Here is a 54,081-nt window from a genome sequence, read left to right as displayed (position 1 = left end):
GGTGGTCTCGGTGACCGACCGGCTCGGGGCCGAAGGGGCGGCGCCGGTCGGCTGACCGGCCGCGCCGCCCCCGATTCGCACGTTCGTCCCGGACCCGAACGATCCGCTTCGCATACTGCGGAGGGTATCGGGTAACTCACCCTGTGTGCCCGTCAGTGCGGACTGCCGGGACGGCGGAGCTTCGGGGAGGCGGCCGTGGCAGTCGTGTTCGACGCGGACTTCACTTCGACCAGTCAGTGGATCGCCGGGCGCAGCAGCGCCTATCCCCGGATGGGGCCGACCAACCGGAGCGACCACAAACTCGACTACCTCAACCGCGACTACTGCCCCGACGGGGTGTTCGCGGCCGTCCGGCGGCACAGCGGCGGGCTGTGGAGCTGCAACCTGCTGACCACCGAGGGCAGTCCGGACGGCTTCCAGCTCCGTGCCGGGGACGTGCTGTCGGCGAGCGTGACACTGCCCGTCGAGCTCGGCGCCTGGCCGGCGATCTGGACCTGGCGGGACGGCGGCAACGAGGTGGACGTCTTCGAGTACCACCCGGACAACCCCGACCTGCTGGAGATCTCCAACCACGTTCGGGGCGGCTACCGGTACTGGCACGGCGCGGGCTCCGGGATCGGGCCGGGGGCGACCTTCGATCTGCGGGTGGTGCTCGGCGCGAACTCGGTGGACTGGTACGTGGAGGACGAGCTGGTCTACGCGGACCTGCACGGCGTCGGGTCCGGTTGGCACGCGTACCTGATCGTCAACATGTCGGTGGCGGACGGGACGTACCACGACCGGCCGCCCTACGGCGGGCCGGACCGGCTCAGCTGGGTCTGCCGCGGCCTCCGGGTCGAACGCTGAGCGGGCGGGCGCCGAGCGGGCGGGCGGGCTCACGGGTGCCCGAGGTGACGGCGCTCCGTGGGGCTCCTGCGGCTCGTCGGGTGCCTACGGTTCGCGGGGTGCGAAGGCGGCGGTGATCGGGCCGCGCGGGGCGTACCCGCCGCGCGGGTCGAGCGGGGTGAGCAGGGTGTGCGGATCGCGTGGGCCGTACAGGCCCTGCGGACCGTTCCGGCCGTTCTGGCCGTACAGGCCGTTCGCGCCCGGTGGGCCGGGCCGGCCGGAACGCTGGAACCAGACCGCCCGGCGGTGCGGGCCGATGTGGGCGGGGTCGGTCACGTACAGGTCGTCACGCGGGGCGCGCTCGTTGCCCGGGGCGAGCGCCGCGTCCACGGCGCGGTCGGCGAGCGCGCGCAGCAGCGCGGCGGCGGTGCTCTCGGCGGCGGCCGGCGCGATGGCGAGGGCGGTGAGCTCGGCCCAGAGCGCGGTGGTGACGTAGCCGATCGGGGAGTGGCCGAGCGACGGGACGGGGCGCGGGTCCGGGTGGCGCCGCAGCACCCCGGCGGCGACGAGCTGCTCGGGGGAGCGGTCGTCGTCCGGCGGCCGGAAGGCCGTGGGTGGCTGGTGAGCCGTGGGCCACTCGGGGTGGGACACGGGCGGCGGATGGTGGGTCACGAGCGGCACGCTACCCCGGTGGGCGCCGCGCCGGGCACCGGACCGTTTTCTCAGGCTTCCCTCATGCCGCTTTCACCGGTGGCGGGCGCACGATGGTGGTAGGCGCTGCTCACCTCGGCGGGCCCCGACGGGGGCCGGAGGAGGAGGTCCTGATGAGGTACTGGCACGGACACGACCACGTCGTGGGTGGCTGGGGCATGGGGCTGATGGCGTTCGGGACGCTGCTGCTCCTGGTGATCGCCGTGCTCCTGGCCGTGGCCCTGTTCCGCTATTTCTCTCGCTCGCGGCAGCCGATCCCGCCCGGTCGGGCGGCTCCGGGCGCGGGCGGCCCGCAGGGCTGGGGCCAGGCGGGGCAGGGGAGCCAAGGGGGCTGGGGGACGCCACCGGAGCAGGTGCTCGCGGAGCGGTTCGCCCGGGGTGAGATCGACGCGGAGGAGTACCGGCACCGACTGGAGACGCTGCGTTCGGCGAACGGGCCGGGCGGCGATTGATTCCGGTGGCGATCGGTCCGGCGGCGATCGAGCCCGGCGGCGATCGACCCCGGGGCGACACGGAGCGGGCCTGCCGCACTTCGGGTGCGGCGGGCCCGCTCAGTCGCCGGGGGGCGGGGCCGTGGTCTGCCGGTCGGGGGGCGGCGGGGTGTCGGTGACCGGCCGATGGCCGGGTGCCTACTCGACGACCAGCTCGACCGGGATGTTGCCCCGGGTGGCGCGGGAGTACGGGCAGACCTCGTGCGCCTGCTTGACCAGCAGCTCGCCGGTCTCGCCCGCGAGGGACTCGGGCAGCTCGACGCGCAGCACGACGGCGAGGCCGAAGCCGGCCCCGTCCTTGCCGATGGACACCTCGGCGGTCACCGAGACCTCGCTGGTGTCCACCCGGGCCTGCCGGCCGACCAGGCCGAGGGCGCTGGCGAAGCAGGCGGCGTAGCCGGCGGCGAAGAGCTGCTCGGGGTTGGTGCCCTGGCCGCTGCCACCGAGCGCGGGCGGCATGGCGAGGGCGAGGTCCAGCTGTCCGTCGGAGCTGACGGCACGGCCCTCCCGGCCGTTGGCGGTGGCGGCTGCGGTGTAGAGCGCGTCCATGGTGGCGTCCCTTCAGGTCCTGGGTGTTCCTGCGGCCGGTGGTCCGGGCGGTTGCCGGTCCGGCGTGCTTCGCGGCGGCCGCTGGGTCGTCGCTGCGCTGAGACCAGTAGAGCACGCAATTCAATTGCGCACAACTCAATGGCGTGATGGTGATCGGTACCATGGGTCCATGACCACCCATTCCGGCATGGCCGACGAGGAGCTGCTCCGCCTCGACCGGCAGATCTGCTTCTCGCTCAACGCGGCCTCCCGCGCCTTCGGGGGCGTGTACCGGGTGCTGCTGCGGGACCTCGGGCTGACCTACCCGCAGTACCTGGTGATGCTGGTGCTGTGGGAGGAGGGCGAGCTTCCCGTCAAGCGGATCGGCGAGCGGCTGCGGCTGGACTCCGGGACGCTCTCCCCGCTGCTCAAGCGACTGGAGGCGGCCGGACTGGTGCGCCGCGAGCGGAGTGCGGAGGACGAGCGATCGGTCACCGTCCGGCCGACCCCCGAGGGGTCGGCGCTGCGTGAGCGGGCCGGGCAGGTCCCGCGCCGGCTGCTCGCGGCGACCGGGCTGCCGGTCGAGGACCTGGCCGCGCTGCGCGGACTGCTGGACCGGGTGACCGCCGCGCTGGACGCGGCGGAGGTGGAGCCGGCTCCGTAGGGGGCGAAACGGCCCGTGTCCGTGCGCGGGGGCGGCCCGCCGGGGGTCCGGTGGATGGGTGGGTCGGTGGGTCGGGCCGGTGGGGCGTGGGGGTCGGGGGTGCGGTCGTGGGGCTTGTCAAGCCGCCCTCCCGCACCCTGTGATCTGGGTCACATTGTTGCCCCTCGGGCCGGGCTCGTGAGGGCGAAGCGCCAGGTCAGCCACGCTGTTCGGAAGTGAACGGAAACGTTCGGCAATTGTCCGCCCGATCCGGTCAACAACCCGGAGCTCCCGGACGGTTACACCACGAGCCCCCAAGGGGCCGTCGGCGTGCCACCCGGTGGGCCGGCCAGCCGACCGATGAAAGGGGGGCCGCGTGAGCACTCCCGGGCCGGGCGAGGAGCGGGGCCTGCGAGCCGACCCGCTCGGCGACCTGCCGAACGACTTCGAGGCCTTCTTCACTCGCGAGAACTCCGGGTACCTCCGTTACGCCCAGCAGCGCCTGCGGCACCGTGAGGACGCCCAGGACGCCGTCCAGAACGCGGGCACCACGCTCTACAAGAACTGGCGCCGGGCCCTGGCCAGCCCCGATCCGCAGGCCTTCGCCTTCAAGATCGTCAAGGACGCGGTCGTGGACGTGCTGCGCGAGCGCCGCCGCACCGAACGCAAGCGACTGCGGGTGATCGCCCAGCGCCGTCCCGACACCAGCCAGGACGAGCTGAACGAGCTCGCCGAACTGGACGCCCTGGACTGGGCGATGGAGGAGCTCGCGCGGGCCGCCCCGGTCCAGGCCGACGTGGTCCGGCTGCGCCAGGCGGGACTGTCCTACCACGACATCGGACGGTCCCTCGGCATCGCGCACACCACCGCCCGCACCTACTACAGCCTCGGACGGCGCCACCTGGAGTACCTGTTGGAGCACCCGGACGACGACGGGGCGCGGACATGAAGGTCGTGGACCTGCTGCGCGTGCACGCCGGTGAGCTGGCCCGGGAGTTCGACGACCACGATCCGGTGGACTTCACGCGCCGGCTGGCCGAGCGGCTCGCCGCCGCTCGGCGGCCCGCCCCGGCCGTGCGCGAACGCCCCGCCAGGCCGCCCGCCGGTGCCCGGCCGCCGCACGCGCCGGCCTCGGGGCCGAGCCCGGGACCGGCGGCGGGGACGGGGACGGGCGCCGGGCTGGGCACGGGCGCCGGGGCGGGCGCCGGCTCCGGTCCGGGGGCGGGACCCGGTCCCGGGGCGCTCCCCGGGCAGACCCGGTGGGCCGGAGGGCGGGCGGAGCTGCGGCGCGACCTGCGGCACCTGTGCGCGGGAGTGGCGGGCGCGGTGGAGCCGGGCGAGCTGGCCCTGGACCTCGAACTCGCCGAGAAGACCGCCTTCCGCACCCTGGGCTGCCTGCTGTACGGCATGGGGCGCACGGCGGACGGCGTCTTCTGGTGGCGGATAGCCGCCCAGTACGGGGACCAGCTGGCCGTGCACTGCCTGGCGGTGCACTACACGGCCGAGGGCGAGCGGTGCGACGCGGCCCACTGGGCGGCCCAGGCCCAGGACCTCAGCGCCCCGGGCCGGCTGCCGGAGCTGGCGCCGGACGTCCGGCCGGGCGGGGCGGCGGAGCTGGCGCGGGTGCTGGCGGAGCGCTACGACGGCGAGATCCTGCTGACGGTGCGGGAAGCGGTCGCGGCGCGGCCGGGGGCCGACCCCGGGCGGTTGGCGGTCCGGGCGGTACGGGGGCGGGGAGTGGTGCGGATCCGGTGACCGGGTGCGGCTGTCGGGGCGGCCGGTGTGGGGGCGCGTGCCGGGCTGGGGCGGGGGAGCATGCGTGTGGGGAGCGCGGGCCGAGGCCGTCGCCGGGAGCCGGGGGCCGGGGGAGGGCAGGGGGTCAGGTGAGCCCGGAAACGGCGGCGCCCAGGTACTCCGCGCCGAGCAGGAGCGGGACGACGACCATGATCGCCGCGTTGTGGGTGGCCGTCCAGGCCCGCAACTCGCCGAGGGAGCGTCGCGCGCGGCCGTCGGCCCGCAGGTGGACCGCGAAGGGCACCAGGGTGCCCAGCGAACCGAGCAGCACCAGCACGGCGGCCGCCACCGCCGCCTCCCGGCCACCGGTCGGGGCGGCGGCGATGGAGGCGGCCCCGCCGACGGCCGGGACGAGGGTGTTCGGACGGGTCACGACCAGGACCACGGCGAGACCGGCGGACCGGGCGGCGGACAGCCGGTCGATCGAGAGCAGCCAGACCGGCGGGGCGGTGACCCGGCCGGGGCGCGGCCGCTCGCGCCACTGCCGGGCGGCCAGCAGGAGGAGCACGACACCGAGGGCGAGCTTCAGCCAGGACGGCCAGGTCGGCGTGGTGCCGGTGGGGTTCCACGCGGTTCCCGCCGCCACGACGGCGGCCACCACCGCGGTCAGGCCGAGCAGCCAGCCAGCCGTGAAGGCGATCCCGTTGGCCCGGCCGCGCGGTGAGGCGAGGATCAGGAGCAGGGCGATCAGCGGCAGCGGGGAGAGCGCGACCGCCACCGCGGAGGCCAGCATCGGGCCGATCGCCTCGCCCATCCCCGCACCTGCCCTTCCCGCCGCCGGGCGCCGTCCGCCATTCAGCTACCGACGGGCGGGCGGCGCACGGCCGGTGCCGCCGTTCGGGTGAGGGCGGAGCGGAGCGCGGGTGCGGGCGGGTGCGGGGATCGGCGCCGAGGGGCGCCGAAGGGTGGGTGCGGGCGGGTGCGGGGGTGGGCGCCGACGGGCGGGTGCGGGGAGGGTGAGGCGGAGAGCGACGGAGGGCCGCCGCACCACCGGGGTGCGACGGCCCTCCGCGGGCACGGGCCGCGTCAGTCGGTGCCGGACTCGATCGCCGCGAGGTCGAGCGCGGTGGGGTCCTTCTCGTCACCGTTGCCGGCGGCGATGGGAGCCGCACCGCCCGGGGCGAGCTCGCCGATCAGGCCGCTCCACGGCGCCAGCTGGCCGTGCACCGCGTACTGCTCCAGCTTGCTGCGGGAGTCGGCGATGTCGAGGTTGCGCATGGTCAGCTGGCCGATGCGGTCGTCCGGGACGAACGCGGCGTCGACGCTGCGCTCCATCGACAGCTTCTCCGGGTGGTAGCTGAAGTGGGGGCCCTGGGTGTCGAGGACCGAGTAGTCCTGGCCGCGCCGCAGCCGCAGGGTGACGCTGCCGGTGACCGGGTGGCCGATCCAGCGCTGGATGCTGTCCCGGAGCATCAGCGACTGCGGGTCGAACCAGCGGCCCTCGTACAGCAGCCGGCCGAGCCGCCGGCCCTGGGTGTGGTACGTGGCGATGGTGTCCTCGTTGTGGATGGCGTTGAGCAGCCGCTCGTAGGCGATGTGCAGCAGCGCCATGCCGGGGGCCTCGTAGATGCCCCGGCTCTTGGCCTCGATGATGCGGTTCTCGATCTGGTCCGACATGCCCAGACCGTGCCGGCCGCCGATGGTGTTGGCCTCGCGGACCAGGTCGACGGCGCCGGCGAACTCCTGGCCGTTGATCCGGACCGGGCGGCCGAACTCGAACTCGACGGTGACGTCCTCGGTCAGGATCTCGACCTCGGGGTCCCAGAAGGCCACGCCCATGATCGGGCTGACGATCTCCAGGGAGGTGTCCAGGTACTCCAGCCGCTTGGCCTCGTGGGTGGCGCCCCAGATGTTGGCGTCGGTGGAGTAGGCCTTCTCGGCGGAGTCCCGGTACGGCAGGTCGCGCTCGGCGAGCCACTCGGACATCTCCTTGCGGCCGCCGAGCTGGTCGACGAAGGCCTGGTCCAGCCACGGCTTGTAGATCCGCAGGTTGGGGTTGGCCAGCAGGCCGTAGCGGTAGAACCGCTCGATGTCGTTGCCCTTGTAGGTGGAGCCGTCGCCCCAGATGGAGACGCCGTCCTCCTGCATGGCGCGCACCAGCAGGGTGCCGGTCACCGCGCGGCCGAGCGGGGTGGTGTTGAAGTACGTCTGCCCGGCGGAGCGGATGTGGAAGGCGCCGCAGGCGAGGGCGGCCAGGCCCTCCTCGACCAGCTCGGCCCGGCAGTCGACCAGCCGGGCCTGCTCGGCGCCGTACGCGCGGCCACGGGCCGGGACGTCGGCGAGGTTCGGCTCGTCGTACTGGCCGATGTCGGCCGTGTAGGCGTAGGGGAACGCACCGTGCTCGCGCATCCACGCGACGGCGACGGAGGTGTCCAACCCACCGGAGAATGCGATGCCGATCCGTTCACCGACCGGCAGCTTGCTCAAGACCTTCGACATGGATGCACCCTTGACCCGCATGGCGGGCCCCTGATCTAGCGATGTGTGACGGGATTCGGCGTAATCGATCCGATGCCCGAACTCTGGCATAGATTTGCAGAGTAATGCAAGAGCATACGAAAGCCTGGGTGGCCGCAGAGGGCTGCCCGGCCGCCGCGTATCGGGCGGTGATCCTGCCGACTCGCTTGGCCCGACGGGTAGTTGGCGCCGATCAGGGGGTCGGGGCGGGTGCCCGGGTGCGCAGCCAGGCGGTACGGGAGGCGAGCGTGCCCAGCCCGAGGGCGACCAGGTGGCCGGCGTCGGCCAGCTGCTGATCCAGCGCCCAGGCGGCGGCCAGGGCCACGGCGAGCGCCGACAGTCCGAAGCGACGCAGCGGACGCGGGCCGAGCGCGAGGAGGCAGGCACCGGTCGCGACCAGGCCGTAACTGATGCCCACGTCCCGGGCGCGGGAGAGCGCGCCCGGGATGCGGGCCGTCAGCATCACCCACATGGCGCCCTCGGTGAGCAGGGTGGCGCCCAGGTGCCCGAAGACGAAGACCGCACCGGCCCGGGCCGGACCCCAGCGCCACTCGGCCAGGCCCAGGACGACGGCGACCGCCGCGATACCCGCCCAGGACGGGACCCCGTCGACCACGAGGCCACTGGTGAACAGGGTCCACCACTTGCCCACTTCCATGTGATGGACGTTGCTGCTGTTGTGCCGCACGAACCGGGCCCGCTCAGCATGGCCCTGGCTCGCCAGCCAGGAGGCCGTCACGGTCAGCAGCAGGACGTACGCCGTGGTGAGGCGCAGCCGGACGGCGGCTCTCAGCGCGGGGTGCCGGGAAGCCGCGGGGCCGGTCGGTGTCCTCGTGGCGAGGCGATCGCTCATCGTGCCTGGTGCCCTTGTTCGGCGGTTCCCGGAACCGGCTCGCCCGGTGCGCGGGGGGAAGGCCGCGGCCGGGACGGTCCGAGCGTCAGCGTACGCGAACGGCCGGAAGGCGCCGGGGCCGGAGGCGGGGTGCCGGGAGGCGCGGTTCTCCCGTGCGGCCATGTCGTTGTGGAAGGTCGTTGCGGGCGACTCGGCGACTCGGCGACTCGGCGACTCGGCGACCGGTGGCGGGTGGCGGCGGGGCCGGGCGGGGGCGAGGGTGAGGGGGATGGTGAGGAGTGTCGCGAGGAGGCGTCGATGGGCGGCAGCACCGTCAAGGGCCCCGAGGCACACCGGCGGCCCCGGTGGGCGCGTGCCGCCCACGCGGTGTGGGCCTACGTCCGGCGCGCGCCGGGGACCTACATCTGGCTGGCGATCCTGCTCGTCACCACGCAGGTGATCCGGCACGTCGATCCGGCGACCGCCGACCGCATCCTGGAGCGGCGTTCGACCAACCTCCACCACCTCCAGGTCTCGCCGGTCCGCGTCCTGGTGACCAGTGCCCTGTGGATCGCGGGCGGCGGCTGGCTGTCCTACTTCCTGCTGTACAACCTCTTCCACGTGCCCGCCGAACGATGGCTCGGCACGCTGCGCTGGATCTCGGTGGCGGCGCTCGCGCACGTCGGCGCCACGTACCTCAGCGAGGGCGTGCTCGGCTGGGCGATCCACCGCGGGCTGGCCTCGCCGAGCGCCGTCTACACCCTGGACTACGGCGTCAGCTATGCGCTGGCCGGAGTGGTCGCGGTACTCACCTATCTGATCGTCCGGCCCTGGCGATACCTGTACGCGGCCGGGGTGTTGGTGGTCTACGGACTGGGCGTGCTGCAGAGCCGGGACTACACCAGCATCGGCCACTTCAGCGCGGCCCTGATCGGCTTCGCCTGCTACCCGCTGACCCGCGACCGCCCGGGTTCCTTCGACCCGGTCGCCTCGGCCCGCACGGTCTGGCGGCGGGCGCGCCGACGGTGACCGACGGCCGTCGATGGGACGGGTCGGCGGGCGGGTTTGCGGGGCCGCCCGCCGACCGGGCGGGTGGCGGGACTACTACCGGCCGAATCGCTGGGACACGCAGAGGATGTTGCCTTCGCTGTCCTTGAACCAGGCCGCGCGCATGCCCTCGCCCTCGGCGACGCCGTTGACGGTCTTCAGACCGGGGAAGTCGTACTCCTCGAAGGTGATACCGCGGTCGCGGAGGCCGGCCATCTCGGTGTCGAGGTCGGCGACCTTGAAGCTGGCCAGGGTGTGGGCGGCCTGACCGCCGCTGGGGGTGTGGTAGACGGTGACCTGGGTGCCGCCGGTGTCGCAGACGAACTCCTCCTCACTCTCCTCGGCGAGCTTGAGACCGAGGGTGTCGGTGTAGAAGGCCTTGGCGCGGGTGAGATCGGCGGCGGGGATGACTGCTTGCAGCGGAGCGTCTCCAAGCATGGTGTTTCGCCTCCTCCCTGTCACCAGGCTAGGGATGTGCGGGCGGTACCGCCCGGTGGGCGCGGAACGGCTTCGGACTGTGCGCGGGAGGTTGCCGGACGTCATGCGGGGCCGGCCTCCGGAGCGAGGTGACTTCGGCGGCGCGGGCGAAGTGAGGCCCTCACCCGGGGTGGCCGGTCGGCGGCGGAGGTGTCACCGGCCCCGTGGCCAGCCGTGCGGCACACGTTCCAGTACTCCCGCACCGAACAGCTCGTACAGCGGCAGGGCCTCCAAGTGGACGTAGCCGATGTGACAGTCGCAGACCGGCAACGGACAGGCCCGCGCCCGCAGTCGGGTGCGGTAGCTGCCGTCGTACAGGTTGCCGAGGACGTCCCGGACGAAGTGGCAGCGGCGCACCGTGCCGTCGCCGTCCACCGACAGCACGGACTCGCCGGTGCGGCACGGCAGCCCGGCGCTGGGATGGGCGTGCCGGCTGTAGCCGAAGTGCGGGTCGAGAGCGGCCCATCGGGCGGCCTCGGCGTCGGTGTAGTCGAGGCCCTCGGCGGCGTTGACCCACAGGTAGACGTCCTCGGAGAGCTCGGCGCGCAGCCGGCCGGCCTCGTCGAGGTGCTCGGGCTGGCCGACGACACCGACGCTGTACCGCACACCGAGTGCGTCCAGCTCGCGGCACTTGGCGAGGAAGCGGTCACGGGTGACCTGGCCGGGATGGAAGGTGACCCAGAGGGCGAGGGCGTCGAGGTCGGCCTCGGCGAGCCAGCCCGTGCGGCAGCTGAGGTTGGTCTGGATCGCGACGCGGCGGACGTGCGGCAGGCGGCTCAGCTCGACCAGCGCGCGGCGGTACCAGGACCGCACCAGCCCCTCGCCCCAGGGCGTGAACAGCAGCGACAGGGTGTCGCCGGTTCCCGCGCGCCCGGTGGCCCAGCCGGTGAAGCGCTCCAACGCGGCCCGGTCGGCCCGCAGTTGTCCGGGGCTGTCGCGCCGCTTGGCGAACGGGCAGTACGGGCAGTCGTAGTCGCAGGAGGAGAGCGGACCGCGGTAGAGCAGGGTGAGGTCCCGCGCGCCGTCCTCCGGCGGCCGCGAGGCGGAGGGCATGCCGAGGAAGGTCATTTCGCCTCGTACGCCGCCATCAGGGCCCGGACCCCGGGCGAGAACAGCATCGGCCCGACGGCGTCCGAGTGCGCCAGGCCCTCCGGGCTGAGCCGCAGGAACGCCGGGTCGCCGTCGGCGAGCCAGCCGCGCTCGGCGAACCGGGCCAGCTCCGCCGGGAAGTCCTCGGCCGGGGACCCGCCGAACCGGGCACGGTAGTCCGCCAGCGGCATGCCCTCGGCCTGGAGCAGGGACTGCACCAGGTGCCGTCGGCGCGGCTCCGCACCGCCCATCCAGTGACCCACCTCGGCACGGTGGAAGTCCTCGGTGGCGACGTAGTCGTCGATGATGCCGCGCACCTCGGTGGCGTTCACCGCGTAGTCGAAGGAGTAGTGCAGCCGCGAGGTGTAGGAGCGGGCGCCGCAGCCCAGGCCGACCATGCCGTCGGTCTGGCAGGCGTACTCGCCCGCCCCGGCCTGCGGGGAGGCGGCCCGGCGGAACATCCGCATCGACACCTGCTGGTAGCCGTGGGCGAGCAGGTGGTCGCGGCCGGCCCGGTAGAGCGCGAGCCGCCGGGTGTCCCAGGAGGAGCGGCTCTCCTGCTCCCCGCGCCGGGCCAGGCCGGTCAGCGGGCGGACGTACAGCGGGTAGAGGTACAGCTCCTCGGGCCGCCAGGCGAGCGCGGTGTCCAGCGAGCGGAGCCAGCTCGCCTCGGTCTGGCCGTCGATGCCGTAGATGAGGTCGATGTTGAGCACCGGGAACCCGGCCGCGCGGATCCGGCCGAGGGCGGCCTCCACCTCGGCCCGCTTCTGCGGGCGGACGGCGGAGCGCGCCTCGGCGTCGTCGAAGGACTGCACGCCCAGGCTCAGCCGGGTGGTGCCCCGGGCGGCCAGCACCTCCAGCCGGTCGGCGGTCGCGGTGGCGGGCGAGGCCTCCACCGAGAGCGGCACCGCCCGCAGGTCGGCGCCCATCCGCCGCTCCGCGATGTCGCACAGCCGTTCCAGCTCGCCGGCCGTCAGATAGGTGGGAGTGCCGCCGCCGAACGCGGCCAGCGCGAACCGGGCCCCGTCGTCCAGCGCGGCGCGCACCGCCGCGGCCTGGCGCTCCAGGGCGTCCAAGTAGGCCGTGCTCAGGCCCTCCGGGCTGCCGATCCGGGTGAACAGGTTGCAGAAGCCGCAGCGGACCTCGCAGAACGGGATGTGCAGGTAGAGCGAGAGCGCGTGCTGCGGCTCGCCGGCCCACAGCTCGCGCAGCGGCGGACGTCCGGGCAGCGGGCGGTAGGCCGTCTTGTGCGGGTACGCGTAGACGTACGACTGGTACGGCGAGTCCGGGCGCGGGGGCGCGGTGGTCATGCGGGCTCCTCGGAGGTCGCGGCGGCGCCCGCCGGTCGGGCGGGGAGGGTGAAGTGCGCGTACGGGACCGTCCAGACCACCTCGTGGCCGATCCGGTGCCCGATGTAGCCGTCCTCGCCGTAGGCGGTGCCGTGGTCGGAGCAGACGATCGCGAAGCAGGGGCGGCGGGCGCTCATCGCGGCGAACAGCCGGCCGATGTGCGCGTCCACGTACTCCAGGGCGGCGGCGTGGCTGGCCCGCGAGTCCCCGTGCTCGCGGGTGGCGCCGGGCAGGTGGAACCAGTTCGGCTGGTGCAGTGCCGAGACGTTCAGGAAGAGGAACAGCGGCTGGTCGGCGGGCTGTTCGGCGGCGACCCGCTCGGCCCGGGCGACCTGCACCTCGAAGGACGTCGGCGAGGCCACGCCGGACTCGGGTGCCCAGTGGCTCTCCTGGAAGAGGCCGGGGAGCACCGAGCCCAGGGGGCCCTGCTTGTTGAAGAACCCCACGCCGCCGATGCACACCGTGCGGTACCCCGCCGCGGCCAGGGCCGTCGGCAGGTCGGGGGCGTCGAAGACCCAGGTGCGCGGGGCGGTGCTCTCGGATCCGGCGAAGCGGGCCGCGAACAGGCGCGGGTGCGGTCCGTCCGGGGAGGCCGGGGTCGGCAGGAAGCCGGCCAGGATCGCCTGGTGGGAGGCGTAGGTGAAGCTGCCGGGCGCGTGCCGGCGCTCCCAGCGGCCGCCGGGGAGGACGGCGGCGAGGTGCGGGATGCGGCCGGCGGCGGCCAGTTCCTCGGCGACGTCGAAGCGGAGCGTGTCGAGGGTGACGAGCAGCAGGTCGTGGCTGCCGACGACGGCGTTCATGTCGGGGGTGGGAGCGGGGGTCGGGGTGCGGTCCGGAGTGTGGTCCGGAGCCCGGGCGTGGGCCGGAGCCGGGGCGTGCGCCGGGACGTGGGCCGGGGTCGGGGCGTGGTCCGGGATGTGGGCCGGGGTCGGGGCGTGGTCCGGGGTGGTGGTCAGGTGGTTCATCGAGCGGGTTCCGTGATCTGGTGGTCCGTCGTCGCGGGCGACGACGGGGAGGGGGCGGTGAGGGCGGCCAGCTGGGCGCCGTAGGTGTCCAGGCCCTCGGCGGGGCCGCCGGGCAGGCCGGTGAGGCGGGGGAGCAGGTCGCCGAAGGCGTTCACCTCGCCGACCAGGGCGCGCCGCCAGCCGGCCGTGGGCAGCACGTCGACGCCGACCATCGGCGAGCCGGGGAAGCAGGCCGCCGCGCGCTCGGCCGTCTCCAGCAGGGCCGGCCAGGCAGGCCCCGCGGCCTCCCGGACCTGGTCGATGCTGCCCCGGGCGCCGCCGAGGTGCAGGTTGGTCATCGGCTGGGTGCTGGTGCGCACCACGGCGTGGGTGGCCCGGCCGGCGACCACCACGACCCGCAGGTCCGCCGAGCGCCCCGACTGCGAGGCCTTCGGGATCCACTGCTCGACGTGCAGGCCGTCCGGTGCCAGGCCGTCGACGATCGCGGCGACCTCCCGCTCGCCGCGGTAGCGGCGCACCCGCAGCGAGTTGTGCAGGCCGCCGTCGGTGAGCTCCACCGAGGTGGTGGCCTGCACTTGTCCGCGCGGCCCGAACTCCAGGGCCATCACCCCGGAGGCGGAGGAGCCGTGCGCCGGCTTGACGAAGACCCGGTGCAGGCCGGCCGCGGCGAGGCGCTCGCGCAGGTGCTCCCAGCCGGTGACCTCGCCGCCGAGCGCCCTGGGCACCGGCACCCCGGCCGCGGTGAGCAGCGGGTGCGCCCGGCGCTTGTCGAACATCACGGCGATCTCCTCCGGATCGCCGAGCAGCCGTACGCCGGGCCGGGCGGCCAGCCCGCGCAGCGCGGCCATGACCCCCGCGTACCAGACGGCCGTTCCCTCGACCCTGGTCGGCGCGTAGCCGGGGCCGAGCGCCGGGCCGCGCAGCAGCAGGTCGACCTCGGGCTCCTCGCCGGGCGACTCGATGCGCAGCAGGCCGCCCTCGGGCAGCCGGTACCGGCCGCGCAGCACGTCCAGCCAGGGCAGGACGGCGGGCTCGGGCAGTCCGGCGGCCCGGGCGGCGGCCGCGAACAGCGTCACCCGTCGGTGCCCCGGGTTGCCGAGGACGGTCAGTCGCACGGTCATCGCCTCCGTGTCCGGCTACTCGGAGACCGAGACGTAGCGGTCGTCCTCGTCGTCCATCTCGTCCGCCTCGGCGTCGTCCAGGTCGAGCTCGACCCCGGGCAGGGCCTCGTGCAGACGTTCCTGCATCGCGTCGCTCAGGTAGTGGTGGTGCAGGTCGAGGGAGCGCAGGTGGGTGAGCGGCTGGCCCTCCAGCAGGGTGGTGGCGCCCTCGTCGGAGAGCACGCCCATGGAGATGTCGAGCGACTCCAGCCGGGCCACCACGGGGGCGTGGGCGAGGGCGGCGGCGATCTCGTCCTGGAGTTCGCTGTTGGCCAGCCCGAGGTGGCGCAGCTTCGGCAGCCGGGAACCGTCCAGGAACGGTGCCAGGTCGTCCATCGTCGCGTCACCGCCGTACTCGTCCACGCCGAGCCAGAGGGTCAGGCGCTCCAGCGCGGGCAGTTCGGAGCCGGCCACCGCGCGCACCACGGTCGCCGGAAGGCCGCCGGACTCGAAGCGCAGGCTGGTCAGCCGGTCGTGCCGCACCGGCTCCAGGGCGAGGTCCGTGCCGCCGCGCACGGCCAGCGACCGCAGCCCGGGGAAGGCGTTCAGCAAGGGGGTGACGTCGTCCATCTCCAACCAGGAGATCTCGCACTCGTCGAAGGTCACCTCGCCGAGGAACAGCGCCTCCAGGGCGGGCAGGCGCCGCGCCTCGGCCGTGACGGCCTCGACGGCGGAGCGTACGGACGTGTAGCCGTCCTGCCACCAGGCGCCGATCACCACGGCGCGGACGCCGGCAGGGTCGACCTCCTCCAGGAAGGACTGCCAGAGCTGGACGAAGTCCTGCTTGGAGCCGTACTCGAGGGACAGCCGCCAGGCGACGGCGCCCGCGGCGGGCCGCGGCCGGGCGTCGTCGGGCGTGAACTCGTGGACCGGCAACTCGTGGAAGCGTTCGATGTGGCGGGAGACGGTCATGGAGGATCCTGGTGGGTCGAGTGGTCGAGTGGTCGAGTGGTCGAGTGATCGGACGGACGGACGGACGGACGGACCGGCGGGCGGTCGGTCGGGTGCGTGCGTGCGGGAGGTGACGGTTACTCGGCCACGGCCACGTAGCGCCACCGGTCGTCGGGCTTGCCGGGCTCGGAGAGGTCGACCTCGACCCCGGTGAGGGCCTGGCGCAGGCGCTGCTGCATCTCCTCGGTCAGGTAGTGGTGGTGCAGGTCGAGGGAGCGCAGGTGGGTGAGGGGCTGGCCCTCCAGCAGGGCGGTGGCGCCCTGATCGGTCAGCACGCCCATGGAGAGGTTGAGCGACTCCAGCCCGGCGACGACGGGCGCGTGCGCCACTGCGGCCGCGATGTCGTCCTGGAACTCGCTGTTCTGGAGGCCGAGGTGGCGCAGCGAGGGGAAGCGGGTGCCGTCCAGGAACAGCGCGACGTCGGCCATCGTCGCGTCGCCGCCGTAGTTTTCCACGCCCAGCCAGAGCTCCAGCCGCTCCAGGGCCGGGAAGTCGCAGCCGGCCACCGAGCGCACGACCGAGCCCGGCAGGCCGCCGGCCTCGAAGCGCAGCGCCTTGAGCGCCTCGTGCCGCAGCGGCCGCAGGGCCAGACCGCCCTTGCCGTCCCAGTCCTGCGAGGCGCCGCGCACCACCAGCTCGGCCAGCCGCGGGAAGGCCGTCAGCAGCGGCGTGATGTCGCACTGCTGGATCCAGGAGATCTCGCACTCCTCGTAGGTGATGTCGCCGACGAACAGCGCGCGCAGGGCGGGCAGCCGGCCGGCGGCGGCGACGATCGCCTCCATCGGCTCCTGGAAGCCGTCCGGCTCGTCCGGGGCCCACTGGCCGATCACCAGGGCGGTGACCCGCTCGGTGTCGACGGCGCCGAGGAACTGCTCCCAGCGCTCGGCGAACGTCGCCTCGGACTCGTAGTCGAGCTTGACCCTCCAGGCGGCCGAGGCCGCGTCCGGCAGCTCGACGGCGCCGGATCCGCCCTTCTCCTCGGCCTCCTCCAAGGCCTCCACGAAGTCGAAGACGGGGAGACCGTGGAACCGCTCGATGTGGTCGTTGACAGTCATGCGCTGCTCCTCCGGGATCTGGGCCGAACAACTGTCTACCAGTCGGGACTGACAATCCGGCGGCCGGGTCGCCGCCCGGGCGGGTTGTCAGACCCTTGCTCTATGTTCGGGTCCTGGCTCCGGAGAGTGACCGCGGCAGACGCGGCGGAGCCGTGGGTTCCGGCGTCCGCCGGGATCCGGCCGTACGGCGAGGGAGGACTGATGTACCGCCAGGGCGATGTGCTGATCGTGCCGGTCGAGGAGAGCGCGGTGCCGCCGCGGGTGGCGGGGCTGGCCGTGCAGCCCCGGGACGCGCGGGGCCGGATGGTGCTGGCGCTCGGCGAGGTCACCGGGCACGCCCACGCCGTGGTCGGCCCCGGCGAGCTGCGCCGCGAGACCGGGCCGTTCGGCGCGGGTTGGCTGCACCTGCCCGAGGGCGGCCGGGTGGTGCACGAGGAGCACGCGGCGATACCGCTGCCCAAGAGCTGGTACCGGGTGGTCCGCCAACGCGAGTACGCGCCCGGCGCGGTGCGGGTGGTCGCGGACTGACGACCGCTCCGCCCGCCGTACGGGTGGGGCACGAGGGCAGGGCGCGGCCGGGGTCGCGGCACGGGAACGGGAACGGACGGCTGGGCGGGGAGCCCGGCCGGGAACGGAGCAGGGATGGAAACGGTGATCCACGACGAGGCCCGCGGCGACCGGGCGCAGGCGCGGGAGCTGCCCGGGCCGGCCGAGGCGACGGCCCGTTGGCGGGCGGCCGGGGCGGCCACCGGGCCGGGGGACAGGGCGGCGGCCGAGCGTGCCGTCCGGGCCGCCTACCGGGCGGCCGGACTGCCCGAGCCCGCGGCCGTCCGCTGGTTCGGCTCGCCGCTCGCCGCGACCGAGGCGGCCCTGGAGCTGAGGGCCGCCGGCGCGCAGAGCGTGCGTGAGGCCGTGCGCACCCGGCCCTGGGAGGAGGCCCGTCGACGGGCCGTCGAGCAGGTCGGCACCAGCGGGTGGGCGGGCCACTGGGCGCTCACCGGTGGCGAGCTCGGACCGGTCACCACCCCGCTCGCCGACCGACTGCGCAACGCCGTGCTCGACCGGCTCGCCCCCGAGGCCGACCGGGAGGCCGACGTCGCCGTGGCCGAGGAGGCACGGGACCGCCGCACCACCGTCCGGCTCGCCCTGCTGGACGCCGTGCGGGGTCAGCACGACGCGCCGTGGTTCGCCGCCTTCGAGGCCGCCGGGGCGAGCGCCGACGCCGTCGCACCGCTCGCCGAACTGGCCCGGGAGGCCGGCTGGTGGTGGCCGTACCGGGAGGTGGTCCTGCTCAGCGAGCGGCCGGCCGTCCTGCACCGCGACGAGGCCGGACGGCTCGACCGGGCGGACGGGCCCGCCCTGGAGTACGCCGACGGCTTCGCCCTGCACGCCTGGCGCGGCATGCCCGTCCCGCCGGAGTTCCTGGCCGGCCTGGCCGAGGTGACCGTCGAGCGGATCCGCACCGAGGAGAACGCCGAGCTGCGCCGGGTCCTGCTGGAGCACTACGGCTACGAGCGCTACCTGGCCGACTCCGGCGCCGAGCCCGTCCACCGGGACGAGACCGGGGTGCTCTGGCGGATCGTCCTGCCCGACGACGAGCCGGTGGTGATGGTCGAGGTGGTCAACTCCACCCCCGAACCGGACGGCACCCACCGCACCTACTGGCTGCGCGTCCCCCCGAGCACCCGCACCGCGCGAGCCGGGGTCGCCTGGACCTTCGGCATACCCGAGAGCGCCTACCACCCGCAGCGCGAGACCTGATCCAGGATGCCTCCAGCCATCCGGAGCGGGCCCCTGAGCTGCGCGTGTTGACCCTCACCCCACGTCAGGCCGCACGGTGGGGCGCAGCGAACGAACGGATGATCGGAGGGACGCATGAGCTGGTCGGTGGGCCAGGTCTCCGGCTTCGCCGGGGTCACGATCCGGACCTTGCACTACTACGACCGGTCCGGGCTGCTCGCGCCCAGTGAGCGCAGCCCGGCCGGCTACCGGCTCTACAGCGGCGCGGACCTCGCCAGGCTCCAGCAGATCCTCTTCTACCGGGAGCTCGGCTTCCCGCTCGACGAGATCGCCGACATCCTGGCGGACCCGCAGGCCAACGCGCTCGACCACCTGCTGGCGAGGCGGCAGGCCCTCACCGAGCAGATCGGCCGCCTGCAGAAGCTGGTCGACGTCGCCGAGCGGGCCATCGAGGTCCAGCGCACCGGGGTCGAGCTGACGCCGCAGGAGCGCTTCGAGGTCTTCGGGGACGTGGTCTTCGACCTCAGCTACGCGGCCGACGCCCACCTCAAGTGGGGCGAGCGGGACAGCCACCAGGAGGCCCTGGCCCGCGCCGCCACCCATTCCAAGGAGGACTGGCAGCAGCTGATGGCGGAGGCCGCCGAGTGGCGCGGCCGGCTGCTGGAGGCCTTCGACGCGGGGCTGCCGGTCGACCACCGGACGGTGCTGGACCTCGCGGAGCGGCACCGGCAGCACATCACCCGGTGGTTCACACCCTGCCCGCCGGAGATGCACTGCCGGATCGCCGACGACTACGAGGCGGACGCCCGGGCCTTCGCCCTGGTCGTCCCGCCGGCCGAGCAGCGCCCGGGCCTGGCCGGCTACCTCCGTGCGGCCATCGGTGCCAACGCCGAGCGGCGCGACGCGAACGACCTCGACGGCGACGACGTCGACGGGGCGGCCCGATGAGGATCCTCGTCATGGCCGCCGGATCGTACGGCGACGTCGCCCCCTACACGGGGCTCGGGGCGTACCTGCGCGGTGCGGGGCACGAGGTCGCGCTCGCGGCGCCCGAGGCCTTCCGCGAGCTGGTGGCCGGCAGCGGCCTCGACTTCCGGCCGCTCCCGGTCGATCCACGCGGCGCGGGTGCCGGGCCCGCGCGCGGGCGCTCCGAACTGCTCGCGCGGGCCGCGGCGTTCATCGGGCAGCTGGGCGACGTCCTCGCGGACGCCACCGCACCCGGCGCCGATCTGCTCCTGCTGAGCACCACCACCGCGCCGCTGGGCTGGCACCTCGCGGAGGCGATGGACGTTCCCAGCCTGGGGGTCTACCTGCAACCCACGCTGCCGACACGGGAGTTCCCTCCGGTCGTCGGGGGCGGCCGCTCGTTGGGGAGCTGGGGCAACCGGGCGGCGGGGGCGCTCGGCCAGCGGGTCGTCGATCGTCTGCACGCCGAGGCCGCCCGCCGGATGCGGTCGCGGCTCGGACTCCCGGCGCTCTCCCAGACCGCGCGCCGGCGGGCCGTGGAACGGGCGCGCTGGCCGGTGTTGCACGGCTTCAGCCCGACCGTCGTACCGCGCCCGGCCGACTGGCGGGAGGGACTGCGGGTGGTCGGCAACTGGTGGCCGTACGTACCGGACGACCACCGCCTCCCGGCCGAGGTCGAGGACTTCCTGCGGGAGGGACCGCCACCGGTGTTCATCGGCTTCGGCAGCATGGCGGCCGGGCAGGGCGAGCGGCTGAGCACCCTCGCGGTGGAGGCCCTGCGGCGGGCGGGCGTCCGGGGCGTGGTGCAGGCCGGCTGGGCCGGGATCGCCGGGGAGGGCGACGGCGTGCTGACCGTCGGCGAGCTCCCGCACGCCCGGCTGTTCCCGCACATGGCGGCGGTCGTGCACCATGCGGGCGCGGGCACGGCGGCCGCGGCCCTGCGTGCGGGCGTGCCGAGCGTCCCCGTCCCGGTGACGGCGGACCAACCGTTCTGGGCCGGTCGGCTCGCCCGGCTCGGTGCCGCCACCACGCCGGTGCGGTTCGCCGACCTGACCGCCGACCGGCTGGCGGAGGCCGTCCGGCAGGCCGTCGAGGAGCAGCGGCTGAGGGAAGGGGCGCAGGAGGTGGCCCGCGCGATGGCGGAGGAGGACGGCGCGGCCCGGGTCGCGGAGGCGGTGGCGGCATTGGGCCGGTAGGGGAGGAGCGGACGGGCCGTCGCGGGGGCTCGGGCCAGGGCCCGCTCCAGTCGGTCGAGCACCACGGCGGTGCGCAGTTGCGGCGCCACGGGAGCGCAGTGGTCCCCGGCGCCCCGGACCGGCGCTCGGACCCGCGGCCACTGCGGTGAGAGGGGGTTCGAGGCCCGAGTGGCGCGGATGGTCGGGATGCCGCTCGTGCTGCGGCCGCCGGGGACCGTACCGGAGCCTTTCGGGAGGTCAGGGTGCCCGGGCGATCAGGACGGGCTGGAAGAAGCCGGTGTCGACGGGCTGCTCCCAGCGGATGCCGGACAGGCCCGCCTCGGCGGCGAAGGCGCTCAGCTGGTCCTGGGTGAGCGCCCAGTAGGTGGAGCGGCGAACCGCGACCTGCCACTCGCCGGCGTCGTCCGGAAGGAGACGGAAGAGCTCCAGGTCGTACCGCTCGCCGTCCTCCCGCCACTGCCAGAGCTGGAAGAGGACCGACCGTCGGCCCTCGTAGTCGGCGGTCTGCGGCGACGTGGAGGCGGGCCGGGTGCGGCGCAGTTCGTCGTACGGGCGGGTGGTGAGAAGCACCAGTCCGCCGGGACGCAGGACTCGTCGCATCTCACCGAGCGCGGCGCGGACGTCCTCGGCCGTGAGCAGGTGGGGCAGCGCGTTGTCGGCGCAGACGACGACGTCGAACCGCCTGTCCGGGAAGGGGAGTTCCCGCATGTCGGCGGCGGCGGTGGGAAGCCGGATACCGCGCTCGGCGGCCTCGGCGGTGGCGCGGGCGGCGGAGACCGGGCTGAGGTCACTGCCGGTGACGCGGTGGCCGAGCGCGGCCAGGCCGATCGCTTGGGTTCCGATGCCGCAGGCGCAGTCCAGCACCTCGGCCGGGCGGTCACCGAGGTGTCGGCGGATCAGGGCGTCCAGCGCGGCGCCCTGGCGGGCGACGGAGGCGTTCCAGTCGGCGTAGAGGAGGTGGTAGTCGTCGGCGAACGCGTCGTAGAAGCGGCCGAGGGCGGAGTCGGTCATGGCGTCAGGGTCTCCAGGGGAGGCGGGAGGCGGGAGGCGGGAGGCGGGAGGCGGGAGGCGGGAGGTGGGCGCGGCGCGGGCGCGGCGACCGGTACGTCCGCCACGGCGCTATCCTCGCCCGGGCACACTGGCACGGAGTACCGGTTTTCCGGGGCCACCGAGGGGCGGGCAGGTTACGGACACCGGACGGTGACGCCCGGTCGGACGGACCGCCGCCGGTTCCGCTGGTCCTGCCGGTTCTGCCGCTCCGCCGCGACGGCGGCGACCGGCCCGGCCCGGCCCGGCCCGGCCAGCGCGAGCGCATCGCGACACCGGTGGCCTGGATGGTCTTCGCATTGGGGATCTGCTCGTCGGGCTTGCTCAGCCCCGCCACGCTCGGAGCGCTGAGCGGACTGGAGCCCTTCAGGATCGCCTCGACCTGCGCTGCGACGGCCGAGCTGTCCACACCCTGCGGACCGCCACCGGGCGGACACGAGGCGGACGTCGCCGAAGCGTTGCCCGCGCCGGCGATCACCACTGGCAGGGCCAGCGTCAGCGGCCCGCAGGCGACGAACCCGACGAGCACGCCGAACGCCTTCTTCACGACGCCCGCCAATCACCGAACCGGGACTGGGACGACGGCGGAGGCGGATGAGGGCACAGGTGTGCCAGGGCATGCTGCATCGCAGCGGCTCCTTGCGGGATTCGTAGGACAGCGCGGTGCCGGCCCCTCGTGCGAAGAAGTCGCCGGCACCGCGCCGGTGGTGAAACCGCCCTCGTTCAGGGCGGGCCCGGGTCAGGGGAGTTGGTAGCTCCCGGACGCCGGTCTCGGGTCACGCGCGGCAGCCGGCCGCGCTCGTGATCTCAGCTGGAACACGAGGCCCTCTTCGGGGTGTAGGGAAGGTTCGCGCACTCCGTCGCGCGGTCTCGCCTGGATGAGACAGCGCGGGCCAATGCGCCTCGGGCCGGGCCGACTTGGCCTGCTGCCCGGTTGGCATGGCGAGACAGTAGACGCGAACTCCGGCCGCACCAAACGAGCCCCGACAAGCCCCGATGTCCTTGCGCCAGCCGTTAGGCGCGGCCGCCGATCGCGACTACCGTCCCCTCCACCGGCACTCCCGGCGGCCGCCACGGTGTGCGCCCGGAGTCGGCTCACCCCTGCCCGAGGAAGGCCCCTGTGAACGACTTCACCCTCCACCGAGGCGACGCCCTCACCGTGCTGAAGACCCTCCCCGACGAATCCGTCAACGCGGTCATCACAGACCCGCCGTACAACAGCGGCGGCCGGACCAGCTCCGAGCGCACCAGCCGCGACGCCCGCGCCAAGTACGTCACCAGCGGTTCCGCCCACGACCTCAAGACCTTCCCCGGCGAGAACCGCGACCAGCGCTCCTACCGCTCCTGGCTCACCGAACTCCTCACCGAGGCCTACCGGGCCAGCGCCGAGCACGCGGTCGCCATGGTCTTCTCCGACTGGAGGCAGGAACCCACCACCAGCGACGCCCTCCAGATGGCCGGCTGGACCTGGCAGGGCACCATCCCGTGGATCAAGCCCGCCAGCCGGCCTCGCAAGGGCGGCTTCAAGCAGTCCGCCGAGTTCATCACCTGGGGCGTCAAGGGCACCCTCGACAACCGCCGCAACCTCTACCTGCCCGGCCACTTCATCGCCAGCCAGCCCCGCAAGGACCGCGTCCACATCACCCAGAAGCCGCTGGAGATCATGCAGCAGCTTGTCCAGATCTGCCCCGAAGGCGGCACCGTCCTCGACCCCTTCACCGGCAGCGGCTCCACCGGCGTCGCCGCCCTGCGCGAAGGCCGGCGCTTCGTCGGCGTCGAACTCTCCCCGCACTACGCCGAGATCGCCGAACAGCGCCTGCAAGCAGAGCTGACCCAGGACGACTTCGCCCTCGCCGGACCGGAGGCGTGACATGAGGCCGTCCCGGTCGACGGCCCGCAGACGCGAAAGGGCGGCTGGAGCACCAAGCTCCAGCCGCCCTTCTCCGTCCGTCAGGACTCCTCGACCGCCCGCCGGATCAACGGCATCGCCTTCTCCACGTCCGCCGACGAAGCGATCCGCACCTCCAGGTGCCCGACGCCGCGCACGTCCCGGGTGAAGGCCTCCTCCGGCTCCACCGAGTCCGGCTCCAACCGCAGGTACACCAGCAGGGCCCCGTGCCCCGGCCGGAACACGACCGAGGCCACGTTCAGGATCCGCCGGTAGGCGATGTAGTGCTTCAGCACCACCACCTCCAGCTCACCAGCCGCCGCCAGCACCTCATCCAGCTCGTCGTACAGTTCCTGCATTCGTCCAGGCACCTCCACCTGCGACGCCTCCACTGGCACCGCGACCGCCTCCGGCTCGGCATGCACCTCACCGACCGGCTCGGCCGGTACCGGAGACGGGGAATCGATGAAGCCCGGGACCGTCTCGACCAGCTGCAACGTCAGCAGGGCCGGTCCGAGAACCCGGTAGCGCACCAGGTTCAAGCGATGCCTCCGCTGGTGAAGCGAAGCCCCGGCCCGGATGTGACGCGAGAACTCGGCTGCGACACAGATCGCCCGAGGCCGCCGCCAGTCGATCGTCTCCACCACCTCGGCACCCAGGCGTCTGCGTACCAGCGCCTCGAACTCGTGCCCGATGCGCCAGAAGCCAGACGAGGTAGGACGTTGCCTGCGTGATCACCCCGGAGTCCCGGCCGCGCTTGAACTCGATGATTACCGGTACGCCGTTCTCGTCGAATCCCAGCGTGTCCGAGGCAACTGTTGCGCCAGCTGGTCCGAATGCCACCGCGCGCGTGCGGTACCGGGAGCAGCAGCCACCGTGGGGAGGTGGACATTGTCGTCGTACTGGAACCGGACACGCCGAGCAACGTCGGGGTCCTCCAAACCGACCACACGCCCTCGGACCCCGAGCAGCCGGTGCGCCGCGCGCACAGGGGGCCGCCGAGCCCTCGAGCGCCTGCGGCTCCCTCACCATGTGCGGCCTGGACACCGCCGGAATGATCCTCGCTCCACACCGGTCCACCCCTGACCGGCCACGTTGGCACCCCTGCAGCACATGCCACACCCCCGCCGCTGACACCGTCACCGGTACCCACCACGTGTGAGGCGAGCGGGTCGGCTGGCGGTCAGGCCGCGAGCGCCAGCGCACTGCCCCCTTGGCCGCTGCCCCGGCTCCGCGTGACGACGGGCTCGATCTTGTGTACGGATCGTCCCCGGCTTTTCCTGGTATGAGGTCAATCGTCGGCCAGCACGGTTCTGACAGTGTGATCCCCGGATCCCCGGATCCCCGGATCCTCGCATCCGGCAGGGCGGCGAGGGTCGTCATCCCCCGGGGGGTCGACCCGCGGTCCCGTCGTCGTTGGCGTCCGGTCGTGGGTCGTCGTCGCTGAAGGCGACGTCGACTTGCTGTTCGGGGCGGCGTTCCTCTTGGTGGGCGATTGCGCTCAGCACCTGTTCGTCGGCGTCGGTGAGCGGCGGCTGGAGCAGGCTGCGCGGCCACAGGCGGCGGGCGAGGACGACGTTGGTCTCGGCGGCGTACACGGTGATCTCCGCAGCGAGGAAGAGCCAGGAGAGCAGGCCGATCACGGTGGCGAAGAAGCCGTAGACCTGCCCGGCGTGGCGCAGCTCGTGCACGACGAGCAGGGAGCCGAAGGCCTGGAGGACGGTGAACAGCGGGCCCGCGACCGCGCAGCCCGGCCATAGCGCGCGCGTGGGGATCGTCCGGGGGGTGAGCACGCGGAAGCAGGCCAGGCACAGGGCGGCGTTCAGGAGCGCGGAGACGATCAGACCGCCGATGCGGGCGGCGGGCCCGCCGAGGGAGGCAGCGACGACCGATGCGGCCCCGGTGCCGAGTACCAGGCCGGAGCCGAGCACGAGTAGGAGCAGGAGGCTGCGGACCAGGCGCGGCCAGTAGCCCGGCCGGCGCACGCCGGGGACGTTCCAGATCTCGGCCATGGCGTGCTGGAGCACCTGCGCGATGCCGAGTGCTCCGTAGAGCATGAACAGCATGCCGACGGCCAGGGCGAACCCACTTCCCTGGAGGGAGTGGACGTTCTGGCGGAGTTGGTCGCCGATGATCGGGAAGTCGGCCAGGGCGGAGTTGAGGACGGACTGCTGTGCGCCGGGGCTGCCGTGCAGGACGAATCCGAGGACGGTGCTGAGCAGGAGGAGCAGCGGGATCAGGGCGAGGAAGCCGTAGTAGGTGATGAGCGCGGCGTGTAGTCCGCCGCGGTCGTCGCCGTACTTCTTGATCACGCCGAGGACCATGGCGGTGGGCCGGTGGCGCTGCTGGTAGCCGTCCACCGAGCGCAGTGCGCGTTCGACCGGGTTCATGTCGTCCTCCTCCGCGTGGCGGGCGCGCGGATCCGCCACGGATCGGGCCCGCGCGGGTGCGTTTGCCCGTTGGGCCGATCCGTACACCGTGTGGACGTGGACGGCTGGTCAGCCGGCGCCGGGCAGTCGTGCCTCCAGGTACCCGGAGAGCAATCGGGTCTCGAACACTGGCTGCGGCGAGGTGGCCGGGCCGCTCGCGACCTCGCCGTCACGCAGGCGGAACTCGCTGCCGTGCCACGGGCAGCGCAGGCAGCCGTCGGCCACTGTGCCGTCGGCGAGCGGGCCGGACAGGTGGGCGCAGCGCTCCGCGAGCACGTGGCAGCGCTCGCCCTCGCGGACGACGACCACGGGCAGGTCGCCGGCCATCCTGCGGACGGGTTCGCCCGGTGGGAAGTCGTCGACCGGGCCGAGTCCGACCCAGTCGGCGGGCGCGAGTCGGGGCGCGGCGGCGGCCCGGTTGGGGCCGGCGGCCTGTCCGTAGGCCAGGTGGCCGCCGAGGACGCCGCCGCCCGAGATGGCGGCGAGCCCCGTCAGGCCGAGCAGTCGGCCGCGGGCGCGTCGGCCCCGGCAGCGGGCCAGCAGCGAGCCGGCGTACAGCAGCACGCCGGTCGTGTTGGCAAGAGCGTGGACCAGGCCCGTGCGGCGGCGCGGCGGGTCGAGCCGGGCCCAGTCCACCCAGCCGGACAGCGCGGTCGGCACGGCCGTCAGCAGTCCGGTGGCGACGAGTGCGTCGGCCGACCGCTGGGCGCCCGGAGTGAAGTCCAGCAGGCCTGCCGATGTCCAGCAGCCGATGGGCAGCTGAACCAGGCCCGGGTGGAGCGGGTGGCCGAGCCACACGCCGCGTAGGGCGTCGCGGTACGGCCCGAGGGGGAGAGCTTCCACCGCGTCGGCGAGCTTCCCGGACGGGAGGTCGAGGACCTCCCAGTGCGCCGGTGCGTCGAGCGTGCGGCGCAGTCGACGGGACCACCGGCGGTCGTGCAGAGCTGAAACGTCCATGCCGGGCGGCTTGCCGGACGCCGGGAGGCCAAACCTCGCCCGGGGTGTCTGTTGAGCCGATCCGGTATTTGGGCAAAAATCCCGTAAGTCACTGGCCACAACAAAGACCTGGACCCCGTGAATCCTCGCCACAGCGATGTGGCCCCGTCCGGCTTACGTCCGGTGACCCGATCGTGGACTGTCAGCGTTTGGGGCCTGCTCGCGGTCGCCTACGCGCTCGCCCCTGCTGGACTGGGATATCTGGGCGTCACCAGGCTTATCGACCCGCAGGTCTCCACAGCTGCCTTCCGATGGCGCAGGCGAGGCGGCGGCGGTCGTGGCGTAGGTTGGAGCGCAGGGTGGACACGGGGGTGCCGAGGAAGTCGGCGGCCTTCTGGTCGTCCAGGTCGAGGCAGTACCGGAGTACCACGCTGTCGTGCTGTTTCTCGGGGACACCTGCCTGCAGCAACAACTGGTCGGCTCCTCCGAAGGTGGCGGCCTGCGGGGGCGTCGGACGGGCCGGGAATCAAGTATCACGAATCGGGTATGACGAATCCGGAATCCGGGTTCATACTTGTGGTGTGTCGAGCGACGAGCGGGAGCCGCGCACGAGCTGGACGTTCCTGACGCAGCATGCCCGTGTCCTGTTGATGATCTCGCGCAACACGGAGGTACGCCTGCGGGATCTCGCGGTGATGTGCGGTGTGACGGAGCGGGCGGTGCAGGCGATCGTCACTGATCTGGAGAGCGCCGGTTATCTGACCCGCACCCGCCACGGGCGCCGCAACCACTACCACGTCGTGCACGACACGTTCTTCCGTCACCCCGCCGAGGCCGGGCACGAGATCGCCGGGTTTCTGGACTTGTTCGCGGATCTCCAGCCCGGTTCCGGCCCCGCCCCAAGCACTCGCCCCGGTGATCACCATGACCAGGAACGCCCCTGATTCCCGAACCCGCCGCCCGCAGCCCCCCACCTTGCCGTGCTCCCGCCGGGGGATCCCGCGAAGCGGGCTCCTCGAGCGCGCCGAGAACCCGGCGGGACGCCGACCCGGCGGTCGGACCGCGCCCGTCCCCGCGTGAAGGCGGTGGGTTCCGTGAACAGCCCGCCCGATCCCCTCCGTCACGACGACTGCCCCCACGCCGCGCGGACCGGCGCACGGCCGCTGAGAGTCGTCGACACGACGCTCCCCGGCACGGCCGTGATCGTCCAGGTCCAGGGCGACGTCGATCAGGAAACCCGCCGCACCCTGGACGACGCCCTGGCCGAGGCGATCACCGCCCGCCCGCCGCTCCTGGTGGTCGACCTCGCCGGCCTCGCCTTCTGCTACTCGGCGTGCGTCAACGCCCTGCTCGCCGCCCGTCTGAACGCGATTGCCGCCGGGATCGAGATGGTGCTGGCCGCCGCGAGACCGCAAACCATACGGGTCCTGACGCTCACCGAGACCGACCGGCTCTTCACCCTCCACGACAGTGTCCGCTCCGCACTGGCCGGCGGCGACGCCGCCGACCGGCAGACCGGCTTAGCGGCAGTCATGCTTACCGCTTCGCGCTACGTAGGGGTCGTCGGTCCGCAGAGGGCCGGGCAGCTCCAGGGCTCGCTGGACGGTCCCGGCCACCGAGGCTAAACCTGCCGGATCCGTGGCCAGCGGACCCTCGTCGCAGCGCGCGTCGTCGAAGGCGGATTCCCAGTAGACCCAGCAGGTCGCGACCCACAAGCGATCGGGGTCTGCGGCGGGGGCGAAGCGGGCGTAGAACTCGGCGATGTTGGTGGCGGTGGTCCGGGTACGGGAGCCCGCGGTCGGGCACAGCCCTGTCCGATCGACGCAGGCTTGGGCCCGCCGCTCGACGGCGTCGGCCTCCGGATGGATGGCGGCCGGGACGGGGCAGTAGAACGGCAGGGTGTCGAGACCGGGGGTGCTCACGGTTCCTCGGTGTGCCGTGGCTGGCGGGCGCGTCGTCTCATGCGCTGTGGTGGACGGTGGTGGTGGCGACGCGGCGCAGGACGGAGACGACCTCGGTGGGGTGCGATCAGTCGGCTGCGCGCAGCCGGGCGAGGGCGGAGTCGATATCAAGGTGGTCGGCTTCCGATCCGGCGGGCACCAGGGTGAATGAGTCTGTGAGGAAGGCGGCCACGGCGTCCTCCGGGGCGCTGAGCACCGCCCGGCCGTCGGGGCCCTGCAGGGTGATGAGGACTTCGCCGGCCGATCCGGGGCCGATCTTGACGTCCCCGGTGCCGGTGGGGACGTGGCGCCCCTCGTTCAGCAGATCCCGGCTGAAGTACCAGCACACCTCGGCGTTGGAGCCGGTGCAGTCGCACGGGGTCAGCGGGAACACCAGGCATGCCGCATATGGGAGGGCCGTGTCGAAGCGGAGCTCCACGTCGACCGGGACGTCGGGCAGCGGGCTGTCGGGGAACGTGACGGGCATCGGGCGGACAGCGGACTTCTGCATCGGATCACCCTCCTGCGACGGCTTTGTGCGTCGGCCTCCGGTGGGCCGACGCGTGCCAACGCGCCTACCCCAGCGTCCACCCGCCAGTCGGCAGGCCAGATATCTGCACAACTCCCTTGCTTTTGCGGCGCGTTGCCTGTCTCCGCCACATAGCGACGCCCGATCGGCCGGGACGGGGACTTGCGCGCCGAAGCCCTCTGCAGCGCTGGTTCTTCGCCTGCGGGTTGTGCCACGAGCACACCGCCATCTCGGACTGCCGGCCTGTTGAGTGGATGCACTCCCGGAGGGCAGATCCTCCGGCGGCCAGCTTCTGATCACGGGCCTGTGGGAAACGACGGGGCAGAGCCGCTGCGTGGATCGTCTCCGCTGATGTGTGGTGGCATGCTCGGATGATTGCGTCTTGTGTAGGGAGGGAGTTTGCTGATGCTTGTGCCGTCCGCGCTGGAGCGGCGTCCGGGCGGGGCCCGGTGAGGGGCTGGGTGATCGGGGCTGTCGGCGAACCAGGCGAGTGGAAGCGGCTGCTGGTGGTGCTCACCGACGGTCGGCGGCTGGTGACCGGGGAGATCTCCGAGCTGGTGCGGGCGGAGTTCGGGGTGCTGGTCGCCAGGCGGCTTCGGCAGCCGCATCCGGGCGCGCGGTCGGTGGTGCGCTGGTTGCATCCGGTGCTGGCCGTCGTCGTCGAGCTGGAGGCCGGGCAGGTACGCCGGATCGCGGTGCCTGCGGAAAACGACTGAGCGATCGCTGGGGGCAGCGCGCGGTTGTGCTCCGGCGTGCCGCCGCAGCGCGAAAGAGCCGTTCAGAGTGGGGCCTGCGGAGCGTTCGAGGCGGGGGAGGTGACACAGTTCAGCCAGCGGTGGTGGAGGAGGAGGCATGCGAATTCGATGTCGCCCGCCTTCACCAGGGTGGGCGTGGCCGTTGGAACAGGTCGGTGGCGAGCCGGGCCGTCGCCGGTCTGCGTTCGCTGGACGGGACCGTGCCGACACCGGCGAGGCCCCTGAGTGCGGCCTGTCGATGGGCTTGGCGCAGGACTGCTGAGGCGGTGCAGGGCTAGGCCTCTGGGTCACTGCCTGGCAGGGTGGCTCACCCGGTTGCGCCGCATCCGATAGCCCGGAACCTTGCCGGTCCACTGTCCGGCTGTCGAGCCCGGCGGCGGGTGGCCGCGAGTCGTCGTAGGTTGCGGGCATGACCAGTGATGAGACGACGATCCCGGCCGTGGGAGTGCGCCCGCTGGACGAGGTGTTCGACGCGATCGAGACCGTCCATCGGCGCCCCCAGCCTTGGGGCGGGTTCGACCACGGGGTCCTGGAGGCCTACCGGTGGGCCTCCGGAGCCCAGATTGCGGCACCGGTCACCGCTGCCGCCGCGCTCGGGAGCATCGGGCCGTGCCGGGCACAGCTGCTGGCCGAATGCCAGGCTGCCGCGGTCCGCCTGCGCGATGCCCTGGAAGAACGCACGGACGCCGCCTACGCCCTGGGCGTCTACCGGGCGCTGGCGTGGCTGTGCGGCCACCACGAGGACCGCCCCTGACTTGCGGCCCTCAGTAACCAGTGCCCGTCCTGGCCACCCCGCCGCAGGAGCCGCCTGGTGCCCAGCCTGATCACCCGCTCCGGTGGGGAAGCCGGCCCTCCTGTGCCGAGGTGCCGGTGAACGCCACATCCGGCGGCGTGGAATGCACCATCAGGTGCTTCCCCTCTGGATCCTGTTCCGGGTCGCTGCCGGCTTCACCCGTCTCCATCGCCCGCCCCATGGCGAGGAACTGTTGGGCGTACGGGTCCGGGCCAACCGCTACAAGTACCGCCCGTAGGCGGAAGGAGGAATCGTTGACGAGGTACGACGGCGCGCCGGGCCGCGACGAGACGCCCCAGCAGCGGGCCGACCGGCTCTGGAACGAGATGCTCCAGGAAGTCCGTGTGTGCCAGACCGGCGCGCAGATCCTCTTCGGATTCCTCATCGGCGTGGCCTTCACCCCGCGCTTCGCCGCCCTGTCCGACTTCGACAGGAACCTCTACGTCGCCACCGTCGTCCTCGGCGCCGTCGCCACCGGCGCCCTGATCGCGCCCGTGGCCTTCCACCGCTTCCTCACCGGCCACGGCATGAAACCCGAACTCATCCACGTCGCCAGTCGCCTCATCGCCATCGGACTCACCACCCTCGCCCTGACCATCGCCGCCGCGCTGCTGCTCCTGCTGCGCACCGCAACCGGCAGCTCGGCCGCCGCCTGGGGCCTCAGCGCCGCCTGTCTGCTCTGGTTTGCTACCAGCTGGCTCGTCCTGCCCCAGGTCGTGCTTCGTCGCACGGCCGCCCGCCGGGCGGCCGTGTCCGAGCACGGCGACCCCGGCGGCGGTGGCCGACCCCCGCGATGACAGCCCTGCTGTCCCGGCCCGCAGCTCTCCGGTCGGCTTCCCCCTACTGCCGGGGGCCACCCCGGGAGACCGGATGGCTGGGGCAGAGGGGAACCGGTGACGTTGGAGATCTCGTCGGTGATGTACGACATCTCAGGCGGGACGAGGAACACGTAGGAGAGGGCCCTCGCAGAGGCTGGGCCAGGCGGCTCGTCGGTGACTGCTCGCTGAAGTGTCTGGCCTTCCCCGACACGTGGTCGCGTGTGCGTCGGACTCGGCTGTGGTCGGCCCACCCGGGCCGCGGGTCCCGTCTCGGCCTCCCGTCCGCCCGGCGGCCACCGTCTCACCTCCCACCCGGGTCGGCCAGGGCCCGCTGGGCGCCGGCCAGCGCGGGCCGCAGCAGCCGACCGGTCACGGCTCCCTGGGCGCGCAGCGCGGCGCGGGCGGCGTTCGCGCCGCAGGCACCGTGCACGCCACCGCCCGGGTGGGCCGAGGCGGAAGCGAGGTAGAGCCGCTGGATGGGGGTCTCGGGCCGCCCGGTGCCGGGTACCGGGCGCAGCAGCGCCTGCTGGTGGAGGGCTGCGGTACCGCCGTTGATCGCCCCGCCGACCAGGTTCTGGTCCAGCTGTTCCAGCGCCGGCGGGGTGAGCACGCGTCGGGCCTGGATCCGGTCGGCGAAGCCGGGGGCGAAGCGTTCGACCTGTGCCTCCATGCGGTGGGCGATGGCTTCGCTTTCCTTGCCGTCCCAGCACCCGGAGATGCCGTCGGGCCCGAGGTCGTCGACGATGCGCTGGGGGACGTGGGTGTACATCCAGGCCGATTCGGTGCCCGCGGGCGAGCGGGACGGGTCGGCGGTGGTCATCTGGCCGAGCAGCCCGAAGGGGCGGGCCGGCAGACGGCCGGTGCTGACCTGGAGTGCGTAGTCGCTCAGTTCCGTCCAGGTCGCCCCGAGGTGGACGGTGCCGGCCTGGTGTGCGGACTCGGCGATCCAGGGGATCGGCGCGTCGAGGGCCCAGTCGACCTTGACGGTCGAGAAGTCCCACTGGAAGCGGCGCACGGCGTCGCGGAATCCGGAGGGCAGATGACCTCCCTGGACCAGGCGGCCGTACAGGTGCGGGGCGGGCACATCGGCGAGCACGGCTCTGCGCGCGCGGACGTACTCGCCCTGGGCGGTGCGGATGCCCAGCGCGCGCCCGGCGCGGACGACGACCTCGCTGACCGGGGTGTCGCAGTGGATCGTGCCGCCGCGCGATTCCAGGCGCCGCACCAGGGCGTCGCTGAGGGCGCGGGCGCCGCCGACCGGTACCGGCCAGCCGTACTGCTCGCCGAGCATGGCCATGAGCCAGCCGAAGGCGGCACTGCCCGGCGATTCGGGCAGCAGGTCGGCGTGCAGCGCGCAGCCGGCCAGCAGCAGACCCAGCCCCTCCCGGTCGAACTCCTCGTCGGCCAGCCGTCGTACCGGGAGCGCAGCGAAGCGGGCCAGCCGCAGCAGGCCCGGTGCCCGAAGACGCGCCGCGAGCGTGAGCCCGGCGCGTACCGGCGGGAACGGCGCGAACATCGCTCCTACCAGGCACGGGTCCAGGTCCTGCCACAGCTGTGACAGCCGTCGCCAGGCGAGCGCGTCCGGCCGGCCGAAGTTCCGTTCGAAGCCGTCGATGTTCGCCTCCGGTCCACGCTGCAACTGGGCGCAGCGCCCGTCGGGCAGGGGATGGGCGAGAACGATCGGTGCGTGGCTCCAGGCGAGGCCGTGCTCCTCCAGGCGCAGGGCCGCGATCACCGGCGAGGCGGCGGCCAGCGGGTAGAACGAGCTGAACAGGTCGCTGACGTAGTCGGGGTGGACGCCGCGGTCGCTGCGGACAGCGCCGCCGGCCCGGTCCTGGGCCTCCAGCACCTCCACTTTCCAGCCGGCGTCGGCCAGCACGTTCGCGGCGACCAGGCCGTTCGGCCCGGCCCCGATCACGACGGCGTCGGCCATGACGGACCTCCCCCCGACGCGGACGCTTCCAGGTCGGCCGCCCGGCGCGCCTCCTCGACCGTGCGGGCGAGGCAGGCGAGCATCCGGCGGTGGCGCAGATCCAGCACCAGGTCCGTGGCTGCCGAGTGGAGGCTTCCGCTCAGGCCCCGCAGCGGGTGCTCGTCGACGATCACCAGGGTGGCGTCGCCCCATGCGATCAGCTCGATGGCGATCCGGACGGTGCCGAGCCGCCCGGCGAAAGCCTCCAGTTCCAGCCGGTGCCCGCTGTCGCACACACGTACAACGGTGCGGCCTTCGAAGTGGCACGGGCCGACGCCGACTGTGTAGCGCAGGCTCGACCCGACCGCGGGCCACCGGCCCCCACCCGGGCGGGTCCGCTCCGTGCCTGGTACCCAGCGGCCGTACGCGGCCGGATCGCCCAACACGCTCCACACCGCCTGCGGAGCCCGCTCGATCAGGACGTGTCTCACAGCCATTGACTTCGCTCCTTCTGTCCGGTCCTCTACGGATCACCCGCCCCTCGACAGGCGCATACCCGACGAATGCCCCTGAATGCGACACGCGTACCCACCCGTTTTCCGCCGCCGGGCACCGCCACCCGTTCCACCGGAACCTCGACCGGTCGCCGCCGGGCGCTCGTCCAGGGCAGCGACTGTGCTGCGCCCGGCATGCCTGGAGCGCAAGACGGACGGCACGTGGCGCAAGACGGTGGAGGACAACGCGGCGCCAGGCACTGGCCGCGGACCGGCCGTTCGTCATCGACTTCCGCGCCGACCCGGCGGTGCCACCGATCCCGCCGCACGCCACCTGGGACCAGATCAAGGCCGCTGCCCTGTCGGTGCTCAGGGGCGACAGCGACCGAGATCGGTGGTCCAGCAGGATGCTGAGGGCGCCTTCCTGCTGTGCGGATTCGTCATGGCCCTGGCCGAGCACCAGCAGCACAACGACGTGGAAGCGGTGCGCGGGTTCGAACGCAACCGTGCCACGTGCGGTCCGCCCGGCCTCTACGCGAGGAGTTCGATGTCGCCCAGCGCCAGCTGTGCGGCAACCTGCCTCGGGCGTTCGTCCACGGGTTGATGCTCGAAGCCGCCGCCACGCTCGCACCCGGTCACTGAGCCCGCTGTGATCCTCCGCACCCGGATGCTGCAGCGGCGCGACGATGCCGCCAGCGAATCGACGCCCAGCAGGACCGGGCTGCCCTCACAGGGACAATGGCTGGTCCGCTGGGGTCTACCAGTAGTGGCGGCGGCCGCCGACCTCGTGGCCGACTGCGCCCATGATCCACAGGATGAGGCCGATGAGGGCCAAGACGATGCCGATGGTCCACAGGATGCCGATTCCGGTGACGAATCCGATGACGAGGAGGATGACTCCGAGGATGATCACAATGGGCTCCGTTTCTTCGCCCCCCTTTTTCCGATGCGGTCCTTCGCCGATGCGGAGGAAATGCTGCACCTTGCTTCGCGGGTGCCCGGTTTGGGGATGCCGTATCAGCCGCGATGGCGTGATTCCCGGGTTCGGCGCACCTGAGGTGTGGTCGCCAGGCCGGCGAGGAGGATGTCGAGGCCGCTTTCCAGCTCGGCGGCTCCGTCGTAGGAGGCGAGAGGGCCGGCGAGACCGCGCAGGAGAGGAAACTCGGCTATAGGCAGCCGGTACAGGCCCAGGCGCAGCAGGTCGTCCGTCTCGTCGGGGTTGTCAACGAGTTCCTGCAGCTCGTTGAGGACGTGGCCGTGCAGCAGCCCGAACAGTGCGCGGTAGACGTGAAGCGCGTCGGCGCCGCTGAAGCCGGAGCGGGTGAGCATGGCGAGGATGGCCTCCAGCAGGCGCAGGGTGCTGCGAGGCCGCAGAGCAAGCGGGGTGGCCAGCGGGCGGGTGACCATGAGCGGCACGACGTTGGGGTGGGCCAGGGCGAGCCGACGGTAGCGGCGGGCTACGGTACGAAGTTGGGCGGCCCAGTCGGGATCGGTGGGGTCCTCCAGCGTGAGCTGGCCGAGGACCATATCGGTGACGCCGTCGAGCAGAGTCGCCTTGTTCGCCGCGTGGCGGTACAGACTCATCGGGTCGTGGCCGAGCGCACGTGCCAGACGACGCATGGACAGTTTCTCGATGCCCTCGCGGTCGATGATCTCCAGCGCGCAAGCCAGCATCCGTTCCCGGCTGAGCCTGTCCTTCAGAGGCGGATCGCCGTCCCGGACCGCCGGGGCGACCGGAGGAGGGACCACATCGGCACCTTCTCTCGCTGCGCGTGAGTACCGGTGACCAAGTTCGTAGACCTACGGTGTGGACACCAGTCTAGTCCGGGAGTTGACTGTAGTCATACGACGTAGATCCGTTGGGGAGTACGTCATGATCATCGTTCTCGGACTCATACTCCTGGTCGCCGCGGCCGTTGTCGCCGTGGCCGGAGTCGTCGGCAATGCCGGCAGCGGACACACGCTCACCAACGCGTTCACGGTGTTCGGAGAGCACATGAACGGCTCGACCGGCACGTTGTTCCTCTACGGCATCGTCGTCGGGGCCGTGGGAGTGCTGGGCCTCTGCCTCCTGCTGGCCGGCGCGCGCCGCGGCGCCACCGCACGCCACGCACTGCACCGCTCCCGCCGGGAAACGGCGGCTGTGAGCAGGCGACGCGACGAGGTGGTCGAGCAGCGCGACGCCGCCCGCGCGCAGGCGGCATCGGCCGTCCAGGACCGCGACGGCCTTGTCGCGGAGCGCGACACGATCGCCCAGCAGCGGGACGACCTCGTCCGTAGGCAGGAGCCGACCAGCGAGCACACAGCGGGTCTTCGCCTCAATCCGATGTCGCAGGGCGAAGGCGAACCCGCGTCCGGCAAAGGGCACCACAGACCGCACCTCCTCGGGCGCGGCCTCGGGCACCGGTAGGCCCCCTACGCCCCGCGAGAGGCACCGACGGACATCACGAAAGGCAGCTAGTCATGGGCATCGGCAAGAAGGCCGCCCACAAGGCCGAAGCGGTCAAGGGCGGCGTGAAGAAGAACGTCGGACGCGCCACCGGCGACCGCGCCCTCGAGGCAGAAGGCCGCGGCGACCAGATCAAGGGCAACCTCAAGCAGGCCGGCGCCAAGGTCAAGGACGCGTTCAAGCACTGAGGCCGGACCGCGACGATCCCGTCCCGCCCGCCCCACCGCGGCGCGATACGGAATCCAGGGGGCTCCGACAGCGGACTCAACTCATCAACGGAGTTGAGTCCGCTGTCGTGAATCGAGGAACGATCATGGTGACGGTCCTGCTCGTACTGCTGTGCCTGGTCCTGCCGTGGCTCGCGGTGCTCATCAAGGACGGCCCGAGCATCAAGGTCTCTGGGCGCTCCTCCTTCAGCTGTGCGGCCACGTACCCGGCGTCATCCACGGCATCTACCAGGTAGTGAAGGACTGACCGGGACGCGCCCGCTCTCGACGGCCGCCTCCGGGTACATCCCCCGGTTGGTCCACAGTCGCGTGGGCAACCCGGCGCACAGCCCCCGATGCGGTACGGGCCCGCAGGGCTGCGGTGTTCGCCGGGCCCGGTCGGCCCTCGGTCGGACCGACGCTCGAAGGCTCGACGTGCCCGGGTGCGGCCTCGGGCTGCGGAGCCGCTCCGACACCCCTAGGCTCCCAGCTGGGCGTGCCGGCTTTGAGCCGCTGGCGGGCAGCCGCGACCCGCAGCGCGGGCGGCCGCGAGCTGCCTCGTACAGGTCCCAGGACGGAGAGCATTGAGATGACCATCAATCCCGGACCGCCTGAAGGACGCCCCCATGCGCCTCTTGTCACCGAGGCTCCCGATCCGGGCCGTCCTTCGCGGGGGGAGCGTGATGCCAAGGACATCGCGCTGGACGCCTTCCGGGCCCCGGAGCCGGACGGTGCGCTTACCACCGACCAGGGAGTGCGGGTCGACGACACGGACAACTCCCTGACCGTCGGCGACCGTGGCCCGACGTTGCTGGAGGACTTCCACCTGCGGGAGAAGCTCACCCGCTTCGACCACGAGCGCATTCCCGAGCGGGTGGTGCATGCTCGCGGTGCCGGCGCGTACGGCTTCTTCGAACCCTACGAGTCGCTGGCCGAGTTCACCTGCGCCGACTTCCTCCAGGAGGCCGGGCGCCGGACCCCGGTGTTCGTTCGCTTCTCGACCGTCCAGGGCCCGCGCGGCTCCGCCGACACGGTGCGCGACGTCCGCGGCTTCGCCACCAAGTTCTACACCAGGCAAGGCAATTACGACCTGGTCGGCAACAACATGCCGGTGTTCTTCATCCAGGACGCGATCAAGTTCCCCGACTTCGTGCACGCGGTGAAGATGGAGCCGCACAACGAGATCCCCACCGGCGGCACCGCACATGACACGTTCTGGGACTTCTGTTCGCTGCAGCCCGAGTCCACCCACATGCTGATGTGGGCGATGTCTGATCGGGCGATCCCACGCAGCTTCCGGATGATGCAGGGCTTCGGCGTGCACACCTTCCGCCTCGTGACCGCCGAGGGGCGCGCCACCTTCGTCAAGTTCCACTGGAAGCCGAAACTCGGCGTCGCATGCCAGGTCTGGGACGAGGCCCAGATCACTGCCGGACGCGACCCCGACTTCCACCGCCGCGACCTGTGGGAGGCGATCGAGGCCGGCGAGTTCCCGGAGTGGGAACTCGGCGTCCAGCTGATCCCGGAGGAGGACGAGTTCTCGTTCCCGTTCGATCTGCTGGACCCGACGAAGCTGGTGCCGGAGGAACTCGTGCCGGTGCGGCCGGTCGGCCGGATGGTCCTCGACCGCAACCCGGAGAACTTCTTCGCCGAGACCGAGCAGGTCGCCTTCCACACCGCCAACATCGTTCCCGGCATCGACTTCACCAACGACCCGCTGCTGCAGGGTCGCAACTTCTCCTACCTGGACACTCAGTTGATCCGCCTGGGCGGTCCCAACTTCTCCCAGCTGCCGGTCAACCGCCCGCTCGCCGAGGTGCGCACCAACCAGCGCGACGGCTACGGCCAGCAGGTGATCCACTCCGGGACGAGTTACGCGCCGAACTCGGTCGGCGGCGGATGCCCGGCCACCCTGGGCGGCGGGCGCCTTGCCGAGGGGGTGTTCGAGCACTACCAGGAGCGTGTCGACGGGCAGGCGATCCGCCGGCGCAGTCCGAGCTTCGCCGACCACTACGGCCAGGCCGCGCTGTTCTGGCGCAGCATGGCCGACTGGGAGCAGAGGCACATCATCGCCGCGTTCTCCTTCGAGCTCGGCAAGGTCGGGGACCAGGCCGTGCGGCGCCGGATGGTCGCCAACCTGATCCGCGTGGACCAGGAACTGGCTGTGGAGGTCGCCCGCCGCATCGGCGAACCCGAGCCCGCGCCCGAGCCCGCACCGGACCGGTCCACCGGCAACCGCGAGGCCGGAGCAGCAGGGGAGCGGGTCTCGCCCGCGCTGAGCCTGGAGAACCTGCGCGGCCACGGCATCCGTACCCGCAAGGTCGCCGTCCTGGTGGCGCAGGGCGTGGACGCCGTCCAGGTGCGGGCCGCGCGCACCGCCCTGCAGGCCGAGGGCGCCACGGTGGAGACCCTGGCCCGGTACGGCGGGAGCGTGGCCGGCAGCGACGGCCAAGACGTGGAGGTCGAGCGGGCGTTGGCGACCACCGCCTCGGTGCTGTACGACGCCGTGGTCGTCCCGGACGGCGCAGAGGACGCGCTCGTCGTGGATCCGGACGCCGTCCGGTTCGTCAACGAGGCACTGCGGCACGGCAAACCGGTGGCCGCGCTCGGCGCCGGCACGGCGCTCGTGCGCGCCGCAGGGGACCGCGAGGCGGAGCACCTCGCCGGGGTTGCCCTGTGCGGCCCGGGCCGGCAGCCCGGCGCCTCGTTCTGGGAGGACTTCGTCCACCTGATCGAACAGCACCGGTTCCCGCAGCGCTGAACCCGAGCCCGAATCGCCCGCGTGACCTGCCCAGGAGGAGTTCCGGTCCCGCTGCGCGGGCAGGCCCGGACCTACGGGGGCCAACTGGCCGTCCGCACTCGTCAGGGCGAGGCCGGTGAGCGCTGCCCGTTCGCCGGCTTAACCCGTTCGCGGTCGATTCCGTCGGCCTTGCGGCGCTGTCAGGGAGTACTCGAAGGACCTTCGGCCTAGCGTGGTGGCGGCAGTGCCCGAGTGGCCGCAACCCGAAGCGGGGAGGACGTTCACGAAGGAGCAGATCCCGATTGACCGAGTACGGCTACTTCCTGTCGTGTGAGGAGTTCACCCCCGCGGAGCTGATCGACCAGGGCCGCCGCGCGCAGCAGGCCGGGTTCACCCGGTTGGCGGTCTCCGATCACTTCCATCCGTGGGACGACGCACAGGGCAACAGCGCGTTCGTGTGGTCGGTGATCGGGGCGTTGTCGCAGGCCGTCTCGCTGCCGGTCACCACGCTGGTGACCTGTCCGATGGTGCGGCTGCATCCGGCGGTGACCGCGCAGGCCGCCGCCACATCCAGCGTTCTGCTGGATGGGCGCTTCGCTCTTGGCGTCGGGACGGGGGAGGCGTTGAACGAGCACGTTCACGGCGATGCGTGGCCGTCGTTCGAGGTGCGGGCCGAGATGCTGGAGGAGGCCGTCGAGGTGATGCGCAAGTTGTTCACCGGTGAACCGGTCAGCCACCGCGGCCGGCACTACACCGTCGACAACGCCCGCCTCTACACTGCCCCCGACCAGCCGCTGCCGGTGTACGTTTCCGCCTTCGGGCCGAAGGCCGCCGAACTGGCTGGCCGGATCGGGGACGGGTTCGTCACCATGACCCCGGACGCCGACCTCGTGGGTTCGTTCCGCGAGGCCGGGGGCCAGGGCAAGAAGGTGGTGGGCGGTGTGAAGGTGTGCTGGAGCAGCAACCGGGAAGCGGCCGTGGACGTGGTGCACCGGCTGTGGCCGACCGAGCTGCTGCCCGGCGAGCTCGCCCAACTCCTGCCCAGCCCGGCGCACTTCGAACAGGCAAGTCAGCTCGTCACGCGCGACATGATCGCCGACGCGGTCGCCTGCGGCGACGATGTGGAGCAGCACGTGGAGACAGTGCGCGCATATGCGCGCGCCGGGTTCGACGAGGTCTACGTCGGGCAGGTCGGCCCCGACCAGGAGGTCTTCTTCGACGCCTACCGTGAGCTGGTCCTGCCCGCCCTGAACTGCTGACCCGGGGCTGTCCGACTCCTCTGGCCACGTAGAACCGAGTACGCACAGGGGCGAGGCCCCGCTACAGGGCCCGGTCCCGGCGGTTGGCACCTTCGGGTTCAGATACCTCCGGGAGGCAAAGGTGGCGGCACGGCACTTCACGGATCCGGGGCATTCGGCGCTGCCGGGATGCCGCAAGTTCTGGCAGCTGAACGGCGTGCGAAGGCGTGCCCTGTGAGGCGTCGTGCGAGTGCCGGTCCCGCTCCTGTGCGAGCTGCCTGGCACCGGTTGTGCTCTGTGTGGGGGCGCGCGTGGGGGCGCGGGTCGGACATCGAGCTGATGCAGCGTTCGCTGGCCTTCGCTGCACTGTTCTTCGTGACCTTGGTGCCGCTGCTCATGGTCATCGCGGCGGCTTCCCCGGCCCGCGGCAACGGGATCGCCCAGTGGATCACCGACGGCCTGGGGTTGTCGCCACGTGGCGGCCAGGCCGTCGAGATGCTGTTCAGTTCACGCGGGCAGGTCCTCAGCACGACCACCGGGTTCAGCCTCGCCGCGCTGGCTGTCTTCGGTATCTCGCTGACGAGTGCGATGCAGGGCGCCTATGAGCGGATCTGGGGCCTGCCGGGAGGACCGTGGCACCGCGTGTGGCGCCAAGTCGTCGCGCTGGCCGGGCTGACCGGCTATCTCGTCCTCGCGGCGTGGAGCGGTGTGCCGTGGCACCACACCGCCGTCCAACCGACCTTGCGGATCCTCGCCACGGTGCTGGGTGGCCTGCTGCTGTTCTGGTGGCTTCCGCGCTTTTTGCTCGGGGCCCGTGCCCCGCAGCGGGGGCTTGTGCCCGGTGCGGTGGCCACGATGGTCGCCCTGGCCGGTCTTCGGTTGTTCTCACGGCTGGTCTTCGCCCCGTTGCTGGTCTCCAACGCGGTCTCCTACGGCACTGTCGGCGCAGTCCTGGTGGTCCAGTCCTGGCTGATCGGGGTGGGCTTCACCGTGTACGGCGGAAGTCTTGTGGGGTGGGCCCTGGTCGGCGGCGACCAGTCAGCCGCCGATGACGATGGTGAGGGGGATTAACGGCGGTCGCTGCATGTCGGCATCCGGTGAGTAACCGGCTGACGAGGATAGCGGGACATTGCCGGGCGAAGCAGACGACTGATCCGGTGCGGCACGGGATCGAGACTGCGGCGCGATGCCCGCGGCGCTGGTCGCCGGGGCCGCGGGCGGTCCGGCGCCAGGGGTTGGCTGAGCGGATGAGGCCGGCTCCGACGGCATGCGCGCGAGGGCAGGCCGGCTCGGTTCTTCCGGCGGTGGAGATCCAGCCGGCCAGCGCCGCCGTGAATCCGTGCGTAGCCGGGATTGTGGGTCCATCCGGGTTCCGGTCAAACGCTCGTGCTGTGGGCCGTCCAGCATCAGTGGCACCCCGGAACGTGATGCCCGCAGGCGGGCGGGGTCGGATCTAGAGAGCGGGGCGGCGAGCCGCCATGAGGTCGGATCCGGGGGCTTGCACAACGTGCAGTCCTGCGGCTTCGAGTTCCTCGGTGAGCCGCTCGGGCGGGGCAGGCCACATGTCGAACGCCTCCCGGGTCTCGCGCAGGAGCTCCTGCTCTCGTTCGACGCGGTAGGTGAAGACCACGCGCAGGATGCCGCGGTGGGGCCGACGGATGACTTCGGCGCTGTACTGGTCGGGGCCGACCCGCACCGGACCGAGCCGTCCCGCTGCCTCGCACCCTCTCGGCAGGCCGGCGGGCGGCGGATCGAACAGGAGCAGGCCGCCGGGCAGGAGGGCTGCCGAGATCGCCTTCCAGGTGGCCCGCCTGGTCGGGGGATCCAGGCAGGCGATCATGTTGGAGGCGACGGCCAAGTCCGCCACGGCCGTCAGGCCCGCCGCCTCGAGGGGCTCGGGGTGCACGGTGACGCGAGCGCGCTGGTCCGCCCCGAGGTGGGCCAGGCGCGACAGCAGGGCGGTGCGCATGGCCGGGGCCGGTTCGACGGCGTGGACGGGCACACGGGAGGCGCGCAGCAGGACCTCGGTGACGGTGCCGGTGCCGGCACCGACATCAAGGACCGCGTGGCGGGCCCGGCTGGCGGCCGCGGCAAAGCGCCGCTCGGCCAGACGGCGGTCGGTCTCGGCCTGCAGGAGATCGTAGAACTCTGCGGAGACCGCGTACCCGCTGTCGGGGGAGTCGTCCACGGCTGTGCGTTCAGCCGCGTACGGGCTGGAAGTGCGACGGGTCCGCGAGGGCGCTGGAATCGAGACAGGCGAGGAGTTCGCCGACATCGGTGTGGACCTTGAGGGCTCCGGCCGAGCCCAGGGCCCGCTCGCCGAAGCCGCCGGAGAGCACCGCCACGCAGGTGACCTGGGCCCTGGCGGCGGCCTGGACGTCCCACGGGGTGTCGCCGACGAACAGTGCCTCGCCCGGTCTGGCACCGGACGTGGCCACAGCAGCGCGGACGAGGTCGGGGGCGGGCTTGCCGGCTTCGACGTCGTCGGCGCTGGTGGCGTGATCGATCGCGTCGTCGGCGGCCAGCACCCTGCGCATGGTCTCCAGGTCACGTCCCGAGGCGGAGGAGGCGAGGGCGATCGTCCAGCTGCGCCGTTTCAGTTCCCGCAGCAGACCGCCGGCGCCGTCGAACACCCGCAGGCGCGACCAGAACCGGGCGAAGAGCGCCTGGTGCGCCGCGGTGATCGCCTCGTCCTGGCGGTGGTCACGGCCCTCGCCCAGCACGTGGTCGAAGAGCTGGTCACCGCCCATGCCGATTGCCCCATGGATGCGGGCCATCGCCGGGGTGTGGCCGAACTGGGTGAGCGCCTCGGTCCAGGCAACGGAGTGCCAGTAGCTGGTGTCGAGCAATGTACCGTCGACATCGAACAGCGCTGCGGCCGGCATCGAAGCCTCCCTCACTCACGCCCCGGCATGTCCACCCTGTCGACGCTACGGCCCGACGACCGGCCACGCACGCGGCGCCAGGCCGTTTGCCCCGCTGTTTCCGGGAAACCCGAGGCAGGGTGGAAACTGCCTGCCGGACCATCGTCATCACCGGGGCCAGCGGCGGCATCGGCCGCGCGACCGCCGTGCTGTTCGCCGCCGACCATCCCGGGCGGCGGGAGTACTGGGTCGGCGGCAGCACGGTGGCGACCCTGGTGGCGAACGCCGCCGTGCCCGGGCTGCTGGACCGCTACCTGGCCCGCACGGGCTTCGACTCCCAGCAGGAGGACCGCCGACGCCGCGCCACGGACCCGGACAACCTGTTCGAGCTGGTGGATGCCCGGCGGGACTTCGGGGCGCACGGCCGGTTCGACGACCGGGCGCGCGGCTGGACGGGTGCAAGCCGGTTTGCCCGGTGTTGGTAGCGGGTTCCTCTCACGGATGCGGGGAACACGCACCCCGCAGTCATCGGACAGGAGTGTGTGATCATGCCTCGCGGATCGAGTCCCAAGCGGGAGCGGCAGTACGAGCACATCAAAGACAGTGCGCTGGAGCGTGGTGAGAGCGAGAAGCGCGCCGAGGAGATCGCCGCGCGCACCGTGAACAAGGAGCGTGCCCGGCACGGGGAGTCGAAGACCGCCAGCCGCAGCTCGGTGAAGGACATGTCCTCCTCCCGTCGCGGTGGGCTGCGTTCGCACAGTGGCGCCCAGGGGCCGACGAAGGAGCAGCTCTACAACGAGGCCAGGCAGCGCAACATCCACGGGCGCTCGAAGATGAACAAGAAGGAACTCGAACATGCCCTGGGCCGATAGGAGCTGGTGACCGTGGGTGCCGTTCCTGTGTCGTCCGAGCCCGATGTCGCCCCGGTTCCACTGCCGTCGCCCCCGCCGCAGCCGCCCAGCCCGCCGGAGCCGGTGGAGCCACCAGTGCCGCCGGATCCGCCCGCGCCTCCCGGCTCGCCCGAACCGCCCCCTGAACCGCCGGCCCCGCCCGGCCCGGGCGAGCCCACGGAGCCTGCTTCGCCGGAGCCCGGGCACCCCCGCCCGCCGGAGCCTCCCGACTGACCCGGAGCCCATGACACGGCCGGGCAAGGGCTGACCGTGACCGAAGCAGCCCTGCTGCCGTTCGCGGTGGCCATTCCCCTGCTCGGGGCGGCACTGCTAGCCGTCGCCGGTCGCAGACTGCCCCGGACCGGCTGCGACATCCTGGCCACCACAGCCCTCCGCCGGCCCGCTGCCGACCGGCACGCGGCTGCCCGAGCTGTACGGGCGCTGCGCCGCCTGCGTTCTGGACATCTCGGCGACTACCTCGCCCGGCTCGCCCTCGGCGTCACGGTGCTGTGCGTCGCGATCGCCGCCCAGACCTGAATCCTCCCTGGCCCCTACAGCCGCTCCTCCATGCCGATGGCTGCCTTCAGATCCTCGTAAGCCTGACCGCGCTTACCTTCATGCTGCTCCAGCATCGCCCGGACGATCGCATCCAGCTTGCGCTGGATGGCATGCTCGGCCCGTCGCTCGGAGTTCTTCAGCATCGCCAGCAGCAAGAGCGTCACCGCGCCCATCGCATCGCCCACCAGAAGCTGCCACTCGATCGGCAGCCCGGCCACATGTACCGCGACGACCGCGCCCACCAGGCACAGGCACACCAGCGCGAACAGCGGCGAGCTGGTGAAGTTCGACGCCAGCTCCGCGAACTCCTCGAACCGCCCGCGCCGACCGTTCCCATGCTTACGAGCAGGATGCTGAAACGTCATGCCGACGCCCTCTCCGTCCGGTACGCAAAGACAGCCGCCTCCACTGTCTACCGACACCGTCCCCGGCGGGCCGCGGGCGCGGCAACACGCCACACGGTGCCCTCCGCAGGCGATGATCGCCATCAGCCCGTCACCGTCGCCCACGGCGTTGCCTGCGGGCAGCCGGGTCGGCGAGGCCTCTGGGCAACGAGCATGCGGGTTGGTGGGTTGCCCCCGACTGGCGCGGTGATCCTCAAGGGTGTCGCCGAGGCCGGTCGAGCGGGCGACTCCGGCGGCCCAGGCCGGTGGATTTCGAGCCCATCGGTGGGGCAGGATCATAAGCGGACAGCTTCCCTCGCGCGAGGAGGCCGATCATGTCCGCCCACCACTGTCCGCCGAGGACGTCTGCCGGCCCGGCCCTGCGGATCACGGTCGCAGACCTGCCCGGGACAGCCGGCACCATCCGCCGGGGCGGCAAGGACGACCATGACCGGCGCGGTCGGCTGGAGGACACCCTCGTCCGCGCGGTCAAGGACGGCCCGCCCCGTGAGATCGACCTGTCCCACCTCCTTCTGCGCGACTCCACTCGTCTCGACGCCCTGCTCCAAGCGCGCTTCGGACGCCTGCGCTGCCGCGACCGCCCTGGTCTCGGCCGTCCCGTTCGCTCGGACCAGGCGCCTGCTGGAGGTCACCGGCACCGACAGGGCTTCACCGTCCGCGACACCGTCCGCGCCGCCCTCGCCGACGCCGGTGCCCCACCTGCACCATGAGGTCCGCCATGGACACCTCCGAGCGCTACGCGATCACCATGCCGGGCCCACCAGGCGCGCAACGCCCGCCCGAGATCGTCGTTGTCCACGCCACCGGCGACAGGACGTCCGACGGCATCCCGATCTACGCCGACGACACCGGAACCTTCAGGGTGGAGATCCAAGCCGGTACGGCCAGGCCCTTGGACGCCGCCACAGGGCCCGGCCGGCACACCTGCCTGCACGCCACCCCGCTGCTCTGACCGCAGCATTCCCACCCGTCCTCGGCCGGGACAGCAGCCGTGCCCGCGCGATCATCCTCGTTTCGAGCGCCTGCGGTGCGTTGAGCTGTCTCTCGTAAGGCACGTCACCAGGGGACCGCGTCCCGAGGCTCGACCACGAAGCGCCGGAGCGAATTCAGGGAGTGGATCCCCCCGGTCAAAGCCCGGGGGCGTAGGGGGCGATTCCGACGATGAGGATGTCGCGGCGCCCTTCGTTCCCGTCGTCACCGAGGCGGACGGGGCCGACGTAGTGGCTGACGCGTCGGTCGTGCACGCCGTAGCCGTCAAGCGGCTCGGTCAGCACGAAGCGGTCGTGGATCGCTTCCGGGGGCAGCGCGTAGGGTTGCCGGCCGGCGCTCTCCGGGGTGGCGATGACGTTCTCGCCGCCCTTCACGTTCCGGCGGCCGATCAGGTGGGCGAAGGTGAAGGTGGCCGGCGAACCGCCGTCCTGGTGCAGGCAGTTCGGTGAGGACACCGCCTCCTGCTCCTGGTCGTGGACGCCGAGCGAGATCAGGTGGATGCCGACGTAGACGGGGACGCGGTGCAGGTCCTCCAGCCACAGGGCACGGTCCAGGTCGGCGCGGACGAGGGCGTCGAGCAGCCGGTTGCGGTGCAAGGCCTCCGGGATGTCGGGCAACCGGCGCCGCACCCGGGGGTACTCGGGGTTGTGCTCGTCCTGCCAGTACTCCGTGACGGTGCCGAACTCCTCGTCGGGGGTACCGGGGATGTAGGACAGCTCGCCGGTCCAGGGCAGGTGGACGGCATGCGAGTAGCGGCGGAAGCGGTGGGTCTCACGGGCGTACGGATCCGGCGGCAGGCCCTGGTAGGAGTCGGCGAGCCGGGTGAAGTCCTCGGCCAGGGCCACGGTGTCGATGCCGAGGTCCGCGGCGTTCAGGCGGGCGTACCCGTCTCGGCGCACCCGACCGCCGCGCTCGGGCGGTTGTCCGTGCTGCTGCGCTCTGTCGTCCATCGGCTTCTCCGGGCGGTCGCGGGCGTCCGTGGACATGGGGCCGGGTGCCCTTCCGGCTTCCTCCACGCTGGCACACCCGTCGGGGTCGCACCCCCGGAGGGTCCGCCGTGCGGATGACCGGGGCGGGACGGCCTGCGGGGTGGTCATGCAGTTCGCGAGGTCGTCCACGACCGCGGGCAGGCCGCCGGCCCGGTGGGCGGCACGCTGACGGTGGGCGCCGCTGCCGCGGATGGCCAGCCGGTCGACGAAGGCCGTGACCCGCTCCAGGTCCCCCAGGTCCTCCAACGCCGCGCCGATGTGCTCGACCAGCCTCCGTGCGCGCTCCGGGGCGGGCAGGACGCGCCCGGTCAGCGCGTCCGCTCCCGGCCCCGGCCAGCCGTCGCGGGTCGCGTACCAGTACGCGCCGCGCAACAGCTCACCGCGCAGCCGGGGGCCCTTGTCGTCGCGCTCCGCCAGGCGGGCGGAGGTCACCACCAGACCGCGCACGACGGCCGCCAGGGCCACCGAGTCCGCGGACTCGGCCGGAACGTCCATGCACCGCACCTCCAGCGTCGGCAGGCGGGGGTGCGGGCGGGTGTCCCAGAACGGAAGCTCGGCGAAGGAGCTCCCGCCGACCTCCGCCATCGCGCTGGCGACGCGCCGGTAGTCGTCGAAGGACTCGACCCACGGTGGCGGTCCGAGGGAGGGGAAGCGCAGCCGCAGCACCGAGCGCCAGCTCGCGTATCCGGTGTCCCGTCCGGCGTGGAACGGCGAGTTGGCACTCATCTCCACCAGCAGCGGCAGCCACGGGCGCAGGTGGTTGCCGACCAGGGCCGCCACCTGGCGGTCGTGCAGGCAGACGTGGACGTGCAGGGCGCAGACCGCGAAGTCGTCCATCAGGGTCCGGAACAGCTCCACCCCGTCGCGGTACCGGGGGTGGTCGCCCACCGGCACCGCGCTACCGCCCCCGATCACGGGCGTCGCACTGGGACATACCGTCAGGCCCTCGGCCTCGGCGCACGCGGCGAGCGTGCGGCGCAACCGAACGAGCTGGGCGGACAGTTCGCCCATCGTGGCGCACGGTGGTGTCCGCACCTCGACCTGGAGGTCCGTGAACTCACCGGACACCAGGTCTCCCAGCACGCCCGCGGCGCGGGCGGCCAGCCGCGGACCGCCGGGAACCACGGCCCGGGTCGCGGGGTCCACGACGAAGTACTCCTCCTCCACGCCTACCGTCGGTGGCAGCTCCTGGCCGTGGCCCGTACCGCCCGGGGTGCCGCTGTCGTCCACCTCACCAGGCTCCCTCTCCTCGCTTGTGTCGGCATCACGGGGGTCCGGCAGGCGTGGCGTCGGGTGGCCGGCCTCGGCGTGCGCCCCGAGCCCGTCGTGCAGGGGTGGTGTGCTCACCGCTGCGGTGCCCGGTGTGGCAGGTGTGAACCGTGCCCAGTCGGGCAGCCGCTCGGCATGCTGTTGATCCGCCCACCCGGGGTCTACGCGCCCCAGGGTGACACCGAACTGCTGGCCGCCTGTGTGGGACGGGAGCCGTTGGACGGCTCCAGCCGGGTGCTCGACCTGTGTACCGGGACCGGGGCCGTCGCGATCGCGGCGGCGCGCAGCGGGGCCCTCGTCACGGCGGTGGACCTGTCCGCCCGGGCGGTGGCCGCCGCCTGGTGCAACACCCGGCTGCACCACGACCGGGTCCGGTTGCGCCGGGGCGACCTCCTGGCGCCGTTGCCCGGTGAGCGCTTCGACCTGGTGACCGCGAATCCCCCGTACGTCCCGACGGACCCGGCCGGGGCGGCTCCCGGCCGGGGTGCAGCGCTGGCCTGGGACGCCGGACCGGACGGACGGTTGGTCCTGGACCGGATCTGCCGGACGGTTCCCGGGGCGCTGGCCGAGGGCGGCGTGCTGCTGGTCGTGCAGTCCGCACTCGCGGACGTGCCGGCCACCCTGGCGCTCCTGCACACAGCCGCACTGCGTACGGAGGTGGCGGCGCGACGGCGGCAGCTCTTCGGGCCGGTCATGACGGCCCGGGCCGCCCTGTTCGAGCGGCTCGGACTGATCCGGCCGGGCGAACGCGAGGAGGAGCTGGTGGTGGTGCGCGGTGTCCGAGAGCGTTGAGCGCCCCGCCACCCGGGTGTTCGTCGTGCCGGGTGGCCCGCTGCTGGTCGAGGGACCGGTGGAGGTCGTCCTGCCGGACGGCACTCGGCGGCTGTCCGACCGTCCGGTGGTGGCCCTGTGTGCCTGCCGGCGCAGCCGCACGTACCCGTTCTGCGACACCAGCCACCGGCGGCACGGGCGATCGCCGCGGCCTGCGGAGCGGGACCACCGGGACTCGGACGGCACGGCCGGCGGGGAGTGAGCGCGGGGACGCGTGCCCTCCGGCGCCGTTCGCTGCCCACGGCGTACCCCGCCCCGCGGTGGTCACAGGTCGGCCGGTCGGACGGTGATGGCCGTCGACCGGCCGATCGGTGCCCGCGTTCCGGACGAGGGCGACCGCGCGGCCCGGGACGCGTGATTGGGCCGGCACCGGCGGGGCAGGCGCACGGTACGGCCGGGACAGCCCCGGTCGAACCGTGAGAGGAGGCCGGGATGAGCATGGTCAAGGAGTCCGTGGACGTGGACGTCCCCCTGCACACCGCGTACAACCAGTGGACGCTGTTCGAGGAGTTCCCGCGCTTCATGGAGGGCGTCGACTCGGTGACCCAGCTGGACGACCGCCACAACCACTGGCGGACCAGCATCGGCGGCGTCACCCGTGAGTTCGACACCGAGATCGTCGACCAGCTGCCCGACGAGCGGATCGCCTGGCGGACCACCGACGGCGAAGTGGACCAGAAGGGCGTGGTGACCTTTCAACAACTCGACCAGGGCCACACCCGGGTCGCCATGGCCATCGACTTCCGGCCCGAGGGCATGGTGGAGAAGGCCGCCGACGTCACAGGAGTGGTCGACCGCCGGGTGAAGGGAGACCTGAAGCGGTTCAAGGAGTTCATCGAGGAACGCGGCACGGAGGAGGGCGGCTGGCGCGGCCGGATCAGTCCGGGCTGAATCCGCTGTCGACCGTCCACGCCACCGGCCGCCGGGACACCCTCCTGGCGGCCCGTGGCCATGCCGGATCAGGAACGGCTGATCCGGCATGGCCCAGGGCTCGGCGGGTACCCGCCGAGCCCTGGGTGCGCGTTCGCACACCCGAGGGAAATCCGCGTACCAGGAGGAGAAATGACCCAGCACGGCAAGGTCCTGGCGATCGTGACGAACTACGGCGTCGAACAGGACGAACTGCTCGTCCCCGTACTGCACCTGCGCGAGAACGGCGTCCACGTCGACATCGCCGCCCCCGAACAGGACGGGATCCGCACCCTGGTCGGGGACAGGGAGCCCGGCGAGACAGTGCAACCGACACTCACCCTCGACGAGGTCGACGCCAGCGACTACGACTTGCTGCTCATCCCGGGCGGCACCATCAACGCGGACACCCTCAGGCTCCACCGGGCGGCCGTTGACACGGTGCTCGCCTTCACCACCGCCGGACGGTCCGTCGCCGCCATCTGCCACGGCCCATGGCTGCTGGCCGAAGCGGGCGTGGCCTACGGCAAGCGGCTCACCTCCTACCCGTCGCTGCGTACCGACCTGGCCAACGCCGGCGCCACCTGGGCCGACGAACCGCTGGTCACGGACGACGCCAACAACTGGCGGCTGGTGACTTCACGCAACCCCGGTGACCTCGAACACTTCCTCCGGGGAATCGATGCCGCGCTGCGTACCCGGGCCGGGGCCGCCGACCCGCGCTGAGTGCGGGCCACGTGCGGACGACCGTTTGGCTCCGGGGCTCCCGAGGGACACGCAGGGGCGATGGGAACCCGCCCATGACGGAGACGGGGCTTCAGGGCCCGCCGGCGGGCCGCCCCCTACCCGGCAAGGACACAGAACGGAGCATTCGCCGTGCACTACGACGAAGACCTGCTGGAGCAGCTGACCGCCGACCACCGGTCCGTGCTGGTCCACTTCAGCGAACTCAGTGGCGTACCCAGTGGGGACCTGCAGCGCAAGGACCTGGCCGATCTCGTGACCGATCAACTGGTCCGCCACACCCGGGCGGAGGAGCAACACCTCTATCCGATCGCCCGGGACCGGTTGGCCGACGGGCCGGCCGTTGTGGAACGCGAACTCGCCGACCACCGCGCGGTGGAGGCGTTGCTGGAGGAACTCCGCCCGACCCACGTCACCTCGCCCCGCTTCGACCGGCTGGTCGCCCGGCTGGCCGAGGAGGTGACCCGGCACGCCGGCGACGAGGAGGCGCGGCTCTTCCCGGCCGTACGGGCCGTAACGAGCGAGGCCGAGCTGCGCGACCTCGCGGTCAGGGCGCGGGAGACCAAGGAGTCCTCGACCGGTCGGCCCCGCCATCAGCCACCCACCGAACGCCCGGCGGACCGCCTGCCGCCACCTGAGCGGTCGGTCGTCGAGCGGGTGCGGGACTTCCGGGCTCCGGGCGGACCGCACTGACCCCGCGCGGCGCCCGAACCCATCGACCGTGGGGCCGCCGGTCGCAGTCGGTGACGATCCGTACGACCAGCTGCCGGAGCGACGGACAACCCGTCTGACGTCCAGTGAACCCCCGTCGCGGCTGGCACCGGGTTCGGCACGGGCGCGGCTTCCTCCAGCGCGATGCGACGGGTGCGACGCTAGGTGACGACGATGCCGTGGCCCGACTCAAGGGTCCGGGCCCCTCGCCGGCGCCTACGGACTTGTGGATCTGTCCCAGGTTCAACGGTCGCATCCAGGTGGTGGGTGCGCCGCCGACCGGCCCGGTACCTGTGCCACCCGGACTTCCGGGCCCGCCAGGAGGAGGCCAAGCACGACCACGTCCTGGCCGTCGCCGTCCGTGGCCCTAATTTCGGGTTCTGGATCACTTTCCGGGCTCTGTCGCTGATTGAGGGGTTCCTCCTTGTTGATCACGGTGACAGGAGGATGCGGCGTCGCAGGAGGTCGAAGTTGGCCCGGCCGTACATCTGTCTCTTCAGCAGTTTGATCCTGGTCACGTTGCCTTCGACAGCGCCCGAGGTGAGGGTGGTGGTCAGGGCGGCGAGGACAGCCGCGCGGTCACGTCGGATCCCGCCGGCCAGCGAGCGGAGTTCTCGTTGTCCGTCGAGACGGACATCGGCGAGCCAGACGTCGAGGGCCAGGTGCTCGCTGCGGCGCTCGCGAACCATGGTGGCCAGGCGCCGGGCGTACTCGGTGGTCGTGGCCAGCGCGGGGCTGCGCTCGCACAGCTCCTCAAGGCACTTGCGTTCGGTGTCGTCGAGCCGGTCGGGTCGGCGCATGATCCAGTCCGTGACGCGGCGCACGGTCAAGTGAGGAAGCGGGGCCTCCGCCGGGATCGCTCCGTTGCGGTAGGGCCGCAGGTGCCGCTGGACGGTGTTGACGTCCCCGCGGTAGCCCAACTGCTGGATCTCCCGCGTGAGCGCGGCGGCGTTCGTGCAGCCCTCCATCCACCGGTGGTGCAGGTAGCGCCGGTAGTCGTCGACCAGGCTGGGGCGGTGGGTCGCGGCCACGAGGAGTTGCTCGACGTCGGCGGCTCGGGCGAAGCGCAGGACGGTGCCACGACTGAGGCGGAGTTCACGGGCGATGGCACGAAAGCTGTGGCCGCGTTCGATGCGTTCGTGGATCTGCTGGTGGCGCTCACGGGTCCGGGCGACCAGGGGACGCGGCCTGCCGTGGATGTCCAGCTCGTTGAGGGCGGTGGTCCCGGAACGGGGCACGTCATCGTGGTTGTCACCGGCGGTGAGGGGTTCGCGCAGGTCGGCGCGATGGCGGCCGACGACGCGTTCGACGGCCTCGGCGAGGTTGTGCAGGAGGTGCCAGGCGTCGGCGACCTGTTGGGCTTGTGGCGCACCGGCGCGGGCGCCGTCGCGGAAGGAGTCGGCGCGGTCACGGCAGATGATCCGCACCTCGGGGTGGTCGCGCAGCCAGGCGGCGAAGGTGTTGGCGGTGCGGTCCGTGAGGACGTCGACCGGGCGGTGGGTGTCCATGTCGATGAGGATCGTCGCGTAGGTGCGACCGCGGCGCACGGCGAACTCGTCCACACCCAGGCGCGGGACGAGGCCCGATGATGGGAGGGGCAGTGCTCGGATGAGGCGCAGCAGTGTGTCCCTGCACGCGGTCATGGCCAGACGTCCCGAGAGCCGGGCTCCGGCCCGCCCTCCCAGGAACAGTGCGATCTCGGTGAGTTGAGCGGTGAGGGCGGTCGTGCGGCGAGCGTGTCGGGACGTCAGATCCGGGATCTGCTCGGCGAACGTCCGCCGCCCGCACCGGTCGTTGCCGCACACCGGACGCCGCGCTCTCAGTTCCAGGCGCACCCGCCTGCCGGCTACGGGGCGATCTGCCAGTCGCCGCTTGTAGTAGCAGTGCAGCCGCGACGATCTGTGCTCGCATCCCGGACAGGCGGCCGACGCCGCCACGGACCGTACGGCAAGGCGAACCTCGCCCTCCCCGACAATCATCTCTTCGATCTCCACCCCGACACCCGGGAAGAGCAGGTCAGCGACCCGAACTCCATCAGCCACGCCCAGGTGATGCCCACCTATCTGTGGCCCCGCGCGAACCCCTCAATCAGCGACAGAGCCCGGAAAGTGATCCAGAACCTAATTTCACCCGTCGGCGACACCGAGTTCCTGCCCGGCAAGTAGGAACGCCTGGGACTGCTCGGTCACAGGATCGCGGGATCACGGCATAGAAGTCCACGTCGGTTCGGCTCTGCCCTCCCGAAGCTGCGTTGGTTTCGGTGCCCTGCCTCGCGTCTGCCGCCCGGCCACCGGCCGGGCGGCAGACGTCGCAGTCGGCCCGCGGCGTCTCAGGCCATCCGCGTGCTGCTCACCGGGTCGCCCCCGAGCCCCGCTCTGGGGTGTGTCCAGTGAACGGTGTAACTCGGTTGGGTTGAGTTAGCGGCGGCCGGCGGAGAGTCGGCCGTCGAAGGCGATCTCGAAGGCGTTCAAC

The 54,081-nt window shown here is 72.6% G+C and carries 60 protein-coding genes and 1 pseudogene (1 of these 61 only partly in view); 34 read left to right on the top strand and 27 right to left on the bottom strand.

The genetic code is table 11. The annotated features are described in order from the left end of the window. On the top strand, window positions 1–55 hold the 3' end of the coding sequence (locus ACGFSC_RS26605) for a CBS domain-containing protein (RefSeq protein ID WP_359904120.1). It extends 572 nt beyond the left edge of the window; 55 of the gene's 627 nt are visible here — the last part of the coding sequence; the start codon falls outside the window, past its left edge; its stop codon occupies window positions 53–55. 140 nt (window positions 56–195) lie between these two features. Next, window positions 196–846 (top strand): beta-glucanase, encoded by a 651-nt coding sequence (locus tag ACGFSC_RS26600; RefSeq protein ID WP_359903956.1) that lies wholly within the window; start codon window positions 196–198, stop codon window positions 844–846. An 84-nt stretch (window positions 847–930) separates the two neighbouring features. Here ACGFSC_RS26600 and ACGFSC_RS26595 read toward each other — a convergent pair whose 3' ends face one another. Then, window positions 931–1,497, bottom strand: coding sequence for a hypothetical protein (locus tag ACGFSC_RS26595; protein WP_359903958.1), 567 nt, complete (start codon window positions 1,495–1,497; stop codon window positions 931–933). A 152-nt stretch (window positions 1,498–1,649) separates the two neighbouring features. Here ACGFSC_RS26595 and ACGFSC_RS26590 point away from each other — a divergent pair, with 152 nt between their 5' ends. Then, entirely contained in the window at window positions 1,650–1,988 is a 339-nt protein-coding gene (locus ACGFSC_RS26590; protein ID WP_359903961.1) for an SHOCT domain-containing protein, read from the top strand. 177 nt (window positions 1,989–2,165) lie between these two features. Here ACGFSC_RS26590 and ACGFSC_RS26585 read toward each other — a convergent pair whose 3' ends face one another. After that, entirely contained in the window at window positions 2,166–2,576 is a 411-nt protein-coding gene (locus tag ACGFSC_RS26585) for an organic hydroperoxide resistance protein (protein ID WP_355266881.1), read from the bottom strand. Window positions 2,577–2,745: 169 nt separating this feature from the next. Between ACGFSC_RS26585 and ACGFSC_RS26580 the strand changes: the two genes are divergently transcribed. The 3 genes from ACGFSC_RS26580 (at window position 2,746) to ACGFSC_RS26570 (ending at window position 4,953) form a co-directional block, all read left to right on the top strand. After that, window positions 2,746–3,219 carry a MarR family transcriptional regulator gene (locus ACGFSC_RS26580; RefSeq protein WP_359903964.1) on the top strand — a complete coding sequence of 158 codons (474 nt, stop codon included), beginning with the start codon at window positions 2,746–2,748 and terminating at the stop codon, window positions 3,217–3,219. A 355-nt stretch (window positions 3,220–3,574) separates the two neighbouring features. Next, window positions 3,575–4,147, top strand: coding sequence for a sigma-70 family RNA polymerase sigma factor (locus ACGFSC_RS26575; RefSeq protein ID WP_359903967.1), 573 nt, complete (start codon window positions 3,575–3,577; stop codon window positions 4,145–4,147). Next, on the top strand, window positions 4,144–4,953 hold the full coding sequence (locus ACGFSC_RS26570) for a hypothetical protein (protein ID WP_359903970.1): 810 nt from the start codon (window positions 4,144–4,146) through the stop codon (window positions 4,951–4,953). Before ACGFSC_RS26575 ends, ACGFSC_RS26570 begins: the two co-directional genes overlap by 4 nt. Before the next feature lie 124 nt (window positions 4,954–5,077). Here ACGFSC_RS26570 and ACGFSC_RS26565 read toward each other — a convergent pair whose 3' ends face one another. The 3 genes from ACGFSC_RS26565 to ACGFSC_RS26555 all read right to left on the bottom strand — a co-directional run bounded on the left by ACGFSC_RS26565 (window position 5,078) and on the right by ACGFSC_RS26555 (window position 8,302). Next, window positions 5,078–5,746 carry a GAP family protein gene (locus ACGFSC_RS26565; RefSeq protein WP_359903973.1) on the bottom strand — a complete coding sequence of 223 codons (669 nt, stop codon included), beginning with the start codon at window positions 5,744–5,746 and terminating at the stop codon, window positions 5,078–5,080. 272 nt (window positions 5,747–6,018) lie between these two features. Beyond that, on the bottom strand, window positions 6,019–7,431 hold the full coding sequence (gene argG, locus ACGFSC_RS26560; protein ID WP_359903975.1) for an argininosuccinate synthase: 1,413 nt from the start codon (window positions 7,429–7,431) through the stop codon (window positions 6,019–6,021). Between the two features lie 211 nt (window positions 7,432–7,642). Next, a complete protein-coding gene (locus ACGFSC_RS26555) occupies window positions 7,643–8,302 on the bottom strand; it encodes a rhomboid-like protein (RefSeq protein ID WP_359903978.1) in 660 nt (219 codons plus the stop codon). A 297-nt stretch (window positions 8,303–8,599) separates the two neighbouring features. Between ACGFSC_RS26555 and ACGFSC_RS26550 the strand changes: the two genes are divergently transcribed. Beyond that, window positions 8,600–9,310 (top strand): rhomboid-like protein, encoded by a 711-nt coding sequence (locus tag ACGFSC_RS26550; protein ID WP_359903981.1) that lies wholly within the window; start codon window positions 8,600–8,602, stop codon window positions 9,308–9,310. Window positions 9,311–9,385: 75 nt separating this feature from the next. On the opposite strand, the gene ACGFSC_RS26545 is transcribed toward ACGFSC_RS26550, so the two are convergent. From ACGFSC_RS26545 to ACGFSC_RS26515, 7 genes are all read right to left on the bottom strand, one after another. Then, window positions 9,386–9,766, bottom strand: a complete 381-nt coding sequence (locus tag ACGFSC_RS26545; RefSeq protein ID WP_359903984.1) for a VOC family protein — start codon at window positions 9,764–9,766, stop codon at window positions 9,386–9,388. A 192-nt stretch (window positions 9,767–9,958) separates the two neighbouring features. Then, window positions 9,959–10,858 (bottom strand): STM4011 family radical SAM protein, encoded by a 900-nt coding sequence (locus ACGFSC_RS26540; RefSeq protein WP_359903987.1) that lies wholly within the window; start codon window positions 10,856–10,858, stop codon window positions 9,959–9,961. A gap of 11 nt (window positions 10,859–10,869) precedes the next feature. Continuing rightward, complete coding sequence (locus ACGFSC_RS26535; protein ID WP_359903990.1) at window positions 10,870–12,204, bottom strand: STM4012 family radical SAM protein; 1,335 nt, start codon at window positions 12,202–12,204, stop codon at window positions 10,870–10,872. Next, window positions 12,201–13,043 (bottom strand): STM4013/SEN3800 family hydrolase, encoded by an 843-nt coding sequence (locus ACGFSC_RS26530; protein WP_359904123.1) that lies wholly within the window; start codon window positions 13,041–13,043, stop codon window positions 12,201–12,203. Before ACGFSC_RS26530 ends, ACGFSC_RS26535 begins: the two co-directional genes overlap by 4 nt. A gap of 161 nt (window positions 13,044–13,204) precedes the next feature. After that, on the bottom strand, window positions 13,205–14,329 hold the full coding sequence (locus ACGFSC_RS26525) for an STM4014 family protein (RefSeq protein WP_359903993.1): 1,125 nt from the start codon (window positions 14,327–14,329) through the stop codon (window positions 13,205–13,207). A 15-nt stretch (window positions 14,330–14,344) separates the two neighbouring features. Next, window positions 14,345–15,280: an STM4015 family protein gene (locus ACGFSC_RS26520; RefSeq protein ID WP_359903996.1), complete on the bottom strand. Its 936-nt coding sequence runs from the start codon at window positions 15,278–15,280 to the stop codon at window positions 14,345–14,347. Window positions 15,281–15,396: 116 nt separating this feature from the next. After that, on the bottom strand, window positions 15,397–16,374 hold the full coding sequence (locus tag ACGFSC_RS26515; RefSeq protein WP_359903999.1) for an STM4015 family protein: 978 nt from the start codon (window positions 16,372–16,374) through the stop codon (window positions 15,397–15,399). 201 nt (window positions 16,375–16,575) lie between these two features. Here ACGFSC_RS26515 and ACGFSC_RS26510 point away from each other — a divergent pair, with 201 nt between their 5' ends. The 4 genes from ACGFSC_RS26510 (at window position 16,576) to ACGFSC_RS26495 (ending at window position 20,276) form a co-directional block, all read left to right on the top strand. Then, a complete protein-coding gene (locus tag ACGFSC_RS26510) occupies window positions 16,576–16,902 on the top strand; it encodes a hypothetical protein (protein WP_359904002.1) in 327 nt (108 codons plus the stop codon). A 114-nt stretch (window positions 16,903–17,016) separates the two neighbouring features. Continuing rightward, window positions 17,017–18,135 carry a DUF6745 domain-containing protein gene (locus ACGFSC_RS26505; RefSeq protein WP_359904005.1) on the top strand — a complete coding sequence of 373 codons (1,119 nt, stop codon included), beginning with the start codon at window positions 17,017–17,019 and terminating at the stop codon, window positions 18,133–18,135. A 114-nt stretch (window positions 18,136–18,249) separates the two neighbouring features. Further along, the gene (locus ACGFSC_RS26500) at window positions 18,250–19,062 is read left to right on the top strand and encodes a MerR family transcriptional regulator (RefSeq protein WP_359904008.1); all 813 of its coding nucleotides are present in this window, start codon (window positions 18,250–18,252) and stop codon (window positions 19,060–19,062) included. Continuing rightward, window positions 19,059–20,276 carry a glycosyltransferase gene (locus tag ACGFSC_RS26495; RefSeq protein WP_359904010.1) on the top strand — a complete coding sequence of 406 codons (1,218 nt, stop codon included), beginning with the start codon at window positions 19,059–19,061 and terminating at the stop codon, window positions 20,274–20,276. The genes ACGFSC_RS26500 and ACGFSC_RS26495 overlap by 4 nt, the downstream gene beginning before the upstream one ends. 237 nt (window positions 20,277–20,513) lie before the next feature. On the opposite strand, the gene ACGFSC_RS26490 is transcribed toward ACGFSC_RS26495, so the two are convergent. Further along, a complete protein-coding gene (locus tag ACGFSC_RS26490; protein WP_359904013.1) occupies window positions 20,514–21,287 on the bottom strand; it encodes a class I SAM-dependent methyltransferase in 774 nt (257 codons plus the stop codon). Between the two features lie 1,156 nt (window positions 21,288–22,443). On the opposite strand from ACGFSC_RS26490, the gene ACGFSC_RS26485 reads away from it, so the two are divergent. Next, entirely contained in the window at window positions 22,444–23,193 is a 750-nt protein-coding gene (locus tag ACGFSC_RS26485) for a site-specific DNA-methyltransferase (protein ID WP_359904015.1), read from the top strand. A gap of 80 nt (window positions 23,194–23,273) precedes the next feature. Here ACGFSC_RS26485 and ACGFSC_RS26480 read toward each other — a convergent pair whose 3' ends face one another. From ACGFSC_RS26480 to ACGFSC_RS26465, 4 genes are all read right to left on the bottom strand, one after another. Continuing rightward, entirely contained in the window at window positions 23,274–23,858 is a 585-nt protein-coding gene (locus ACGFSC_RS26480) for a DUF5655 domain-containing protein (protein WP_359904018.1), read from the bottom strand. A 732-nt stretch (window positions 23,859–24,590) separates the two neighbouring features. Continuing rightward, window positions 24,591–25,601 carry a YihY/virulence factor BrkB family protein gene (locus ACGFSC_RS26475; RefSeq protein ID WP_359904021.1) on the bottom strand — a complete coding sequence of 337 codons (1,011 nt, stop codon included), beginning with the start codon at window positions 25,599–25,601 and terminating at the stop codon, window positions 24,591–24,593. 108 nt (window positions 25,602–25,709) lie between these two features. Continuing rightward, window positions 25,710–26,597 (bottom strand): Rieske (2Fe-2S) protein, encoded by an 888-nt coding sequence (locus tag ACGFSC_RS26470; RefSeq protein ID WP_359904024.1) that lies wholly within the window; start codon window positions 26,595–26,597, stop codon window positions 25,710–25,712. A 256-nt stretch (window positions 26,598–26,853) separates the two neighbouring features. After that, window positions 26,854–27,048: a hypothetical protein gene (locus ACGFSC_RS26465; RefSeq protein ID WP_359904027.1), complete on the bottom strand. Its 195-nt coding sequence runs from the start codon at window positions 27,046–27,048 to the stop codon at window positions 26,854–26,856. A gap of 109 nt (window positions 27,049–27,157) precedes the next feature. Here ACGFSC_RS26465 and ACGFSC_RS26460 point away from each other — a divergent pair, with 109 nt between their 5' ends. Further along, complete coding sequence (locus tag ACGFSC_RS26460; RefSeq protein WP_359904030.1) at window positions 27,158–27,520, top strand: helix-turn-helix domain-containing protein; 363 nt, start codon at window positions 27,158–27,160, stop codon at window positions 27,518–27,520. Between the two features lie 150 nt (window positions 27,521–27,670). After that, window positions 27,671–28,201 (top strand): STAS domain-containing protein, encoded by a 531-nt coding sequence (locus ACGFSC_RS26455; RefSeq protein ID WP_359904033.1) that lies wholly within the window; start codon window positions 27,671–27,673, stop codon window positions 28,199–28,201. Window positions 28,202–28,604: 403 nt separating this feature from the next. Here ACGFSC_RS26455 and ACGFSC_RS26450 read toward each other — a convergent pair whose 3' ends face one another. Continuing rightward, window positions 28,605–29,027, bottom strand: a complete 423-nt coding sequence (locus ACGFSC_RS26450) for an SsgA family sporulation/cell division regulator (protein ID WP_359904036.1) — start codon at window positions 29,025–29,027, stop codon at window positions 28,605–28,607. A 479-nt stretch (window positions 29,028–29,506) separates the two neighbouring features. Here ACGFSC_RS26450 and ACGFSC_RS26445 point away from each other — a divergent pair, with 479 nt between their 5' ends. The 3 genes from ACGFSC_RS26445 (at window position 29,507) to ACGFSC_RS26435 (ending at window position 31,390) form a co-directional block, all read left to right on the top strand. Next, window positions 29,507–29,761, top strand: coding sequence for a hypothetical protein (locus tag ACGFSC_RS26445; RefSeq protein WP_359904039.1), 255 nt, complete (start codon window positions 29,507–29,509; stop codon window positions 29,759–29,761). Between the two features lie 448 nt (window positions 29,762–30,209). Next, window positions 30,210–30,554, top strand: a complete 345-nt coding sequence (locus tag ACGFSC_RS26440) for a hypothetical protein (RefSeq protein WP_359904042.1) — start codon at window positions 30,210–30,212, stop codon at window positions 30,552–30,554. A 293-nt stretch (window positions 30,555–30,847) separates the two neighbouring features. Then, window positions 30,848–31,390, top strand: a complete 543-nt coding sequence (locus ACGFSC_RS26435; protein ID WP_359904045.1) for a DUF6328 family protein — start codon at window positions 30,848–30,850, stop codon at window positions 31,388–31,390. Window positions 31,391–31,712: 322 nt separating this feature from the next. On the opposite strand, the gene ACGFSC_RS26430 is transcribed toward ACGFSC_RS26435, so the two are convergent. After that, window positions 31,713–33,344, bottom strand: coding sequence for an NAD(P)/FAD-dependent oxidoreductase (locus ACGFSC_RS26430; protein ID WP_359904048.1), 1,632 nt, complete (start codon window positions 33,342–33,344; stop codon window positions 31,713–31,715). After that, complete coding sequence (locus ACGFSC_RS26425) at window positions 33,326–33,820, bottom strand: SRPBCC family protein (RefSeq protein ID WP_359904051.1); 495 nt, start codon at window positions 33,818–33,820, stop codon at window positions 33,326–33,328. The genes ACGFSC_RS26430 and ACGFSC_RS26425 overlap by 19 nt, the downstream gene beginning before the upstream one ends. A gap of 248 nt (window positions 33,821–34,068) precedes the next feature. Between ACGFSC_RS26425 and ACGFSC_RS26420 the strand changes: the two are divergent. Continuing rightward, a pseudogene (locus ACGFSC_RS26420) lies at window positions 34,069–34,206 on the top strand (pyruvate decarboxylase); the annotation flags it as partial. A gap of 368 nt (window positions 34,207–34,574) precedes the next feature. Here the strand turns inward: ACGFSC_RS26420 and ACGFSC_RS26415 are convergent. Next, a complete protein-coding gene (locus tag ACGFSC_RS26415) occupies window positions 34,575–34,730 on the bottom strand; it encodes a DUF6131 family protein (RefSeq protein ID WP_359904053.1) in 156 nt (51 codons plus the stop codon). Window positions 34,731–34,834: 104 nt separating this feature from the next. After that, window positions 34,835–35,566 (bottom strand): TetR/AcrR family transcriptional regulator C-terminal domain-containing protein, encoded by a 732-nt coding sequence (locus ACGFSC_RS26410; RefSeq protein WP_359904056.1) that lies wholly within the window; start codon window positions 35,564–35,566, stop codon window positions 34,835–34,837. A gap of 124 nt (window positions 35,567–35,690) precedes the next feature. On the opposite strand from ACGFSC_RS26410, the gene ACGFSC_RS26405 reads away from it, so the two are divergent. The 5 genes from ACGFSC_RS26405 to ACGFSC_RS26385 all read left to right on the top strand — a co-directional run bounded on the left by ACGFSC_RS26405 (window position 35,691) and on the right by ACGFSC_RS26385 (window position 41,521). After that, window positions 35,691–36,227 carry a hypothetical protein gene (locus tag ACGFSC_RS26405; protein ID WP_359904059.1) on the top strand — a complete coding sequence of 179 codons (537 nt, stop codon included), beginning with the start codon at window positions 35,691–35,693 and terminating at the stop codon, window positions 36,225–36,227. A gap of 53 nt (window positions 36,228–36,280) precedes the next feature. Beyond that, window positions 36,281–36,454 (top strand): CsbD family protein, encoded by a 174-nt coding sequence (locus ACGFSC_RS26400; RefSeq protein ID WP_359904062.1) that lies wholly within the window; start codon window positions 36,281–36,283, stop codon window positions 36,452–36,454. 607 nt (window positions 36,455–37,061) lie between these two features. Further along, window positions 37,062–39,233: a catalase gene (locus ACGFSC_RS26395; protein ID WP_359904064.1), complete on the top strand. Its 2,172-nt coding sequence runs from the start codon at window positions 37,062–37,064 to the stop codon at window positions 39,231–39,233. A gap of 281 nt (window positions 39,234–39,514) precedes the next feature. Then, window positions 39,515–40,471, top strand: coding sequence for a TIGR03557 family F420-dependent LLM class oxidoreductase (locus tag ACGFSC_RS26390; protein WP_359904067.1), 957 nt, complete (start codon window positions 39,515–39,517; stop codon window positions 40,469–40,471). Window positions 40,472–40,789: 318 nt separating this feature from the next. Continuing rightward, entirely contained in the window at window positions 40,790–41,521 is a 732-nt protein-coding gene (locus ACGFSC_RS26385; RefSeq protein ID WP_359904070.1) for a ribonuclease BN, read from the top strand. A gap of 382 nt (window positions 41,522–41,903) precedes the next feature. Here the strand turns inward: ACGFSC_RS26385 and ACGFSC_RS26380 are convergent, their stop codons facing one another. Both ACGFSC_RS26380 and ACGFSC_RS26375 read right to left on the bottom strand, forming a co-directional pair. Continuing rightward, the gene (locus ACGFSC_RS26380) at window positions 41,904–42,638 is read right to left on the bottom strand and encodes a class I SAM-dependent methyltransferase (protein ID WP_359904073.1); all 735 of its coding nucleotides are present in this window, start codon (window positions 42,636–42,638) and stop codon (window positions 41,904–41,906) included. Between the two features lie 10 nt (window positions 42,639–42,648). Then, the gene (locus ACGFSC_RS26375) at window positions 42,649–43,335 is read right to left on the bottom strand and encodes an HAD family hydrolase (RefSeq protein ID WP_359904076.1); all 687 of its coding nucleotides are present in this window, start codon (window positions 43,333–43,335) and stop codon (window positions 42,649–42,651) included. Window positions 43,336–43,454: 119 nt separating this feature from the next. Here ACGFSC_RS26375 and ACGFSC_RS26370 point away from each other — a divergent pair, with 119 nt between their 5' ends. From ACGFSC_RS26370 to ACGFSC_RS26360, 3 genes are all read left to right on the top strand, one after another. Continuing rightward, window positions 43,455–43,799 (top strand): hypothetical protein, encoded by a 345-nt coding sequence (locus ACGFSC_RS26370; RefSeq protein WP_380630775.1) that lies wholly within the window; start codon window positions 43,455–43,457, stop codon window positions 43,797–43,799. A gap of 63 nt (window positions 43,800–43,862) precedes the next feature. Beyond that, window positions 43,863–44,186 carry a plasmid stabilization protein gene (locus ACGFSC_RS26365; protein ID WP_359904079.1) on the top strand — a complete coding sequence of 108 codons (324 nt, stop codon included), beginning with the start codon at window positions 43,863–43,865 and terminating at the stop codon, window positions 44,184–44,186. Between the two features lie 288 nt (window positions 44,187–44,474). Beyond that, window positions 44,475–44,741 (top strand): hypothetical protein, encoded by a 267-nt coding sequence (locus tag ACGFSC_RS26360; protein WP_359904082.1) that lies wholly within the window; start codon window positions 44,475–44,477, stop codon window positions 44,739–44,741. Window positions 44,742–44,755: 14 nt separating this feature from the next. Here ACGFSC_RS26360 and ACGFSC_RS26355 read toward each other — a convergent pair whose 3' ends face one another. Beyond that, window positions 44,756–45,127 carry a low affinity iron permease family protein gene (locus tag ACGFSC_RS26355; RefSeq protein WP_359904085.1) on the bottom strand — a complete coding sequence of 124 codons (372 nt, stop codon included), beginning with the start codon at window positions 45,125–45,127 and terminating at the stop codon, window positions 44,756–44,758. 353 nt (window positions 45,128–45,480) lie between these two features. On the opposite strand from ACGFSC_RS26355, the gene ACGFSC_RS26350 reads away from it, so the two are divergent. Together ACGFSC_RS26350 and ACGFSC_RS26345 are read left to right on the top strand one after the other, a co-directional pair. Further along, window positions 45,481–45,876, top strand: coding sequence for a hypothetical protein (locus ACGFSC_RS26350; protein ID WP_359904088.1), 396 nt, complete (start codon window positions 45,481–45,483; stop codon window positions 45,874–45,876). Window positions 45,877–45,884: 8 nt separating this feature from the next. Further along, entirely contained in the window at window positions 45,885–46,118 is a 234-nt protein-coding gene (locus ACGFSC_RS26345) for a DUF6296 family protein (RefSeq protein ID WP_359904090.1), read from the top strand. 175 nt (window positions 46,119–46,293) lie between these two features. Here the strand turns inward: ACGFSC_RS26345 and ACGFSC_RS26340 are convergent, their stop codons facing one another. Continuing rightward, window positions 46,294–48,375, bottom strand: a complete 2,082-nt coding sequence (locus ACGFSC_RS26340) for a YbdK family carboxylate-amine ligase (protein WP_359904093.1) — start codon at window positions 48,373–48,375, stop codon at window positions 46,294–46,296. Window positions 48,376–48,549: 174 nt separating this feature from the next. Here ACGFSC_RS26340 and ACGFSC_RS26335 point away from each other — a divergent pair, with 174 nt between their 5' ends. From ACGFSC_RS26335 to ACGFSC_RS26310, 6 genes are all read left to right on the top strand, one after another. Further along, on the top strand, window positions 48,550–49,206 hold the full coding sequence (locus tag ACGFSC_RS26335) for a HemK2/MTQ2 family protein methyltransferase (protein WP_359904096.1): 657 nt from the start codon (window positions 48,550–48,552) through the stop codon (window positions 49,204–49,206). Beyond that, window positions 49,190–49,447 (top strand): CDGSH iron-sulfur domain-containing protein, encoded by a 258-nt coding sequence (locus ACGFSC_RS26330; RefSeq protein ID WP_359904099.1) that lies wholly within the window; start codon window positions 49,190–49,192, stop codon window positions 49,445–49,447. The genes ACGFSC_RS26335 and ACGFSC_RS26330 overlap by 17 nt, the downstream gene beginning before the upstream one ends. Window positions 49,448–49,677: 230 nt before the next feature. Continuing rightward, on the top strand, window positions 49,678–50,136 hold the full coding sequence (locus ACGFSC_RS26325) for an SRPBCC family protein (protein ID WP_359904102.1): 459 nt from the start codon (window positions 49,678–49,680) through the stop codon (window positions 50,134–50,136). A gap of 171 nt (window positions 50,137–50,307) precedes the next feature. Further along, window positions 50,308–50,880: a type 1 glutamine amidotransferase domain-containing protein gene (locus tag ACGFSC_RS26320; RefSeq protein WP_359904105.1), complete on the top strand. Its 573-nt coding sequence runs from the start codon at window positions 50,308–50,310 to the stop codon at window positions 50,878–50,880. 150 nt (window positions 50,881–51,030) lie between these two features. Then, entirely contained in the window at window positions 51,031–51,591 is a 561-nt protein-coding gene (locus tag ACGFSC_RS26315) for a hemerythrin domain-containing protein (RefSeq protein WP_359904108.1), read from the top strand. 104 nt (window positions 51,592–51,695) lie between these two features. Then, window positions 51,696–51,980 (top strand): hypothetical protein, encoded by a 285-nt coding sequence (locus tag ACGFSC_RS26310; protein ID WP_380351542.1) that lies wholly within the window; start codon window positions 51,696–51,698, stop codon window positions 51,978–51,980. 60 nt (window positions 51,981–52,040) lie between these two features. On the opposite strand, the gene ACGFSC_RS26305 is transcribed toward ACGFSC_RS26310, so the two are convergent. Next, window positions 52,041–53,588, bottom strand: coding sequence for an ISL3 family transposase (locus ACGFSC_RS26305; RefSeq protein ID WP_359904126.1), 1,548 nt, complete (start codon window positions 53,586–53,588; stop codon window positions 52,041–52,043). Window positions 53,589–54,081: the final 493 nt, after the last annotated feature.

Source organism: Kitasatospora sp. NPDC048715 (genome assembly GCF_043198905.1).
Taxonomy (GTDB): domain Bacteria; phylum Actinomycetota; class Actinomycetes; order Streptomycetales; family Streptomycetaceae; genus Kitasatospora; species Kitasatospora lactacystinica.
This window is presented reverse-complemented; position numbering and strand designations above follow the sequence as displayed.

Coding starts and splice junctions, on each gene's coding strand:
- ACGFSC_RS26590 (WP_359903961.1), top strand. CDS start 1,650: ATGAGGTACTGGCACGGACACGACCACGTCGTGGGTGGCTGGGGCATG.
- ACGFSC_RS26585 (WP_355266881.1), bottom strand. CDS start 2,576: ATGGACGCGCTCTACACCGCAGCCGCCACCGCCAACGGCCGGGAGGGC.
- ACGFSC_RS26580 (WP_359903964.1), top strand. CDS start 2,746: ATGACCACCCATTCCGGCATGGCCGACGAGGAGCTGCTCCGCCTCGAC.
- ACGFSC_RS26570 (WP_359903970.1), top strand. CDS start 4,144: ATGAAGGTCGTGGACCTGCTGCGCGTGCACGCCGGTGAGCTGGCCCGG.
- ACGFSC_RS26565 (WP_359903973.1), bottom strand. CDS start 5,746: ATGGGCGAGGCGATCGGCCCGATGCTGGCCTCCGCGGTGGCGGTCGCG.
- argG (WP_359903975.1), bottom strand. CDS start 7,431: ATGTCGAAGGTCTTGAGCAAGCTGCCGGTCGGTGAACGGATCGGCATC.
- ACGFSC_RS26555 (WP_359903978.1), bottom strand. CDS start 8,302: ATGAGCGATCGCCTCGCCACGAGGACACCGACCGGCCCCGCGGCTTCC.
- ACGFSC_RS26550 (WP_359903981.1), top strand. CDS start 8,600: ATGGGCGGCAGCACCGTCAAGGGCCCCGAGGCACACCGGCGGCCCCGG.
- ACGFSC_RS26545 (WP_359903984.1), bottom strand. CDS start 9,766: ATGCTTGGAGACGCTCCGCTGCAAGCAGTCATCCCCGCCGCCGATCTC.
- ACGFSC_RS26540 (WP_359903987.1), bottom strand. CDS start 10,858: ATGCCCTCCGCCTCGCGGCCGCCGGAGGACGGCGCGCGGGACCTCACC.
- ACGFSC_RS26535 (WP_359903990.1), bottom strand. CDS start 12,204: ATGACCACCGCGCCCCCGCGCCCGGACTCGCCGTACCAGTCGTACGTC.
- ACGFSC_RS26530 (WP_359904123.1), bottom strand. CDS start 13,043: ATGAACGCCGTCGTCGGCAGCCACGACCTGCTGCTCGTCACCCTCGAC.
- ACGFSC_RS26525 (WP_359903993.1), bottom strand. CDS start 14,329: ATGACCGTGCGACTGACCGTCCTCGGCAACCCGGGGCACCGACGGGTG.
- ACGFSC_RS26520 (WP_359903996.1), bottom strand. CDS start 15,280: ATGACCGTCTCCCGCCACATCGAACGCTTCCACGAGTTGCCGGTCCAC.
- ACGFSC_RS26515 (WP_359903999.1), bottom strand. CDS start 16,374: ATGACTGTCAACGACCACATCGAGCGGTTCCACGGTCTCCCCGTCTTC.
- ACGFSC_RS26510 (WP_359904002.1), top strand. CDS start 16,576: ATGTACCGCCAGGGCGATGTGCTGATCGTGCCGGTCGAGGAGAGCGCG.
- ACGFSC_RS26505 (WP_359904005.1), top strand. CDS start 17,017: ATGGAAACGGTGATCCACGACGAGGCCCGCGGCGACCGGGCGCAGGCG.
- ACGFSC_RS26500 (WP_359904008.1), top strand. CDS start 18,250: ATGAGCTGGTCGGTGGGCCAGGTCTCCGGCTTCGCCGGGGTCACGATC.
- ACGFSC_RS26495 (WP_359904010.1), top strand. CDS start 19,059: ATGAGGATCCTCGTCATGGCCGCCGGATCGTACGGCGACGTCGCCCCC.
- ACGFSC_RS26490 (WP_359904013.1), bottom strand. CDS start 21,287: ATGACCGACTCCGCCCTCGGCCGCTTCTACGACGCGTTCGCCGACGAC.
- ACGFSC_RS26475 (WP_359904021.1), bottom strand. CDS start 25,601: ATGAACCCGGTCGAACGCGCACTGCGCTCGGTGGACGGCTACCAGCAG.
- ACGFSC_RS26470 (WP_359904024.1), bottom strand. CDS start 26,597: ATGGACGTTTCAGCTCTGCACGACCGCCGGTGGTCCCGTCGACTGCGC.
- ACGFSC_RS26450 (WP_359904036.1), bottom strand. CDS start 29,027: ATGCAGAAGTCCGCTGTCCGCCCGATGCCCGTCACGTTCCCCGACAGC.
- ACGFSC_RS26440 (WP_359904042.1), top strand. CDS start 30,210: ATGACCAGTGATGAGACGACGATCCCGGCCGTGGGAGTGCGCCCGCTG.
- ACGFSC_RS26430 (WP_359904048.1), bottom strand. CDS start 33,344: ATGGCCGACGCCGTCGTGATCGGGGCCGGGCCGAACGGCCTGGTCGCC.
- ACGFSC_RS26425 (WP_359904051.1), bottom strand. CDS start 33,820: ATGGCTGTGAGACACGTCCTGATCGAGCGGGCTCCGCAGGCGGTGTGG.
- ACGFSC_RS26405 (WP_359904059.1), top strand. CDS start 35,691: ATGATCATCGTTCTCGGACTCATACTCCTGGTCGCCGCGGCCGTTGTC.
- ACGFSC_RS26400 (WP_359904062.1), top strand. CDS start 36,281: ATGGGCATCGGCAAGAAGGCCGCCCACAAGGCCGAAGCGGTCAAGGGC.
- ACGFSC_RS26395 (WP_359904064.1), top strand. CDS start 37,062: ATGACCATCAATCCCGGACCGCCTGAAGGACGCCCCCATGCGCCTCTT.
- ACGFSC_RS26385 (WP_359904070.1), top strand. CDS start 40,790: ATGCAGCGTTCGCTGGCCTTCGCTGCACTGTTCTTCGTGACCTTGGTG.
- ACGFSC_RS26375 (WP_359904076.1), bottom strand. CDS start 43,335: ATGCCGGCCGCAGCGCTGTTCGATGTCGACGGTACATTGCTCGACACC.
- ACGFSC_RS26365 (WP_359904079.1), top strand. CDS start 43,863: ATGCCTCGCGGATCGAGTCCCAAGCGGGAGCGGCAGTACGAGCACATC.
- ACGFSC_RS26355 (WP_359904085.1), bottom strand. CDS start 45,127: ATGACGTTTCAGCATCCTGCTCGTAAGCATGGGAACGGTCGGCGCGGG.
- ACGFSC_RS26350 (WP_359904088.1), top strand. CDS start 45,481: ATGTCCGCCCACCACTGTCCGCCGAGGACGTCTGCCGGCCCGGCCCTG.
- ACGFSC_RS26345 (WP_359904090.1), top strand. CDS start 45,885: ATGGACACCTCCGAGCGCTACGCGATCACCATGCCGGGCCCACCAGGC.
- ACGFSC_RS26335 (WP_359904096.1), top strand. CDS start 48,550: ATGCTGTTGATCCGCCCACCCGGGGTCTACGCGCCCCAGGGTGACACC.
- ACGFSC_RS26325 (WP_359904102.1), top strand. CDS start 49,678: ATGAGCATGGTCAAGGAGTCCGTGGACGTGGACGTCCCCCTGCACACC.
- ACGFSC_RS26320 (WP_359904105.1), top strand. CDS start 50,308: ATGACCCAGCACGGCAAGGTCCTGGCGATCGTGACGAACTACGGCGTC.
- ACGFSC_RS26305 (WP_359904126.1), bottom strand. CDS start 53,588: ATGATTGTCGGGGAGGGCGAGGTTCGCCTTGCCGTACGGTCCGTGGCG.